This window comes from Betaproteobacteria bacterium (assembly GCA_009377585.1).
Taxonomy (GTDB): Bacteria; Pseudomonadota; Gammaproteobacteria; order Burkholderiales; family WYBJ01; genus WYBJ01.
In genome coordinates this window covers 1-57,671 of sequence record WHTS01000014.1, presented here as the reverse complement: position 1 = coordinate 57,671, position 57,671 = coordinate 1, and the positions used below count along the sequence as shown (strand labels likewise).

The following is a 57,671-nucleotide window of genomic DNA, read 5'->3' as shown; positions in this document are numbered from 1 at the left end:
CCGCGAGCTCGGTCGTGTTCGCGGTGCTGGCGCTATGGCCGCGTCCCGGCCTTACGACCGCTACGCTGCTGCTCACGCTGCTGGGGTTGATCGGCGGCTACAGCGTGTTGATCGCGACCCACGGGCGGCAGTTCTATCCCGACCGATTGATCGGGCGTGGGATCAGCACGGTCAACTGCGCAGTGCTGTTCGGTGCGGCTTCGCTGCAAGTGCTCACCGGCGTGATCGTGCAGACGCTTTCGACGCCCGGCGCGCCGATCGGCGAGTCTGCCTATCGCGCGATGTTCGGCGCGCTTTCGATCGCGCTCGTCATCGCGCTCGCCTGCTACCGGCGCTGTCCGGAGAAGGCGGCTACTTCTGCTTGAGTCCCGCGGTCGCGATGACTTGCCGCCACTCAAGTACCGAATGACTGCCATAGACCCGCACCCGCCACGGCGGCCAGGTCTTGCGGCGTATCGAGATCGAAGCACAAACCCTGGTCGGTGCGCACGGTCACGGCGTAGCCGCGTGCGCGCAGGGCTGCGACGTGGCGCGCGAAACTGTCGGCGCCGAAGGCGAAGCGGAAGCGCGCGCCCGCAGGGATGAGTAGCGCATTGGTCCCGCTGCCGGCGCGATCGGGGGCGATGGCCGCGCGCGCACCCGCGCCGGCAGCGCGCGCCATGCCATTCAACGATGCGACGCGGAGCAGTGCGAGATCACCGGGCAGAATCAGCACACGGAGCGCGCCGCGTCGTGCCGCAAGCTTCACGCCGAGCGCGGCGGCGCGGTTCAACCCGCGCCGCGGCAAGGGCTCGCTCAACACGACCGCGCCGCGCGCCAGCGCGGACGCAGCCGTGCGCGCGCACGGGCTCACGACGATGCAATGCGCGAGGCTGCCTTGCCAGTGTTCAATCGCGTCCAGCGTTCGGCGCAACAACTTGCGGTTGAGCCGCATGCGCTCGATCGGGTCGAGCACGGCGGCAAGGCGCGACTTGCCGGCCGCTTCGCCCCGCACCGGCAGGATGATCCATGGAGCGTGGCGGCCACTGGGGCTTGTTCCAGGTGTACGCATTGAGCGCGGCTTCTCTCCCTTCCTTGCAGGACGCGCATCGGCATGCGGCCACCGCGGACGGCCATGGACGCAATCCATCAATCGGACGCTCGCCCTCTGGCGAGCGAGCGCGCGAACCGGATCACTTCGCCGGCCAGACGCTCGCTCTTGCGCGCGTCGCTCATGATCGTATCGGTGACGCACACGGGATGGCCCATCGCTTCGATGTCCGGCGCGCAGGCTGCATCGGCGCGATCGATGACCCAGGCGTCGACCGTGCCGCGATAGTGGCGCACGACGCCCAGCGCGCTCGCCTCAACGCGCAGCTCGCGCATCATCTTCGCGGCCGGGCCCTTGAGCGCCGCGCCGCCCACGATGGGCGACACCGCGACCACCGGCACGCGCCGGGACGCGAACCAGCGCCCGATCGTCGGCACGCGCAGGATCGGCGCGATGCTCACGTAGGGATTGGACGGCGCGATCACGACCGCCTGCAGCCGGGGCGAGGCCAACAGTGTCGCGAGCCGCTCCGGAACGCGAGCCCGTGCGGCGCCGACGAAGCGGAATCCTTGCACGCGCGGGCGGCAGCGCAGCCGAACAAAATAATCCTGGAACGCGAGCTCGCCCCGGTTGGTGCGCACGCGGGTGCGAACGGGTGTCTCGCTCATCGGCAGGATCGCATGGCGCACGCCGAGTCGGCGCGCGAGCATCTGCGTGACCTGCGCGAGCGGCACCCCGGCACGCAGCGCATGCGTTCGCAGGACGTGCAGCGCAAGATCCCGGTCGCCGAGGCGAAACCAGGTCTCCCCCCCCAGCTCGGCGAACGTGTCCAGCGCGGACCACGTCTCGTCGCGGCGGCCCCAACCGGTCGCGGGATTGTGCACGCCTGCGAGGGTATAGAGCACGGTATCGACGTCGGGACAGATCGTGAGGCCCAGGTGCTCGAAATCGTCGCCGGTGTTGACGACAACCGCGAGTCGACTCGGTGTCAGCACCCGTGCGAGCCCGACGGCGAGGCGCGCGCCGCCCACTCCGCCGGCCAGCGCGAGGATCATCGGAAGAGGTCCTGCGCCCTGGGTCGGACGAGCTCGGCGGCGCTGCTTTCGCGCAGCGCATAGGGAAAACCGCGGGCGAGCACGACCGGCAAGCCTTCGCCCGTCTGCCCCATCACGAGCGATGCGGCGGCGGCCAGCTCGTCGGCCGCCGCGATCTCGGTGACTCTGAGCTCGCGTCCGGCCCGATCGGTCCGGCCGCGCATGTCGACCAGGGCCGGCACGCCGGCCACGCCGATCGCAACGCCGGTCACGCCGTTGCGCCACGCGCGCCCGAAGCTGTCGTTGATGATGACGCCGACATCGACGCCGCATGCCGCTGCGATCACGGCACGCAACCGCGCCGCGGATGCATCCGGATTCTCCGGCAGCAGCAGCACGCTCTCGCTCTCGCCCGGGGCGAGATTGGATTGATCGATCCCGGCGTTGGCCATGACAAAGCCCAGCCGATGCTCGACGATCACGATGCCAGGCTTCACGCGCAGCACTTCGCGCGCCTCGCGCAGGACGAGCTCCATGAGACGCGGGTCCTTCTGCGCCTGCACCGCCAACGCCCGCGCGCGCTCGGAAGGCTGTACGTCTGCCAGCGGCACGCGCCTGCCCTCGACCTTGGAGACGATCTTCTGCGCGACCACGAGCACATCCGCCGCGGCGAGGCTTGCTCCGCTGCGGTCGAGCGCTTGCAGGATGATATCGGGAAGCGAAGCACCCGCTTCCACTTCGGGGATGCCGGTCAGCGCGATGAGAGTCAGCTCTCGCACGTGCACGCTGCCGTCAGCCCGAAGGCAAGCCGGTGATGCGAATGCCGGAGCCCGCGATCTTGTAGCGCTTGTTGATCGCGATCAGCACCGACGTGAGCGCCTCGGCCGCGACTGAATTGGCCAGCACGCCGGCATGCCATGCGCGCATGCCGGCATCGTGAGCGAGCCCGATCGCCGTCTCGCGCGCCTGCGCGTCGTCGCCGCAGACCAGCACATCGCAATCGATGGCGTGCGTGAGATCGCTCAAATGCGCCGCCGACACGTTCTGGAATGCGGACACGACTCGGACCTCGGCGCCGAGCCGGCGCTGCAAGGCCACCACGGCCGACTCGCCATTGGGCAGCGCGACCCGATCCACGCGCGGCGGCACCAGCGGCGCCGTCACGTCGATCAGGATCTTGCCCGCCAGCGCCGCTGCTACTTGCTCGGCCGTTTCGACTTGCGCGGCGTACGGCACCGAGAGAACGGCCAGCGTGCAGGCCTGCGCGGCAGCAAGATTCTCCGCGCCGCGCACGCGCGCGTTACCGGCCAGCATCGCGGCAATATCGTCCGCAGCCGCTTGCGCGCGTTCGGCCGAACGCGATCCGATCACAATCTCGTGGCCTTTCGCTGCCCAGCGCAGCGCGAGGCCCTTGCCTTCCTTGCCGGTACCGCCGAGGACGGCGATGGTTTGTGATGTGCTCAAAGGCGGTTCCCGATTCTGTTGTTGAAACGATCCCTCATGATACGAACGCAGGCAGCACGTCGCGGATGAACTGCTCCAGCTGCGCGACCTGATCCTCGCCGGCGAAGCGGACGCAGAGATCGGTAACGCCGGCCGCCTGGTAGCGCTTCAGCACCTCGATCACCGCGACTGCCGGCCCGAGCCCCATGAGGCCGCGGAAGTTGACGCCGCCACCGTAGTAGCGCTCGAGGAAAGCGCGCGTCTCGCGTTCGGCTTTGGCCGCATCGGGCTCGATGCGCACGGTCGTGTAGACACACAGCGGAAACTCGCGGCGCGCCCGGCCGTGCTTCTCGAACGCTTCCTGGCAGAGCTCTCGCAAGCGGCGAATATCGTCCTCGGTCACGTAGGTGGTGATGACGCCGTCGCCCAGTCGGCCCACCCGCTCAATCTGCGCCGGAATGAATTCGCCGCGGTTGCCGGCGGTGACGAGCACCGGGGGGCCCGCTTCGGTCCACGGCAGCGGGCCGATCGTGTGCTCGGTCAACTTGAAGCCGTTGCCTTCGAAGCCGACCGGCGCCCCGCTCCACAGCTTGCGCCACACCACGATGTGCTCTTCCAGGTCGCGCGCACGGCGCTTGTGCACGCGCCCGCATGCCTCCCATTCGCGCTCGATCACCGGCAAAGGCCAACCCACGCCGAGACCCAGCACCAAACGGCCGGCACTCAGCTGATCGATGTTCGCCAGCATGTGCGCAAGCACGGTCGGCTGGCGCAGCGCCGGCAGCAGCACCGCCGTGCCCAGGCGCGCGTGCTCGGTGATCGCGGCGCAGTATGCGAGCGTCGTCAGCGGCTCCAGCCGCGGCTTGGCCACGATGCTGTCGCCGACCCATAGATCCATGCCGGCCTGATCGCACAGGCGCGCGCTCGCCCAGCACTGATCCAACGGCGGGCGGCGCGCCGAGGACAGCACCACGGCGCGGTGCGGCAGAAGCATTCCGAGTCGCATCGATCGATTCCGGTGAGTGGCCGCGCGGCCTGCGCGCGGACGAATGCAAGCGGGCCGAAGGTGCGGCCAAAGCCCCGCACGCCGGCCGCCGACATTCCGGCGGGCCAATCTAAACCATTCGCCGCGCGTACTCAAGCTCGCAACAGCGCTTCGGGTCGAGCGCTGCACAAGCGCGTGTAGGCAGCGCGCGCATGGGGTCTTACGCAGGCCTGACCCCGATGGGACATGCGCGTTCAATCCCATCCAGTTGAGGTAGGATTGCGGCAATCGTCACTATGCTGCGAGTCGGACCACAAGATGAACGCGCCCCAAACTGCAAGCGTCGCAAGCCGCAACATGAAGCACCTCGCTCAGATGGCGCTTCCGGGTGCGGGACAGGTGTGCATCCAGGGCAACCATGCCTACATCGGGCATCTGACCAACAAGGACCGCCTCGGCACCTCCATCCTGGACATTTCCGATCCGCGCAAGCCGCGCATCGTGTCGCAGATCCACCTCGACGACCCGAGCTCGCACAGCCACAAGGCCCGGGTGGTCGGCGGCCTCATGATCGTCAACAGCGAAATGAACGCGTCCGCGCTCGGGCGAAAGTCCGAGGTCCTGGCGAGCGCGCGCACGGCGCTGGAGCAGCAGCTCGGCCGCAAGCCGACGGTCAGGGAAATCGCAGACAAGCTGAGCGTGAGCGAATCGGATATCGCCGTGCTCGAGGCTTCCGAGCGCAATCCTTACGATCAAGGCGGGTTCAAGCTCTACGACGTGAGCGACAAGACGAAGCCCAAGCTGATCTCGTTCGTCAAGACCGGAGGCCGGGGTGTGCATCGCTACGACATGGATGCGAACTACGCCTATATCTCGACCGAGATGCCGGGGTACCTCGGAGCGATCCTGGTGATCTACGACATCCGCGATCCGTCGAAGGTGGAGGAAGTCTCGCGCTGGTGGATGCCCGGCCAGCACACCGCGGCAGGCGAAACGCCGGCGTGGCCCGGCCGGCGCAACCGGCTGCATCATGCCCTGCGCTCGGGCGATCGGCTATGGGCGGGCTGCTGGATGGCGGGCATGCGCATCATCGACGTTGCCGACATCCGCAACCCGAGGACCGTCGGCGCCTACAACTATCACCCCCCGTTCGTCGAACCGACGCATACCTTCATGGAAATGCCGGTGCCGATCGGCGGACGCCGCGTTGCCGTCGCGATCGACGAGGAAGATCACGCCCACGGCGCCGAGGAGATGGAGCGCCGGCGCGGCCGGCCGCATGCGGCGCTGTGGGTCTTCGACGTGACCGACTTTGCGGACATCAAGCCGGTGTCGATGTTCGAGGTGAGCGAGCTCGATTCGCCCTGGGCGCGCGCGACACCGGGCCGATTCGGCGGCCATCAGTTCCTGGAGCGCATGCGCAAGGAGACGCTCGTCTACTGCACCTGGTTCGCCGGCGGCCTGCGCATCGTGGACGTGGCCCAGCCGGACGCGCCGCACGAGGTCGCCCATTTCATCCCCGAGCCCGCGCGCGGTCGTGCCGGACCGCTGACCAACGACGTCGACATGGACGAGCGCGGCATCATCTACCTGGTCGACCGCGGCCCGCGCTTCGACGTGGTCGAGCTCGATCGAGGCTGATGCGATGCCGGGTAGTCAGGCAGTAAGGATGTTGACGTCCATCGCGGCAGCGTGCGCCGCGCTGCTGGTGAGCACGTCCTGCTTCGCTGCGGCCAGCGAGTGGCGTCCGACGCGCAACATCGAAGTCATCATCGGCACGCCGGCGGGCGGCCCGCTCGACATGACCGGCCGGCTCATCCAGAAGTACCTGGAGCGCACCAATGCCGGCAATGCGGTGATCGCGATCAACAAGCCCGGCGGCGGGCACGTGATCGCGATGCAATATCTCAATCAGCACGCCGGCGACGCGCACTACGTTTCCATGGCGCTGCCGAACCTGCTGACCAACCGCATCACCGGGTCGCATCCGTTGACCTACACGGATGTAACACCGCTCGCGCTGCTCACCAGCGAATACATCGGCATGTGGGTTCGGCCCGATTCGCCGATCAAGACCGGCACGGATTTGATTGCGCACCTGCGGGCGAAACCGGAATCGCTGACTTTCGCCATCACCAATCCGGGCAGCGGCAATCACATCGCGGCCGGGATGGTGTTGAAGGCGGGCGGCGTGGATCTGAAGAAAGTGGTGTTCGTGCCGTTCAAGGGCTCGGCGCAGACGACCGTCGCGGTCATGGGCGGCCACGTCGATGTGCTGATGGCGACACCCGGATCGGCCTTGAAGCACGCGACCAGCGGCAAGCTGCGCGCGCTCGCGGTAACCGCGCCGAAACGGCTGGGGGGCGAGGCGGCGAGCATTCCCACCTGGAAAGAGCTCGGCATCGATGCGGTAACCGCGAACTGGCGTTCCCTGGTCGGGCCGAAGGGCCTTACGCCCGCGCAGATCGCGTACTGGGACCAGACGCTCGCTGCGATGGTCAAGTCGCCCGAGTGGCAGCAGGCGCTCGAGCGCTATCAGTGGGAAGACGAGTATCTAAACAGCGCGGGCGCGCTCAGATTCATGCAGGAAGAGTACAAGAAGCTCGAGTCGCTGCTGGGCGAGCTCGGCGAAGTGAAGCCGCGCTGAGTCGCACGCGGCCGCGGACTTCGAGCGCGTGGAAGACATGGCGCGTGCGGCGCGCGCATCGTTTCCCTCCCCCGAATGCCGCGCGGTATAGTAGCGCTGCCAACCAACGGAGGGGGAAGCAAAATGAATACGCACAGCGCAACCAATCCGCGCACGGTCGATCCCGCGATCGTTTTTACGGGCTGCGAGCTCATTGCCGCGCAGGAGCCGCGAATGGCTGCAGCGGCACAATCGGGCTCAGGCTCCGCGCAATCCGCGGTCAAGCGCCGCGAAGTCGTCGTCAAGGGCCGGCGCGTGAAGACGATCGACGTGCACGCGCACTGTCTCATCCCCGCAGCGTGCAAGCTCATCGGCGAAGATGCCTACAGGCACCATACCGATGGCATCGTGCTCGAGGACGCGGCGAGCCGTCTTCGCGCCATGGACGCGCAGGGCATCGACATGGAAGCGCTCAGCATCAATCCGAACTGGTACCAGGCCGATCGCGATACCGCCGCGGACGTGGTGCGCCTCAACAACGAAGGGCTGGTCGAGATCTGCGCGCGCAATCCCGACCGCTTCGTCGCGTTCGCATCGGTTGCGCTGCAGTTCCCCGAGCTGGCCGTGCAACAGCTCGAGCACGCGGTGAAGAAGCTCGGTTTGCGTGGCGCCGCGGTCGGCGGGAGCGTCGGTGACGACGAGTTCGCCGATCCGAAGTTCCATCCGTTCTGGCGCAAGTGCGAGGAGCTCGACATCCTCGTCTTCGTGCACCCGCAGGGCACGCCCGACCTCGCCCGGCGCCTGAAAGGCAATGGCGTGCTCGATAACGTGATCGGCAATCCGCTCGACACGACGATCGCGCTCTCGCACCTGATCTTCGAGGGGACGCTCGACATGTTCCCGGGGCTGAAGATTTGCGCCGCGCACGGCGGCGGCTACCTCGCCTCCTACATGGACCGCTCCGACCACGGCTGCCTCACGTTCCCGCAGCGCTGCAACCGCACGTTGAAGAAACGGCCGACGGAGTACCTGAAGCAGCTCTACTACGATGCGCTCATCTTCACGCCCGAAGCGCTGCGGCACCTGGCCGCGAACGTGGGCTCGAGCCAGATCATGCTCGGCACCGACCACCCCTATCCGTGGGAGGACAAGGCGGTCGATCACGTCCTCAACACGCCGAGCCTGAGTGATGACGAGCGCATCGCGATTCTGGGCACCACGGCAGCGAAACTGTTGCGGGTCCAATAGCACGGTCATGCGAGAGCGCGTGTACGGCATGCGCCTAGGGCGACGATTCCTTCGAGGGAGGCGGTGATGAGACTCGCACTATTCGAAAATGGCCGGGGCGGGAATATCGTGCCCGGCGTGATCACCGATCGCGGGATCGTCGATGTATCGGATCTCGCGCCGCGCGGGCATTCGCCGCAGGCCACGATGACGGCGATCATCGATGGGTTCGACAGCCTGCGCGCCAAGCTCGAACAACGCGCGCGCGACGGCGATGCGAGGCCGCTGGCCGAAGTGCGGCTGCGCCCGCCGTTGCCCCGGCCCGGGAAGATTCTCGCGTGCATCGCGAACTACTGGGAGCATGGGGCGCTCGAGGCGCGGCCGCTCAACATGTTTCTGAAGAATCCGGATGCCGTGGTCGGCCCGGGCGATACGATCGTGCTGCCGGAATTCACCGAGCCCTGGATTTTCATGCACGAAGCCGAGCTCGCGCTGGTGCTGAAGGGGCCGGCCAAGCAGGTGAAGCAGTCGAACTGGCGCGACGCCGTGTTCGGCTATACCGGAATGATCGACGTTTCGGCGCGCGGCGAGGGCCGGCGCACGTGGAAGACCGGGAGCTGGATCGGCAAGTCGTTCGATACCTTCGCGCCGCTCGGCCCCTGTATCGCAACGCTGGACGAGATTCCCGACCCGAACGATGTCCTGGTGCGCTTCTGGGTGGACGGTCAGCTGCGGCACAACTACAACACCGACGACATGGAGCATCTCGTCCCCGAGCTGGTGGAATTTGCCTCGGCCATCATGACGCTCAACTCCGGCGACGTGATCGCGTGCGGCACCAATCACGAAGGTCTTGGCCCGCTGCAGGATGGCGAGGTGGTCGATTTCGAGATCCAGCACATCGGTCGCATGCAACTCGCGGTGCGCGATCCGTTGCAGCGCAGCTGGGAGAAGGGAATCTACATGGGCGCGGATTCGACGCATCCCGACGCCGTCACACGCAATCGGCCGCAAGGAAGCCGATAGCGAAGTTGCGCAAAGGAACGGAGCGAGAGGGAAGCGTCGTGGAAAGCGGCTGTCAGCCACTTTCCGGATCTTCAATAGGCGAGGTATAACGCGACATGTCGGCGAACGTCAGCCAGCCCATGCAGCGTAGGCAACTCGGCATCGCGGTGATCGGCTGCGGCCGAATCGGCTCGCTGCGCGCCAAGCTCGCCGCCGAGCATCCGGCGGTGACATTCGTGGCCCTCGCTGACCGCGATCCCGCACGCGCGCGCCAGCTGGCTTCCAATGTCGGGGCACAGTTCTGGACTGCCGACAACCTGGAGGCGATGTCGCGGCCGGAGGTGAGCGCGATTGTCGTCTCGACCATCGAGCGCGAACATTACGAGCCGCTCATGCAGGCGCTACGACTGGGTAAGCCCGTGCTGGTGGAAAAGCCGCTGGCATTCGATCTGGCCAGCGCGGACGAGCTGATCGCTGCGGCACAGGCCGGCGGTTGCGATCTGCGCGTCGGCTACAGCCGGCGCTTCAAGAAGCGCTACCTGCTCGCCAAGGAGCAGATCGTCCAGGGCCGGCTCGGGCGCATCACAGGCGGCGCGGCGCGCGTGTACAACTCGCGCTCTCAGGCGATGCAGACGCTGTCGCGCCTGCCCGCCGACAGCTCCTCGCTGTCCGGGCTCGTGTACTACATCGACACCTTGAACTGGATGCTGGAGGGCAACCCGCCGGTCGAAGTGTATGCGCGCGGGCAGGCCAACCTGATCAAGGCATCGGGCTACGACAAGCCCGACCTCGTTTGGGCCATCGTGACGCTCGCCGACGGCGCCATCCTCAATCTCGGCGAGTGCTATGCCCTGCCGCATCACTATCCGGCGCTCGGCCACGCCGCCCGCGTCGAGCTGATCGGCTCCGACGGGGTCATGATCCTCGACGACGACCACACCGACCAGATCCTGTGCAGCGATCATGGCGCGCCGCACGTCTACATCCCGGAGCACAAGGTGAACACGGTGTTCCTCGGCAGCGGCACGCCGGGCGATTGGGCGCTGGGAGAGTTCATCGGGCCGGTCGCCTCGGAGACGCGCAACTGGCTCGATCACCTGGCGACCGGGCATCAGTGCTTGCTCGCAACCGCGCAGGATGCGCGCCGCACGATCGAGGTTACGGCTGCGATCGATCGGTCGCTCAAATCCGGCGCGGCCGTGAGCCTGCCGCTCGCAAGCTGATCGCGCGTGCGTACCGGAATGGCGGCTGGTTCTGTATCCCTGTCTTCGCGGCAACGACCCGCTCAAATGCTTTCCTGAAACGTCATCGCAGATCGCGGCGAAGGCAACGAGCCCGCATACGCGCTTAAAGCTTGGAAACCCGCGTCTCCTTGCTGGTGATGAACTCCAGCAGCGCCGGCCGGCCTTCTTGCGTCGCCTGGATGCCGCGCTGGATCGCCGCCTTGATCTCGGCCGGTTGCGTGACCCGCTCGCCATAGCCGCCGAAGGCCTTGGCCATGTCAGCATAGTTGCCGGAGATGTCGGTGGAACGATACTTTTCCGTCGATACCGGCATCACCTTGAGCTCGATCGCCATCGAGAAGTTGTTGAGCAGGATGGAAAGGATCGGGATGCGTTCGCGCACTGCCGTTTCGAAATCCATGCCGGTGAAGCCGATCGCAGCGTCGCCCCAAAGGTTGATGCAGAGCTTGTCCGGCTTGGCGAGCTTTGCGCCCATCGCGAGACCCAGACCGTAACCGAGCTGCGTGGTCTTGCCCCAGCCGATGTAGGACAGCGGTGTGGTCGAGACCCAGAACGGTGAGATCTGATCGCGCGGGCTGCCCGCATCGTGCGTGATGATGCAGTTGTCGCGATCGACCGTGTGCATCAGATCCCAGATCACGCGATAGGGATTGAGCGGCGAGTCGTTGGAGGTCAGTAGTGGCATCCACTGCGACAGGAACTGCTCGCGCAGCTGCGCGATCTCGGCTATTCCGGAGGCGGCATCGCGTGGGGACTTGATCGTCTGCCCGAGCTCGCCGATCAACGCCTCCAGCACCAGTTGCGCATCCCCCAGCAAGGCTACTTCAGCACGCACGTCCTTGTTCAGGTGATCCGGCTCCAGCGTGGCATGAACGATCTTCTTGCCGTCCGGGAACTTGATACCGAAGTTGGTCTCGGTAAACGAGCAGCCGATGCCGATGATGAGATCCGCGTTCTGCACGAACTGGTGCACCGCGAGCGGCACCGCGTTGCCGCCGGAGCCGAGCGAAAGCGGATGGTTCTCCGGAAAGCTCGACTTGCCGCCGAGGCTGGTGGTGACCGGCGCACCCAGGAGCTCTGCGAACTGCTTCAATTGCGGCCAGGCTTGCGCCCAGTGCACGCCGGTGCCGGCATAGATGAGCGGGCGCTTGGCCGCCAGGATCGCGGCGGCGGCCCTGCGCACATCCGCCGGGTCCGGCGCGGTGCGCGCCTTGACCACCGGGGTGTAGGCGAAGTCGCCGATCTCCTCGTTCCAGATGTCGGTAGGCACTTCGACCAGGCACGGACCGCCGCGGCCGTTGCGCAGCCTGGAGAATGCGCGCCGCAGCGCGTTCGGCGCCTCCTTCGGCAGCATGAGATGCTCGGATGACTTGGTCACGCCGCGCATCTGCAGGGCGGAGCTGAAGTTCGGGTCGATGCTCGAAATGCGCCGTGCATAGCCTTGCGGCACCACGAGCACCGGAATGCTCTCGCCGTAGCACTGCGCCACGCCGCCATACGCGTTCTCCGCTCCCGGCCCGTGCTGCATGCAGAAGGCGCCGAGCATATTGCCGGACGTGACGCGCGAGATTGCGTCCGCCATATGCAGGCCGATGCGCTCCTGGCGCACGATCACCGGGCGGATGTTCTCGGCCGCGGCGAACTCGATCAGGTGATTGACCGGGTAGCCGCAAAGAATCTGCATACCCTCCGCCTTCATGATGCGTGCAATCGCCTGGCCGACTTTCATGGCACCCCCGATGGCTTGAAGTTACACGTGTCCTGACTGGAAAGCCGGTTACGCAGCCGGCTCCTGGTGCATTTTTCCGGGCTATGCTAGCACGGGAGTTTTTCCAGTTCTTCGCCAGCTGCTCGGCCACGTCTTCGCAGGCAGTGCGAATCGCCGTTGAACCGGCACGCTCTACATCAGGATCGGACCAAAACAGCTCGAACTGTGCAAGACGCGCAGTGACGCGCTAGACTGGCGGCGCGTGTCTCGAAGCATGACATTGGATGGCTGCCGTAGATGGCGCCGCTGGATGCAACGATACAGGGAGGTCAGCAAGATGAGCTACGTATGGATGGTCGTTATCGGTTTTGTCGCGGGATTGATCGCTCGCGCCTTGCACCCCGGCGACGACAAGCTGGGTTTGATCCTGACGGCCGTTCTGGGTATCGCGGGCTCGCTGCTGGCCAATTTCGTCGGCCAGGCGCTCGGCTGGTACGGCGCCGGGGAAACCGCAGGGTTCATCGCCTCGGTCATCGGCGCCATCGTATTGCTGGCGATATACAGCATGGTGAAGAAGCGCAGCGGCACGTCCGGCGGCTGATGGCAGGTCTGATCGACCCCTGGCGAACTTGATTGGGTAAGAAGATGGCAAAAGACAAGTATTGCCGTATCGAAGACGTCGAAGGCGACCGCGCCGAGCTCGCTGACATCCGGCAGCATATTCACGCGCATCCCGAGCTCTCGCACAAGGAAGTGGAGACCGCGCGGCTGGTCGCGCAGAAGCTCAGGAGCTGGGGCTACGAGGTGGCCGAAGGCGTCGGCGGCACCGGCGTCGTCGGGCGCCTTCAGCTCGGCAGCGGCAAGCAGCGCCTCGGCATTCGTGCCGACATGGATGCGCTGCCGATTCTGGAAGAGACGGGCCTGGCCTACGCCAGCCGCAACGAAGGCGTCATGCACGCCTGCGGCCACGACGGTCACACGACGGTTCTGCTCGGTGCGGCAAAGCAGATCGCCGCTCGCAAGAATTTCTCCGGTACGCTCAACCTGATCTTCCAGCCGGCCGAGGAAGCGGGCATCGACTGCGGGGCGAAGCGGATGCTGAACGATGGTTTGTTCGAACGCTTCCCGTGCGATGCGATCTTCGGGCTGCACAATCAACCGGGAAAGCCCGAGAAGACTTTCCACTTCCGGCCAGGACCAATGATGTCGGCGTCGGATCGCGTCACGATCACGGTCAAGGGCAAAGGCGGCCACGCCGCGCGCCCGCACCATACGATCGATCCGATCGTCGTCGCTTCGAGCCTGGTGATGGCGCTGCAGACGATCGTCGCGCGCAACGTCGATCCGACCCAGGTCGCGATCGTCACGGTGGGTACGATCCACGGCGGCAAGGCGATGAACGTCATCGCGAACGAGGCGACGCTCGGGCTTTCCGTGCGCTCGTTCGATATCGACGTGCGAGAGCTGCTGAAGCGCCGCATCACCGAGCTGGCCCAAGCGCACGCGGCGAGCTACGGTGCGACTGCGGAAGTCGATTACGGCTGGGGCCATCCCGTGCTCGTGAACGATGCGGCACAGACCGCGTTCGCGCGCGAAGTAGCCGCAGAGCTCGTTGGCAGCGAGAACACGGGCGAGGTCGAGCTGGTGACCGGCAGCGAAGACTTCGCCTACATGCTGGAGCGGGTGCCGGGCTGCTTCGTGCGCCTGGGCAACGGCGCCTCGGCCATGGTGCACACCTCGCGCTTCGACTTCAACGACGAGAATCTGACGGTGGGTGCGGCCTACTGGACGCGCCTCACCGAGCGCTTTCTGGCCCGCTGAGCCGCGGGCCGGCGCTCCGCCATCGCGTCATTCTCGCGTAAGCGGGCGGAAAAGGCGCCAGGCTCGATTTGGCGATTTAGGCCACAGGCGCGAGATGGGTCGCACGATAAATCGAGCCTGGCCCCGAGCCTGACCCCTTTTCCTGCGCTCGCGAGACCGTCCGTGGAGGGGAAAACATTGCGCTCGGCGGTCGAGCAGGACATCCGCGATCTCATAGCAAAGCATGGGCGGATCACGTTCGCCCGGTTCATGCAGCTCTGCCTGTACTCGCCCCAAGGCGGGTTCTACGCGTCCAGAGCGCAACGGATCAGCGCCCACTTCGGCACCTCGGCCATGAGCCACCCGGTTTTCGGCGCCCTGATCGCGCGCCAACTCGAGCAGATGTGGCGCCTGCTCGGCGAGCCTGCCGATTTCCATGTGATCGAGGTTGGTTGCGGCGACGGTGCCTTGGCCCGGTCGATCGTGCAGGCTTGTTCGCGCAGCACGCCCCGGCTGGCCGAGGCGCTTTTCTATGTCGCAGCCGACTACGCGCCTCACTGGCTGCATGAGTCCGATCATGCCGCCGGATGGAACGGTGGAAGCGGCGATCGGATGTCCGCGCTCGAGGCCGATGCGGGCTCGGCCGTTCGCCGCGTGCAGGGGGCAGGACTGAGCGCGTTCCGGCATGTCGTCGGCTGCATCCTGAGTAACGAGCTGATCGACAACTTCCCGGTCCATCGATTCGCCATTCAGGGCGGAAGCATCAAGGAGATCTTCGTCACGCTGGCCGATGACAAGCTCACCGAAGTGCTGGACGAGCCATCGTCGGCTCGCGTCGAACGAAGGCTCGCCGACTTGGGCTTATCCCTGCCCGAGGGGTATCGAGGCGAAGTGAACCTGGGCCTGGAGGACTGGACCGCTCAGATCGCGCGTGCGCTCGACCGAGGCTTCGTGCTGACGATCGACTACGGTCAGCTGGCGGACGACCTGTACGCTCGCGAGAATAGCGACGGTACGCTGGTTTGCTACCATCGACACGCCGCAAGAAACGACCCGTTGCAGGATGTTGGGCAGCAGGACATCACCTGCCAGGTGGACTTCACGTCGCTCATGCGACTGGGCGAGCGGCACGGGCTCGCCACTCTCGGCTACACCCCACAAAGCCAGTTCCTCACGAACCTCGGCTTCTCTTCCTTCGTCGATGCGCTCGAGGAGCAAGGCCTGTCCAGCGCCCGGGCGACGCTGAACCGCATGGCCATGATGGCTCTGGTTGACCCGGAGCAGTATGGCGAGTTGAAAGTGCTCGCACAGGCGAAAGGGCAAGGGCTGAACGTCGATCTTCTGGGATTTTCGAACCCAGTCGCTTATTGAGAATCCGGAAAGTGGCTGACAAGCCGCTTTCCGCACGACGCTCCCCTCTCCCTCCGGGAGAGGGGCTGGGGGTGAGGGAATCGAGCGTCAAGCACTTACCGAAAGCTCGATAGCGTCCGGGAAGTCTAACGTCCGATGGCAAGCACGTTCATCTCGATCGTGGCGAACGCGACCAGCCAGAGCGCCGCATCGTAGGCGTCGAACCATTCGCCGCGCCAGGCCCAGGTAAGCACCAATGCGGCGAGACCGAGGTACAGGACGGCTGCAATCGTCTCGACCACACCGAGGTGGCGTGCAAGGCCTTGTGCGAACCGGACCTTGAATTCGAGCAGAGCCACGACGGCGATCCAGAGCCCCGCATTGGCCGAGTCGAGCCAGTCCTCTTCATTGACATAGCCGATGGCGGCGGCGAGGACCGCCGCGCCCGCAGCCAGCCTCACCGCGTGCACCGCGATCAACGCGCGCCGCGTCGAAAGGCGCGTGGCGTGCGCCGTTTCGAGCTCGAACAGCAAAAGCAGTATCAGCCAGGCCGCGGCGTCGAGTCCTTCGGCGGCGGTTCCGTCAACGGCGAATACGACGGTGTTGGCAATGAGCAGGAGAAACACCCCGAGCTTGAAGCCGGGATACCACCCCGTCGTGACGTGGCGTGGAAGGTCGCGCCGCGGCCCTATGCCAGGGTGTCGACCCTCGCCAGAGTTTCGGTTCGCGCTGATCGGCCCGATCCGCCCGCGCGGCGGAATTCTGGCTAGCTCGGGGACTTGCTCATCATGAGGAAGCCGCAACTGTCCGGCGTGTTGCAGCCCGCGAGCGCCGTTTCGGCCCGCACCGTCACTTGTCGCGCGCCTGCCGTCCCGCGAAGCTGCTCGAGGCTGTCGGAGAAGAGACAAGCGCGGGTGCGCCCGGTGCCGTTGTTGCCGCCGCTGGAAAGAAATGGATGCGGGCCTTCGACCCGGATGTCATCGGCATAGAAGTCGTGCGCCTCGCCCCACTTCACGCCGTGCCACTGGAAACCTTCGAGGAACTGCTGCGTGAAGGTGAGGTAGCCGTCGTAGGGATTGAAGATGTCGACGTCCTTGGGACCGAGACCCGATCCATCCCACATCTTGCGCGCCAGGCTCGCGCAGGCTTCCTGATGCTCCTCCAGCGTCGCCATGCTGCTGCGGCCGCGGCTGCTATTCTGACAATGGTTGAGGACGTAGATCGGCGTTTGCCGCAGATCCTTGGCGCGCTCGGCCGTGGTGAAGACGAAGGCCGCGCAGGTGTTGACCGGCCGGTCGCAATCGTGGACCACCAGCGGTTCCTCGATCACGCGTCCGTTCAAGTATTCCTCGCGCGTGAGTTGATGGGGCTCGTGCATAGCGTAGTATCCCCAGGGCGTCCTCAAGCCGTTTCTGCGCAAGTTCAGACACAGGGGCGCGAGACCGTCGTGGGACTTGCCGTACTTCTTGCAGTATTGCAGGAAGACGAGGAGATTGTTGAACATCGCACCGCTCTGATAGCCCCAGGGGAGCGTGAAGGCGTTGGGGCCGGGGGCTTCCTGGCGGTTGTTCTGCGGATTGTTGTGTCCGTACCGGCCCGCGAGGTTCACCATGGGATACCACACCAGGGCGGTCTCGCATAAACCGTCGCCCACGGCCTGAGCGGCCAGTCCCATCATCGGGCCGATGTAGGGCGCATCGGATTTCAGGTACTTCGCGTTCTTGAATCCGAGCTCACGCTGAATCCATTCCGCCGAGGCTTTGGTCAGGCCGTCCTCGGTGTCGTAGGGTGGGGCGAAGTACGGCCGCGGCGCCCAGGTTTGCTCCGCCCGGGTGTCCGGGCTGGTGATGAGCCCATCGATGTCGTCCAGCGACAGGCCCGCGTCCGCGACGGCTTTGAGGCACGCCTCCTTGGTCAGGCCGCCGCAGCTCCTGTCGAGCGTTACGCCGTCCCAGCGCCGGTCGATGTGAGATTGCCCCCAGCCCACGATCGCGACCTTGCCCCGATGCTCCCAGAGCCCCATGCCTTCGCGATTTCTCATCCAATTCGTGTCGCTCGCCATTTCAGTCCCCCACCATTCAGTGCCCTAGTGCGCTCGTGTGATTCGCCGGTTCATGGCTGGGCTAGCTGGCCACCCGCCATTCGGGGAGGAACTGGCCGCTGCTCGTCTGCTCGAACTTCACTTCCACCGGAGCGCCGACAGGCACCTCGCCCGGCGGCGTGCCCGGAAGGTTGGAGAGGAAGTTGATGCCGGGGTCCTGGTCCAGGGTGATCAGCGCGAAATTGATGGGCTGCGCCGACCGGAAACCCCGGATGCGGGAGTCGCGTATCACGAAATACACGTCGATGTGGCCCTTGCCTGCGACTTCTTTCCATTCCAGCTTGTCGGCCGAGCCGCATTGGCTGCATTTTTGCGCGGGCGGGTAGTGCAGCCGCTGGCAGGCAGTGCAGTTCTGCAACACCAACCGGTGCTTGTTGCAGGCTTCCCAGAACGGCTTGGTCAATTCGTTCGGAACCGGGGCGGGCCGCTCCAAACCAGGGATCGTCGACGACATGGTTTTCCCTTCTCTGGCTGCTGCTACGGTACGCGTCGCCTCGACGGCGCAGGGTCGGTCTCGATTATGTGGAGGGGTCTGCTGCGGGTCAAGGTTGCAGATGGGGTCCACATTCTGTCGGGCGGCATCGCGGAGAGACGCCACGATAGAAGTATCGCGGATGCACCCTCGAACCTGCGTGGCGTCTCTTCCGTTCGGCCGGCGCGAACCATGGTTCTCGAAACCCCGGCCTCACTCCCCAACCCTTCTCCCGGGGGGAGAAGGGAGCGTCCAGTGCCCGCTGGGGCGGGCAGGTTCATGGAAAGCAATATTGAAACTTGCCGTCAATGCTGCGATGCTTCGGCGAAAGCACCGAAACTCGCGCAGGGAGAAACGCCATGAGCACCGAATCCCATCACCACCACGGCCGCCGCGTCGAGGACGTCCGCCTCATCACCGGCGCCGGCAGGTACGCCTCGGACTGGACCGCGCCGGGGCAGCTCTACGGCTTCTTCGTGCGCTCCGACCGGGCGCACGCCGAGATCGTCTCGGTGGACACGAAGGCCGCGGCTGCCTTCCCCGGCGTGAAGCAGGTATTCACCGGCGAAGACGCGGTGCGCGCCGGTTACACCCGGGCGCCGCACACGATGCAGTTCATCGGCAAGAACGGCATGAAGGCGAGGGCCCCGGAGCGCCCGGTGCTCGCGCACAAGAAGGTGCGTTTCGTGGGCGAAGCCGTAGCGCTGGTCGTTGCCGACAGCGCCGACGCCGCTGAGGACGCCGCCGAGCTGGTGGAAATCGAGTATCGCGACCTGCAAAGCGTCACCGATCCGGAAGGCGCGCTCGTCGACGGCGCGCCGCAACTGTCGGACGAGGTGCCGGGCAATCTGGCCTGGGAATCCGAAGTCGGCGACGAGAAAGCCGTCGAAGCGGCTTTCGCCGCCGCCCACCACATCACGCGCGCCAAGATCGTGTCGACGCGCGTGGCGCCGAATCCGATGGAGCCGCGGGCGTGTCTGGTCGCCTACGACGCGCAAACGGAAGCCTATCGCATCCACTCGCCGATGCAGGGCATCACCACGCTGCGCGGGCAGCTCTCGAACTACACCAAGGTGCCGCAGGAGAAGCTCGTATTCGAGGTCGACGATGTCGGCGGCGGCTTCGGCCAGCGCTCGGGCGCCTATCCGGAATACGCGGCGCTCATGATCGCTGCAAAAACGGTGGGGGCGCCGGTGAAGTGGGTGTCCCGGCGCACGGAAGGTCTTCTGACCGACACGCACGGCCGCAACATGATCGCCGACGGCCAGCTCGCGCTCGACAGAGACGGCAAGTTCCTGGCGATGCGCATCGACTGGATCGTCGATCTCGGTGCGTACCTCTCGCCGGGCGCGCAGGGGCACATCCGCAATACAACCAACTGCATGACGGGCGTCTACCAGATCCCGGCGCTGTACGCGTCGTATCGCATTCCGATCACGAACACCACACCGATCGGCGCCTATCGCGGCGCCGGCCGGCCGGATATCGCCTATGCCGTCGAGAGCCTGGTCAACCAGGCCGCCACGGAGATCGGCATGGATGCGGCGGAGCTACGCCGGCGCAACTTCATTCCCCCGTCGGCATTTCCGTACACGTCGCCGACCGGCGGCTCGTACGAGAACGCGGACATGCCGGGCGTGCTCGAAAAGGCGCTCGCGCTCGCCGACTGGAAAGGCTTCGAGGGGCGACGGGCCAGATCGAAGCAAGCCGGCAAGCTGCGCGGGATCGGCATTTCGACCGTCATCGAGAACACCGGCCTCGGCAACGCCCCCGCGGACGAGGTCGAGATCCAGCTCGATGCGAGCGGCACGGTCAGCGTGCTCAATGTCGCCAAGACGCAGGGACAGAGTCACGAGACGACGTTCGCGCAAATCGTCGCCAACGTGCTACAGATTCCGCTGGAGAGAATCAAGATCGTCCAGTGCGTGCCCGGGACGACGCTCAGGGGCAACGGGACCGGCGGCTCGCGCAGTACCGTCGGCGCCGGCAGCGTCTGCCATATCGCGGCACAGAAGCTGGTCGAAGAGGGCAAGCGCCTGGCGGCGCTCGAGCTCCATGTCGAGCCCTCGCAGGTCGACTACGGCAATGGCGAATTCACGTCCGGCGAATCCGATCGTGCCGTGAAGCTCGCAGATCTGGGTAAAGGCAAGACGCTGAGCTACATGGCGGACGGCAAGTTCGGCTCGACGTATCCGAACGGCTGTCACATCGCCGAAGTGGAGGTCGATCCCGACACCGGCAAGACCGAGGTCGTATCGTATTGCGCGGTGGACGACATCGGCGTGGTCATCAACCATAGCGTCGTCGAAGGTCAACTGCACGGCGGCGTGGTGCAGGGCGCGGGACAGGTCTTCGGCGAGCAGGTGGTCTACGATCCGGAGACGGGCCAGTCGCTGACCGCGAGCTTCATGGACTACTACATGCCGCGCGCCGGCCTGATCCCCGGAATTCGCGGCGAAGAACACCCGACGCAAAGCAAGGTAAACCCGCTCGGCGTCAAGGGCGTGGGCGAGTCCGGCTGCACGGCGTCGATTCCGGTGCTCGTCGGCGCGGTGCACGATGCCCTGCGCCCGCTGGGGATCAAGAGCTTGGACATGCCGCTCACGCCCGCCAAGGTTTGGCGGGCGATCCGCGGAGCAGCGCGCTAGAACAAGTCGTCGTTCCCGCGCAAGCGGGAATCCAGGCCGCTGAACTCGGGGGCGCGAGATCGACCCATCGCGCCCGCGGAGCCTGCCTCGAATGGTTCTATCGGGACCGACGGCGACGCCAGCGCGGGAGCTATTCGGGCAGCTTCGTCGACTGCCAGGTAATCATCCGCCATGTGCCGTTCTGATTTTCGTAGACGTCGGTGAACCGCACGCGGAACGAATTCGGCTTGCCGTTGGAATTGACGTTGATGGCCGCCACACCGGTGAGGACGACAGCGTTCCCGACGTCCTGCGCCTTCACCTCCGACGGCACCATCGACGTATAGACCGTCGTCCCGGACTCCATGCCGTCGATCAGGCTCTGCTTGGTGTCCTGGCGCCCGGACGAATGCGTGTAGACCAGACCCTTGCACAGCATGTTCTTGAGCGCTGCCGTGTCCACGTTATGGGAAAGCGGTGATCGAGCGGACTCACCGCAGCGCCGGAATCCGGAACAATCAATGCTATTCTGAGTTTCCGTTGCACGGGAACGACTTGCGGTCGTCTCGCCACTCGATCTCATTTTTGGGAGGCCCCATGAAAGTCTACGACGCGATGGCGAATGCCTTCATCAAGGAAGGCACCACGACGCTGTTCGGTCTGCTGGGCGACGGGCAGATGACCTGGTGGTCCGCGATCTCGAAATATCCGGAGCTGAAGATCATCGATGTGCGCGACGAGGGCTGCGCCGTCACCATGGCCGAAGGCTACGCGATGGCCACCGGCAAGATCGGGGTCGCGAGCGCTACCCAGGGCCCGGGACTCGCACGCATGACGACCTCGCTCATCGTCGCGGCACGCTCGCGCACGCCGGTGGTCGTGTACACGAGCAAGACCGCCCTGAATAACGAACACGTCGTCCAGCACATGAACCAGGATGCGCTGGTGGCCGCGACCGGCGCCGGCTACATCGAGGTGCTGAAGCCGTCCTACGCCGAAGACGCGGTCCGCGATGCGTTCTATCGCGCGCGGCTCGAATCGCGTCCCTACGTGCTGTGTGCGCCGCTCGAGGTGCAGCAGATGGAATGCGATGCCGACGGCGACGACTACCGGCCCTCGAGCGAAATGTTCGCGGGACAGCAGGCGATCCGTCCGGACCTCGAGCGCCTGCGCGAGGCCGCCGGTATCATCAAGGCCGCCAAGAAGCCGGTGATCGTTTTAGGCCGCGGCGCGATGTCGCCGGCGGCGAAGGACGCAGCCAATCGGCTGGCCGAGCGCATCGGCGCGCTGATCGCGACCACGCTGGTGGCCAAGGGCACGCTCGCCGACTCGGAATACTACGTCGGCGTTTCCGGGCTCTTCTCCGCACGCGAGGTGCTGCAGCTGTTCGAGGAGGCCGACTGCGTGATCGCCGTCGGCGCAAGACTGAGCACGCACACCTTGGCGGGCGGCTATCTCTATTCGCAGGCGAAGTTCATCCACATCGACATCGAACCGCACAAGATGATGGGGAACGACCGGAGCGCCGATTGCTATCTCCAGGGCGATGCGACAGCCACTCTGAAGGAGCTGATCGAGCTGCTCGAACGCGACGGCGCCGGCGGCCGCGGCTTCCGCACGGCCGAAGTGCGCAGAATTCTCGCCAACGCGGGACGCGATCCGGCGGAGTTCGAGATCGAGGACGGCACGGTGGATCCGCGCGAGGCGGTGGCCTTGCTGGATGAGAAACTGCCGCCCGACATCCACCTCGTTTCATCCGGCAACGCCCATGCGTGCTCGTTTCGCGTCATGCTGATGAAGCGCCGCCGCGGGCTGCAGATCTTCTGCACTGCGTTCGGCTGCATCGGGCAGGCGCTGTCGACCGCCGTCGGGGCAGCGGTGGGCTTGGGCGGAGCGTTCGTGTGCGTGGAAGGCGACGGCGGTGCGCTGCAAAGCATCCAGGAGCTGGATACCGTGGCCCGCCTGGGTCTCAAGTTCCTGTACGTGGTCGTGAACGACGAAGCCTACGGCGCGGAATACCACAAGCTGCGCGCCCACCAGCGCGACCCGATGCTTTCGTTCGTGAAGTCACCGGATTTCGCGGGGCTCGGACGCGACTTCGGCTGCCGCGGCGCCACGGCACGCACGCTGGACGAATTCAGCACCGCGATCGACGAGTTCCTGGCCGGCACTGGGCCGATGGTGATCGACCTGCGCATCTCGCGCAATGTCATCAGCATTCCGTACCGGCGGCTGCATTTCGGAATGGATGTGTGAGGGTTCATGTTCAGCCGCCAGAAGCCTGAGAGGCGATCTTCTCCAATAACCGGGCAGGTTTCGGCTTCGGAACCCAATCGGGCGGGTTCCAGAAGACGTGCGGGCTGATTTCATCGACGCTCGTGAGTCCGAGCTGAGCCATGACCCGGTCCATCTCGGTCTGGAAAATCTCGAGCGCACGGTAGGCACCGGCTTCGCCAGCGGCGGCAGAGCCGTAGAGCGTAGGCCGTCCGGACATGACCATATCCGCGCCGACGGCGATGGCCTTCACGAGATCCGAACCGCGTCGCGCGCCGCTATCGATGATGATCTTGAGACGGTCGCCTACGGCTCTGCGAACCTCTGGCACCAACTGCAGCGGCGCCGGTGCGCAATCCAGGTAGCGGCCACCATGGTTCGACAGCACGACACCGTCCAGACCGTAATCGGCGGCGATCATGGCGTCTTCGAGACTCTGCAGCCCTTTGACCAGCATGTTGCCCGGCCAGATGTCGCGGATACGCTTGATGTCGTCCCAGCACTGGGTGTCGGGCTTGGTGAGCTCATGGTCGACCAGCTTGTCCGTGAGCTTGCTCGCCAGCTCCGGCGGATAGTTCGCTTTTTTGAACGCGCCGCGTTGGATGTATTGTGGAGCGAGAACACGCAGACACCAGCCGGGGTTGGCGAGGACCTGCGCAATCAGCTTCGGCGTATACCGCAGCGGCATGGAGAAGCCGTTCCTGCGCTTGGACACGTTCTTGAGAACGCGGTTTTTGATCTTGAGCGACTGATAAACGTCGCGGTTATGCTTGAGCGCTATTCCATCCTCCGCCGCGCCGTCGATATACTCGAATATGCCGCGAGGCAGACGCTTCTTTGCCCTCTGGCGAAGGTCTTCGATGTTGTAAGCACCTAGATTTTCACTGGCCATCGCGCGCTCCAATGCTCACTCGTTCAATCCGGGATGAAAGCGACCGCGTCGATCTCGATGAGCGCCCCCTGGAGCAGGCCGGCAACCTGCACGGCTGCGCTCGCCGGCAGGTTCGCTCCGAAGCGCTCGCCGCGCACACGCGCGTACTCGGCGTACTCGTCCAGGCTCGTCAGCCAGGCGGTGATGCGAACGACGTGCTCGAGCGACCCGCCGAGCGCCCGCAGCGCCGTCTCGATCTGGTCGAAGCACCCGTTGGTCTGCTCCGCCAACGAGCCGCCCGAGGCGAGATGGCCTGATACGTACACGGTCTTGCCCGCCCCAGTGACCGCCACCGCCTTGCTGAAGCTGGCGCCCGTGGCGCCTGGAACACGCTCTATGCCCATGTCTGCCACCTGTTCGAGATTGCGAGCGGGTCAGTGTACGATTTCACGCCGCTGCCTGTCGATTTCGCGCTAGCGCCATCGATTAGGAAGCGAACGGTCTGTCTCTCGGCCGTTCCCAAACGACCATTCTCGAAAAGGCGACCAGACATGACCACCAATACCGTCAGACTGCATCGGGTGCTCCGCGCCAAGCCGAAGCGTGTGTACAAGGCGTTCCTGGACCCGGATGCCACGGCCAAATGGCTACCGCCCTACGGCTTCACGTGCAAGGTCCATCACGCGGATGCCAGGGTGGGTGGCAGCTATCGGATGTCGTTCACGAATTTTTCCACCGGCCATGAGCACGCGTTCGGCGGCGAGTATCTGGAGCTTGTCGAAGGCGAGCGTATTCGCTACACGGACCGGTTCGATGACCCGAACCTGCCTGGGGAGATGCGTACCACGGTGTCGTTGAAGGCGGTGTCGTGCGGCGCGGAACTGAGCATCGTCCAGGAAGGCTTGCCGGAGGCCATCCCGGTCGAGATGTGCTATCTCGGCTGGCAGGAGTCGCTCGCGCAGCTCGCAACGCTCGTCGAACCCGAGAACCCTGAATGACGCGTGTTGCTCTCGAACTGCGAGCTCCTGCTACCAGGCTCGGCCGCTGCCGATGCGCAACCGAAGGAGATTGCTCGCTGTTACAGTTCCGCGCGACTATTTCTTCAAGCCGGCTTCGCGCGCCACGCGCTCGAAGTTGACCAGTAGCCCATGAATCAGTTTCTGGTACTCGTCCGGCGGCACGTGCGCCGGAAAGAAACTGATCTTCTCGAACTGAGCTCGTACGTCCGGCATGTCGAGCACGCGGTCGACGTCACGGCTGATCTTCTCGATCACGGCCCGTGGCGTGCCCGCCGGCGCCATCAAGCCGTGGGTTGCATCGCGCTCGAAGTTGGGCAGGACCTCGATCACTGCCGGCACATCCGGGAGCTGCGGCGCGCGCTTTGGCGTCACGACCGCAAGCGGCACGAGCTTCCCGTCGCGGATCATCCCCAGTGAGGGGCCCAAGCCAGGGATACCGAAGTGCACGCGGGCGGTGACGATCTCGATCAGCAGCTCGGGCTGACCCTTGAACGCGACATGTTGTGGCTTGATCCCGGCGGCCATGTTGAACCGTGTGGTGGTCATGTGGGTGCCGCTGCCGGCGCCCGTCGTGCCAAAGAAGAACTTGCCCTCGCGCGCCTGCGCCATCGCAATGAGCTCCTTGACCGTCTTGATCCCCAGCGAGGGCGATACGGCCAGAACGCTCGTCGGATATCCGATTTGCGTGACCGCCACGAAATCCTTGATCGGATCGTACGCAGCTTTCGCCGCCAATAACGCGCTGACTGCGAACGACGACGAGATCATGCTCAGCGTGTATCCGTCGGGAGTCGCTCTGGCCACGGTCGCATTGGCGAGCGATCCGCCCGCGCCGGACCGGTTTTCGTAGACGACCGGCTGCTTCCAGAGCTCGGAGAGCTTCGGGCCGATCGTGCGGGCGGTGAAGTCGGTCGAGCTACCCGGCGAAAAACCGATCACGATGCGCACCGGGCGTACGGGCCAGTCTTGTGCACCCACTGCCGGCTGCGGGAACGAAGAGGCTGCGACAAACCACACCGAGCACCATGCTCCGACGATCAGTCTCACGACACGCCCTCCTTCAAGTGGCCCGGTCGAGCCGAACGGCAGATGGGGCCGGTTACGTACGCTCCTTTACATAGCAGTGCCGGCCGTGAGATCGAGCGTGCATCGGCTCGCGGAATTTCGTGCGTGAAAAGCGAACGGGCGGCGTGACGAACGAGAAACGACGAAGCGCGCAAATCAGGAAATGCGGCTTCGCAGTGTGATGGGGTGTGAGAACCGCTCGTCGGCGCAGATCTGCGCGGCAAGCGTACGTAGGTTACACCTCCTTGGCATGGAACGAAAGGTATGCCCATTGCGCTTCGGGGACCTGTCGAGCCTGGAGCACGCCGCCGGCGCTCGCTTCCAGTGCGCGCCGGCTTGCTGACGTACGCGACCGAACGTTGCGGCAATGTCCTACGCGATCTTCTCCACGGTGGCGCACGGCTAGACGGCTGGCGCCCCAATGCCTTGAAATGCCTCCGCCTGTCGACAAAGGAGCGAAACATGATTGTTCACAAGCGGATTGGCGCCGTGTTGGCGCTATCGTTCGCCGCAGCGTATTGCGTCACCGCGGGAGCCCAGGAGAATTACCCGAGCAAGCCGATTCGCTTCATCATCGGCTTCCCACCGGGCGGCAGCAACAACATCGTCGCGCGCCTCATCGCGCCCAAGCTCACCGAATACCTTGGCCAACAGGTCGTGGTCGACAATCGCGGCGGCGCCAACACGTCGATAGCCACCGCGCTGGCCGCGCAGGCGAAACCCGACGGATACACGATCCTGATGAATGCGCCGGGCCACACCACCAATCCCTCGCTCATCGATAACCTGAGCTACGATTCGATCCGCGACTTCGAGTTCATCACTCAGATCGGCAGGGGTTCGAACCTGCTGGCTACCCACCCGTCGTTTCCGCCGCGTAGCGTTAGCGAGCTCATTTCCTACTCCAAGGCGAACCCGGGGAAGGTCAACTACGGGTCGTCCGGGATCGGCACTTCGGTGCACCTGTCCGCGGAGCTGTTCCAGTACATGACCCAGGTGAAGTGGGTGCACCTTCCCTACAAGGGCGGCGGCCCGGGGATGGTGGCGCTGCTCGCGGGCGAGATATCGCTCTACTTCGGCAACGTGCCGACGGTCATTCGCCATGTTCGCGCCGGCAAGCTGAACGGGTTGGCGACGACTGGCCTGAAGCGCTCTCCGGCTGCGCCAAAGCTCCCGACCGTTGCGGAGAGCGGCGTGCCGGGATACGAGGTCACGAGCTGGTGGGGGCTGTCGGCGCCGGCCGGGACGCCGCGCCCCATCCTGCAGCGGCTGCACAAGGCGACGATCCGCGCGTTGAACGAGCCCGATGTGCGCAAGCTCCTGGAGAGCCTCGGCGCGGAGATACTCGGGACCACGCCCGAGGAGTACGCCGCGTTCATACGCCACGAAATCGACAAGTGGGGCAAAGTCATCAAGGCGGCGGGCATCAAGCGCCAGTGATCGGCCAACAAGCCGCGGCCCGGTTAAACTGCCAGTCGTTTCGCAGCCGGATGCCGGTCGATCCGTGGATAGGCGCTCGATACTCATCTCCGCCGTTACCTTGCTCTTCGCGCCGCTAGCCGTCGCTTCTCGAAGTCGGGCTCGATCGGTCGGGAAACCGACCGCAACGGCCCTCGCGCAGATTTTCGAGCGCGCTGCGGCACTCGATCCTCTCAAGACGGTCATCGTCGCGCACAACGGCGCCACCCTTGCTGAACGCGGCTACCGCGGTACTTCGCTGAGCGCGCCGACCAACATCAAGTCGGTGTCGAAGGCGGTCATTTCGGCGCTCGTGGGCATTGCCATCGCCAAGGGCCTGCTGGAAGGGACCGAGCAGAAAATCGCGCCGCTGCTCAGGAACGAGCTGCCGGCCAAGCCCGATCCTCGCTTGGCGCGGATCACCATCGGTCACTTGCTGTCCATGCAGGCGGGCCTTCAGCGTACCTCGGGTGTGAACTACGGGCGATGGGTATCGAGCGGCAATTGGGTGCGCACGGCACTGGCCTGGCCCTTCGTCGACGACCCCGGTGGACAGATGCTCTATTCCACGGGCTCCACCCATCTGCTTTCGGCCATTCTCACGCGGGTGAGCGGCCGCTCCACGCTGCAGCTCGCCCGCGATTGGCTGGGCCCGCTCGAGGACTTCTCGATCGCTGCGTGGGAGCGCGATCCGCAGGGCATTTATATCGGCGGCAACCAGATGGCGATGAGCACGAGATCGCTGCTGGCCTTCGGCGAGCTCTATCGCAATGGCGGCAGGACGGCGGCAGGCAAGCCATTGATCTCACCCGAGTGGATCGAGCTGTCCTGGACGATTCGCACCCACTCTCGCTTCACCGGCGACGGCTACGGCTACGGTTGGTTTCACCGGCGCGTCGGTGAGCACGCCGTGCATTATGCCTATGGCTACGGCGGGCAGATGCTCTATATCGTACCGTCGCTGGCGCTTAGCGTCGTGATGACTTCGGACGACAAACATCCCGCCGGTCGATCCGGCTACCGCAACCAACTGCACCGCTTGCTGGAGGAGATCGTCGGCGTCGTGGACGCGTACTCGGCGTACTCGTCCGGTCGCGTCGGCCAGGCGGTGATGCGAACGACATGCTCGAGCGCAGCGCCCAGGGCCTGGAGCGCCGCCCCGATCTATCGAGCGTTCCCTATTCCATGACACGCTCGTCCCTCACCCCCAACCCCTCTCCCGGGGGGAGAGGGGAGCGTCGCGTCCGTATTGGACTGTCGTCCAATACGGAACGATCAATAATCGAAGCACCCGTTCGTCTGTTCGGCCATCGAGGTCTGTTCCCGTTTACGGCCGTCCCATTTGCGGTCAACTTTCTCCAGGCCCTGGCGTATGCCAGAATCCGTTCCTGAGCTGCCGAGAAGTCACCCCGGATGCGGGATCGCTTCGCGCTCGCGCCAGATTCCGCAAATGACGGCGTTTTCAATGGAGTAATTGCATGTCGAAAGTCGCAGTCATCGGCAATACCGCGCGTGCGATCGGTGCCGTGTGCGCGTCGGATCTCGCGCTGTCGGGTCACGAGGTTCGCTATGCGGTGTTTGCGGAGCAGAAGGATCAGCTTCCGGCAGTGCGCAAGGCCGGAGGCTTCACCGTCGAAGGCGATCCCAAGCACCTCATCTCCAGGAAAACCGGCTTTGCAAAGCTCGACAGGATCTGCGACACCACTGCCGAGGCGCTGAAGGATGCCGAGGTCGTGCTGATCGAAGTCGACATGCACCAGCTCGAAGACAAGTTCAGCGCCATGATTCCCGAGCTCGCGCGCGGCGCCGTCGTGCACGTTCAAAGCCACGGGTACTGGCCGGCCGCGCGCTTGACGCCGCTGCTGCGCAAAGCGGGTCGCGACGACGTGCTCGTGACCGAAGCGCCCGCGCCGACACATGCTGCGCGGATCGACGGCGCGGTGGTGACGCCCAGGGGGCTGCGCAAGGGGATTCAGATTGCGACGGTGCCGGCTTCTCGGTCGGGCGAGGCGCTCGCAGTCCTGAAGCCCCTGTTCCCCTATTTCGAGGCGGCGTCTTCGGTGCTCCAGACCGGGCTCGAGAACCTGAACCTGATCGTGCACCCGGCGATGGTGCTGCCGAACGTCGGCGCGATGGAGCGCGCGAAACTCGAGGGCAGGAAGTTCGGCTTCTACCAGGAGGGCGTCGTGCCGGCGGCGGGCGTGCTCGGCGACGCGCTCGACGCCGAGCGCAAGCTCGTGTGCGAGGCCTACGGCGTCGCGCACACGCCGATGGCGAAGGCGATCGAGCAGTACTACGGCTACACGAGCAGCACCTTCTACGAAGCGATGCAGAATCCCGTGTACAAGTCTTTCCCTGCGTTTCAGCCCGACATCTGGCGCGCGTGGACAGGGGACGATCTGCCCTACGCCATCGTGCCGTGCGTGCAGCTTGCCGATCAGGCGGGGATCGCGGTCCCGCTGCACCGCGCGTTCGCGCAGATCCTCGGCGTTCTGCTCGGCGTCGATCCGTGGCAGTGCGGGCCATCGCTCGCGGACATGGACCTCGACGGCACGCCGGCGGCAGTGAAGCAGCGGACGTTCGGCTCACGCTGAAGAGGCCAGCCTTCGCCCGCGCATGATCGAGGGAATCAGCGAGCTGCACAACCGCGTGCTCGCGGCACACCGCTCTATTGAGAATTCGCTAAATGGGCGACAACCCTTTTAGCGCTGGACGCTCCCCTCTCCCTCCGGGAGAGGGGCTGGGGGGTGAGGCCGGGAATTCGCGGATCATGGTCCGCGCCGGTCGAACGGCATCGGCCTGTATGCCGATGCGCGCACTGCAAGTGAGGGAATCGAGCGTCAAGCATTTTTCGAAAGCTCGATAGGCCGCGATAGAATGACGCCCAGGTAAGCGATTACCTGACCAAGAACGCCCGGCGCGCATGCCGGACGCAAAGTGATTACAGCACGGGGGAGGAGGATCCATGAGCACGCGTTCTCTGATGGGAGCAGCATTGGCGGCGTTTGCGCTGGTCGCGACCGCGCAGGAGCGGTTTCCGAGTCGCCCGATCACCATGGTGGTCGCGTTTCCGCCGGGCGGCGTCGCCGATACCACCGCCCGGCCGACCGCCGCGGCGATGGAAAAGGTACTGGGGCAGCCAGTGACGATCACCAACCGGCCCGGGGCGGGCGGAGCGGTGGGTAATGCGGTTACGGCGAACTCCAAGCCCGATGGCTACACCATTCTGATGGCGCTCTCGAGCATCTCGGTGATCCCGGCCGCCGATGAGCTGTTCAACCGCAAGCCCGCGTACTCGCTCGACCAATTCGTGCCGATCGCGCTGATCAGCGCGGATCCCACGATCCTGGTCGTGCATCCGTCCCTGCCGGTGAAATCGCTGCAGGATCTCGTCGCGCTCGCGCGCGCGAAGCCGGACGCGCTCACCTTCTCCTCGTCCGGACTCTACGGCGCCCTGCACATGCCGATGGAGATGTTCCTGTACGCCTCGAAGGTCAAGATACGCCACCTGCCGACGACCGGCGGCGGGCCGGCTCTCACGGCGGTGCTGGGTGGCCACGTCGAGTTGACGGCGGGCGGGCCTGCGGCCATCAGCGGCCACGTCAAGTCCGGAAAGGTGCGCCCGATTGTGAGCTGGGGCGCGGACCGCCATCCCTCGTATCCCGACATTCCAACGTTCCGGGAGCTTGGTTACAAGGACGTCGAGTATTACATCTGGGCCGGCCTGGTCGGTCCGCGCGGCATCCCGGACTCGGCGCTGACGGCACTGCGCGCCGCGGCGAGCAAGGCGGTGGAGGATGCTGGCTTCAAGAAATCGATGGCGAGCGTGGGCACGCTCGTGCAGTACAAGGATGCGCCCGAGTTCGGCAAGTATTGGGAGGCCGACGCCAAGCGTCTCGCGCGACTGGTGAAGATCGTCGGCAAGGTCGACGCCAAGAAATGACCGTGAGCGAGAATCGGTGACCGGCAATCCGAACACAGGCGCGGGCGCGCCGGACACGGAGGAGAAGCCCGGGGGTTTGCGCAGCGATCAGTTCTCCGGATTGATGCTGACCGCGCTCGCCCTTTACCTGGCATGGGCGAATCGCGACTACCCTCTGGGCACCCTTGCGGAGCCGGGACCCGGCTACTTGCCGCTCGCCCTGGCGATTTTTCTGGGAGCGATAGGCCTGCTGATCGCGCTCGGCGGCTCGCGCTCCTCGCGCCTCACGGCCATGCAATGGCCCGAGGCGACCCGTGCCGTGGTTGTCGTGCTGGCCTGTGCTAGCGCGACGCTGCTGCTCGAGCCGCTCGGCTATCGCATCACGGTGATCACGCTTCTCATCTTCTTGCTGGGCGTGGTCGAGCGCAAGAACGCGCTCGCGGTGGCGCTGGTGGCGCTGGGATTCGGCTTCGGCTCTTTCTACGTCGTCGGCGATCTGCTGCACGTGCCGCTGCCGCGGAGCCCATGGGGCTTTTGACGTCGGCAAACGCAAGGCGGGAGGCGAAAGGCAAAAGAATGAAGGGCGCCCCGTTGCACGCTTCATGTTTCAGCTTTCAAGAGCGGCGGGTCGATGGGTGAGACGCTGGAAGGGCTGCTGCTCGGCTTCTCGGTTGCGCTCACTCCATCGATCCTGGTTTACGCCTTCGCGGGCTGCCTCGTCGGCACGCTGGTCGGCATGATGCCGGGGCTCGGGCCGCTCGCCGGCATCAGTCTGCTCTTGCCGGCCACGTTCGGATTGAACCCGATTATCGCAATCGTGCTGCTCGCTGGCGTGTATTACGGCGCGATGTACGGCGGCTCGACCACCTCCATCCTGATGCGCATTCCGGGCGAAGCGGCCTCCGTGATGACCTGCGTCGACGGCTACGCGATGACCCAGAACGGGCGCGCGGGACCCGCGCTCGCCATCGCCGCGATCGGCTCTTTCGTGGCCGGCACGGTCGGCGTGATCGGGCTGACGCTGCTCGCGCCGACGCTGGCGCAGTGGGCGCTGCGTTTCGGGCCGCCGGAGTACACGGCGCTGCTGCTGATGGGGCTATTCATCCTCGCCTACATGAGCGGGGGCTCGACGCTGAAGACGCTGGCGATGGCGGCAGCGGGGCTGATGCTCGGCATGATCGGCATCGATGTCATGAGCGGCTACACGCGCTTCAACTTCGGTATGGTCGAGCTGAGCGACGGGGTGGGAATCGTGCCGGTCGCAGTGGGGCTGTTTGGGGTCTCGGAGATCCTGCTGACCGCGGGCGCGACGACAATGCCCCCCGTTCAGCGGCCGAAGCTGCGCGATCTCGTCCCCTCGCGCGAGGAGCTCCGGCGCTCGGTCGGTCCGGTGTGCCGCGGCAGCGTGCTCGGGTTCCTGATCGGCATCATCCCGGGATCGGCGCACATCATCGCCTCGTTCGTGTCCTACGGGATCGAGCGCCGCGTGTCGAAGACTCCGGAGCGCTTCGGCAAAGGCGCGATCGAAGGCGTGGCGGGTCCGGAATCCGCCAACAACGGCGCGGCGAGCGGCGCTTTCGTGCCGATGTTGGCGCTCGGCATCCCCACCAGCCCCATCACTGCAGTGATGATCGCCGCCATCATGGTGCACGGTGTCCTGCCCGGACCGCTGCTGATCCAGCAGCAGCCCGAGCTCTTCTGGGGATTCGTGGCGAGCATGTACGTCGGCAACGTCGTCCTGCTCATCCTCAACCTGCCGATGGTGGGCGTCTTCGTCAACCTGCTGCGCATCCCCTACAGCTATCTCTATCCGTGCATCCTGTGCTTCTGCATCCTCGGCACCTACTCGGTCAGCAACAGCATCACCGACGTGTGGATCCTGCTCGTCATGGGGGTCATCGGCTACGTTCTGCGCAAGTTCGGCTACGACCTTGCGCCGGTGGCGCTGGGTCTCGTGCTCGCGCCGATGCTGGAGCTGTCGCTGCGCCAGTCGTTGTCGATGAGCGCCGGCGACTACGCCATATTCATCGAGCGGCCGATCGCGACGACGATGCTCGCGGCTGGGTTCGTGATATTCCTGCTCGCCATCAAGCCGCTGGTGTTCAAGGGAAAGAAGGACTGGCGCTCGGCGGTAGGCCTCGATGACGAGATATGACGCTCAAATGGCACTCGATTAACGCCCCGTTCGTGCGCGCCGGCAGCGGCGGTTCGGTGGAGCAGCGCGGCAGTGCGAACCGGCAGCGCGGATGGAATGCGCATCCGCCCGGCGGATCGATCGGGTTCGGAAATGCAACACCGAGCTGCGAATCGGGAATACCGAGGCCGGGCTCGGGGGTCAGGACCGAATCGAGCAGTGCCTGCGTATAGGGGTGCTCGGGCTGGCGAAAGAGGCTCTCGGTATCCTTCTCCTCGACGATGCGCCCGAGGTACATCACCGCCACGCGGGTTGCGAGATGCTCGACAACGGCCAGGTTGTGGCTGATCAGAATGTAGGTGACGCCGAGCTCCTTGCGCAGTTCGAGTAGCAAGTTGAGGATCTGCGACTGCACCGAGACATCGAGGGCGGAGGTCGGTTCGTCGCAGATGACCAGCTCCGGACGCATTACCAGGGCGCGCGCGATCGCCACGCGCTGGCGCTGCCCGCCCGAGAGCTGGTTCGGATAGCTGTCGGCATAGCGGCGCGCGAGACCGACCAGATCGAGAATGTCGGCTACGCGCTTCTTCTGCTCGGACGAACTGCCGACGCCATGCACGCGCAGCGGCAACGAAACGATGTCGGCGACCGTCTGGCGCGGGTTGAGCGACGAATACGGATCCTGAAAGATCGGCTGCACCCGCCTTGCCCGCTCGAGTCGCGGAATCGAGTACAGCGGCTGGCCCTCGAACAGAATCTCGCCCGCGGTCGGCTGCAGCAGTCCCAGCAGCATTTTTGCGAGCGTGCTCTTGCCGCAGCCCGATTCGCCGACCAGGCCGAGGATTTCGCCCTTGTCGACGCGCAGGCTGACGCCGTTGACCGCCTTGAGCGTGCGGGCCGTGCGGAAAAGTGCGCGGCCGACACGAAAAGTGCATTCGGCGTCGCGGCTCTCGAGCAGTGCCGTCATGTCGCGCTCGCAAGCTCATCGGGCGACAGAATGCAGCGCGCCGCATGACCTGTCCAATCTTCGACGAGTGCGACCTCGGCTTCGCATGCTTCGCGCCTGAACCCGCAGCGGCTGCGGAAGCTGCACCCGCTCATGCTCCCGATCAAGGAGGGCACCATCCCGGGGATGGAACCGAGCGGGCTGCCGCGCGCGACCTTGCCGGGCACCGGAATGCACGCCATCAGGCCGCGTGTGTAGGGATGGCGCGGCTGCCTGAAAATCTCGGCCGCGGTGCCCTGCTCGACGATCTGACCGGCGTACATCACGGCAACGCGGTCCGCCACCCTTGCGACGATCCCGAGGTCATGCGTGATCAGCACCAATCCCATGCCGAACTCGCGCCGCAATTGCGCGAGCAGGAGCAGGATCTGAGCCTGGATCGTCACGTCGAGCGCCGTGGTCGGCTCGTCCGCGATCATCAGGTCGGGTCCGCACATGAGCGCCATTGCAATCATCACTCGCTGGCGCAGCCCCCCGGAAAGTTGATGCGGGTACTGCGACAGCCGGCTCGCCGCCGCCGTGATCCCGACCTTCTCGAGCAGAAACACCGCCCGCTCGCGCGCCTCGGCACGCGTTGCCCCGCGGTGCCGCACGAGCATCTCGCCGAGCTGATTGCCGATCGTGTACGCCGGATTGAGCGAGGTCATCGGCTCCTGGAAGATCATCGCCATGCGGCTACCGCGCAAGTCGGCGAGCTCGTTGTCGGTCGCCTCGAGCAGATCGATGCCGTCGAACGCAAGCGTTGCCGCAGTGCGCCGCGCCCGCCGGGGCAGCAGCGACATCAATGCGAGCGCCGTGAGCGACTTGCCGCATCCTGACTCGCCGACGATGCACAGCGTCTCGCCGCGCTCGACGGCAAAGGTCACACCGCGAACCGGGTGCAGCATCCCGGCCGCGAGCGGAATATCGACCACCAGGTTGCGCGCCTCGAGCAGTGCGTTCATGCTGCCCGAATGCAAGCGGAGCGAACGCGACGGTCCACGTTCAATTGCGATTCTCCGGCGCGGCGATGTCGCGAATGCCGTCGCCGACCATGTTGACCGCCAGCACCAGCACCGAAAGCGCGATCCCGGGGATGACGATTACCCATGGCTCGAACAGCAGGTGCTCGCGCCCCTCCGCGATCATCAGGCCCCACGAGGGCAGCGGCGGCTGCACGCCGAGCCCGAGGAAGGAGAGCGCCGCCTCCAGCAGGATCGCATGCGCAACCTCGAAGGTAGCCACCACGATCAGATTGTTCAATACGTTGGGCAGCACTTCCGTGAGCACGATGCGCGTGGTCGACGACCCGACAGCGGCCGCCGCCGCGACATAATCGAGCGCGCGCACCTGTTGCGTGGCGCTGCGCATGACGACCGCGTAGCGGTCCCAGAGCAACAAGCCCATGACCATGATGACCGCGGTAAGCGACCCCCCGACCAGCGATACCACCGCGAGTGCGACCAGCACGACCGGCATGGAAAGGCGCACCGCCAGTATGTAGCAGATGACCGAATCCACGCGCCCGCCGAAGTAGCCCGCGCTCACGCCGAGCGCGGCGCCGATGACGCCGGACATGAGCGCGGTGAGCACCCCGATGAGGAGCGAAATCCGCGCCCCGTAGACGACCCGTGCAAGGTAGTCGCGCCCGAGCGCATCGGTGCCGAGCGGATGCGCCCACGAGCCGCCGTCGAGAAATACGGGCGGCACGAGGCGATTGTTCAGGTTCTGAATATAAGGATCGTGCGGCGAGACCAGCGGCGCCGCAAGCGCCAACCCTACGATCAGCGCGAGCACGACGCCGGCGATCACGAAGCTGCGGTGTCCGAGCATGCGCCGCAAACGGATCCTGCCGGGCGCGGGCGTCAGGGCGCGTTCGACATCTTCGATGGTGGCGGTAGCGACGCCGATGCCGTTTGCCATGACGGGGATCCTCAGGCGCCGCGAATGCGCGGATCGAGCCACGCGTTGATCAGGTCGGAGGCGAAAGTGAGCCAGACGTAGAACATCGACACCAGCAGCAGCACCGCCTGCACCACCGGAAAATCCTGCCGGCTGATCGACTGCCAGGCCAGTTGTCCGACCCCCTGCATGGCGAACACCGTCTCGATCACCACCGAGCCCGACAGCATATGGCCGAACTGCACGGACGCGAGCGCGACCACCGGAATGGCCGCGTTGCGCAAGGCATGCTTGAACAGAACCGTGCCGTGCGTCAGACCCTTGGCATAGGCGGTGCGGATGTAATCGGAGGCGAGCACTTCGAGCATCCCCGAGCGCGTGAGCCGCATCACCGCCGGGGTGGAGTAGTAGCCGAGCACGAAGCTCGGCAGGACGAAGTGCATCCAGGTATCCGCGCCACTGATCGGCAGCCAGCGCAGGATCAGCCCGAACAGAATGATCAGCAGCAGCCCGAGCCAGAACGTCGGCAACGCCTGGCCAAGCACGGCAAGGGTCATCGCCACCCGATCGATGAGCGTGTTCGGCCGTAGCGCGGCGAGGACTCCGAGCGGAACGCCGATCACGAGCGAGATCACCAGCCCCCAGCATGCGAGCGTGAGCGTGATCGGCAGGCGCTGCTCGATCAGCGTCCACACCCTTTCCGGATAGTAGAACGACTTGCCGAAGTCGCCGCTCGCGGCGCTGGATGCCCAGTCCCAGTACTGCGTGATGAGCGGCCGATCGAGACCGAGCTGGGTGCGAATGCGCTGGATGTCCTCCCCGCTCGCCGACTCGCCCGCCATCGCCGTGGCCAAATCGCCCGACACGCGCAACGCCATGAATGCGACGAACGATACCGTCAGCGCGACCAGAATGGCGATCAGCAGCTTGTGCGCGGTGTACTTGAGCATGTCGTGCTCCCGCTCATTGTTGCCTCGCCCGATTTGGATACCCGATCGCCTCGGGCGCCGCATCGACCCGCAGCGCGTTCGTCATGGCGCGGGGCGAGACGCCGATTTTCTTCCCGCCTCGTCGGAAAACCGCACCGGAAACCTGGGGCGCTACTTCCAGCTCGTGCGGTACAGGTGCGGAATCTCGTCCGGTGTCGGCTGAAACTGCAGATCCTTCGTCATCGCATAGAAATAGGCGTAGGAGAAAAGCGGCAGCCAGTATGCATTGCGCGTGATGATCGCGTGCGCCTCGTCGTAGAGCGCCAGGCGCTTGGCCGGATCCACTTCGGTAGCGGCTTTGTTGAGCAGCTCCGCCACCTTGGGATCCTGAGTCGTATCGTCGGGGCCCTTGCCGAAAAAATAGGCGGTCGAACGATCCACGTCGTTGATCGAAGAAGAGCCCCAGGCCATGAAGTTCATCGGCACCTCGCCCTTGCGCACCTTATCGCGCAATGTCGAGTATTGCAGCCATTGCAGCCTGGTCTTGATCCCGACCTTGGCGAGGTCGCCCATGATGGCTTCCGCGAGCTGGCGGTCGCGATAGCCGTAGAAGTCGATCTCGAAGCCGTTCGGATAGCCGCCCTTGGCGAGCAGCTCCTTCGCCTTTGCCGGACTGTATTCGTAGTGGACCGCGCTCTTCGAGGCGCAGCCGAACTGGCTTGGATAGCAGGCGAGGTCGACCACGCTGCCGCCGCCCATGAGCTGTTCGACGATCTGCTTGCGGTTGACCGCGTGCGCGATCGCCTGCCGCACTTCGAGTTTGCGCAGCGGCTCAGCCATCGGTCCGGGCCTGCCCGTGATGTCGAACTGCAGGTAGCCAAAGCGCATGGTATCGCCAACCATGACGTGCAAGCCCTTGCGCCCCTTCAACTTCTGCGCCATGTCCTTGGGGACGCGCCAGATGAAATCGGCATTCCCGGCGAGCAGCTCGGCAACCTGCGTGTTGTACTCGGGCACGATGCGCATGACGATCTTGTTGATCTTCGGCTGTCCGCGCACGCCCCCGAAGTAATTCTTGTTGCGCTCGAGCACGATCTGATTTCCGGGCGAGACCTCCGTCACCCGGTACGGGCCGGTGCCGATCGGCTGCTTGCTCATGCCCTCGGAGCCATGGGCCTTGGTATAGGCCGCCGGGTAAATCGGCACGTTCGCGACCAGGTACGCCATGGCCGGCGCGAACGGCTTCGTGAGGTGCAGGCGTACGGTGTACGTATCGACCTTCTCCGCCTGCTTGATCCAGTTCGTGCGCGAGCGCGACGCCACCTTGGTGTTGGCCGGGTCGTTCTGCCAGTTGACGGTGTAGACCACGTCGTCCGCGGTCAGCGCATCACCGTTGTGAAACGTCACGCCCTGGCGAAGCTTGACCTCGATCGTGGTCGGATCGACGTAGGCGACCGGAGGTGGCGAGATGCGGCTTGACCTCACCGGTTTTCGGATCCTGCTCGAGCAGCGTGTCCCAGATGTGCTTGGAGAGCCACAATGGCGAACCTCATCATGCGCTTGCAAGTCGGGGGAGCGCAAGCCTGGTTCGGTCCTTGCGCGCGCCTGCAAGCCGAGACGCAGAAGTGGGGCAAGGTCATCCGGGACGCAGGCGTCACGGCGGAGTAGCGCAAGGCGTTGGGCGCCGGGGTTGCGTCTTGCCAGCGTGACCCCGGCGTCGACTACGCCCGATCCCGATTCGATCAGTCGAGACGGATCCCCGCCGCCTGCACGACCTTGCTGTAACGCGCGGTCTCGGCGCGGATCAGCGCGGTGAACTGCTCGGGTGTGGTTCTTCTCCCTTCGGTCGCTGACTGGATATTCGTGGTTCTGCGTACGCGATGTTACCCGACTCAGCGCGTACCTTTCACGGCCCAGGCGCGAACCGTCAGGAGTATTTCTCCGTCCGGGCTGGTGGGAAGCCGGCGCTCGAGCGCCTCACGCAGCTCCGCGCGCGCGTCGGGGGTCAAAGACGCGCAGTACTTCGGTGCCGATCCGGTACCGCCAAGGAACGGCGTCCAGTAGTCATCGAAGCTCGCGAACGCAGCCGGAATATCGATGCTTCGTACCTCGACCTCGGTCAGACCCGCATCCTTGAATAGCGCCGATAACGGACCCGGCCCGCAAATTGGCGCCTTGGCCCCGTCATCGAACTCGCGTGCTTTGACATCGAGCTCGCTTGCCGCATCGAAGAAGTAGCGCATGATCTGCATGTGACCCGCATAGTCCCAGACGTACGAGGCAACGGTGCCGCCGGTAGCAACAACCCGTCTCATCTCCGCCACGGCTTTGGGCTTGTCCGCAACGAAGTTGAGGACAAGTCCCGAGACCGCCGCGGAGAACGCATCGTCTTCGAGCGGAATGGCCTCGGCGCTGCCTTGGCGACAATGAAAACGCGGATCGGGCAACTGCGATCGGGCGACCTCGACGAAGGCCTCGGAAGGGTCGATGCCAACGACCCGGCTGGGAGTGCAGTCGCCGAGGATGGCTGAGCTCAGCACACCGGTTCCGCAACCTATGTCGACCCAGCCCCTGTCCGGCGGAAGCGAAAGCCAATCGAGAAAGTGAGGCGCTATGCGTCGACTCCACCGGCCCATGTACTTCTCGTACGCGTCGCCGCTGGCCCATAGACCGACATTCGCGTTGGACATCGACTCTCCTTCGCCAGTTACACTGACCCCTTTATGCCATTCGTGCGCTCGCCCGAGGATGCGCGCAGAAAATGGAGGTAACCGATGGACACGGCAATCAAGGCGGAATGGTACGACCTCGCCGATGCGGATCGTGAGGGTTTTCTGGCTTGGCTGCACGGGCAGCATTTGCCGGCATTGCAGGCCCGGCCAGGCCCTATCTGGATCGGTCATTACGAGCGTGCGCCGCAAACGGGCACCTCCAATCCGCCGGGATATCCCTCCCGCGTGGACACGGACGATCCCAGCGTTCCCCGCGGCTCGCAATATCTTCTGGTCACGGCCGCCGCCTCACCCGACGTGTTCTTCGATCCCAACCTTGCAGGAAAGACAGATGCGGAAACCGAAGCGCAACTCGGCAAGCGCATGGAATACCGCTTCGGCATCTTCATCGAGGAGACCAGGGTGAGCGGTCCCGACTGGTACCGCCATCTGCCCGGCACCGGCGCGCCGCCGGCGATCCAGCTCGGTAACTACCAGACCCGGGACCAGACCGACGACCTGGATCTCGCTTTGTGGTATCGGCAGATGAAGCTGCCGCAGGTGACGCGGGCGCGCGGCTGCATCGGTGCACGCAAGCTGATTTCGATCGTCGGCTGGGCCAAGCACGGCATCCTCTACGAGTTCATGGAGATGGAGCCGGGCGAGGAAAATTTCGAGCAGCGCTTTCGGGATGCCGGCCTGGGCGAACGATGGACCGGTCGCCACGTGCTGAAGATCGTCGTGCATGCACCCAACGGTCCGCATGCCGGCCGTCGCATCTGGCCGCCGGTTCAGGGTTGATGGGGTCAGGTCTTGCTTGTTGCATGACATGTGCAAGAAGCAAGACCTGACCCCTCGCCGGCGAGCCCGTCAAGGCGCCGTCCCGGAACGGGGCCGACGTAACCTGGGCCGACTCAGCATGCCGCCGCCCGCCATGACCACCGCGTTCAACACAAACATCGGCGTCAGTCCCAGCGCGCTGCCGATCGCCCCGAATACCACCGGGCCGATCAGCTTGGTCAGATGAATGAAGCTCATGCGCAGCCCCAGCGCCTCACCGGTCTGGCCCCTGGGCGAATAGCTGTACATCAGTATGGTGATGATCGGCTGCGCGCAGCCCATCCCCAGTCCCAGCGCGAACGAGAGCAGGAGGAGGACGTACACGCTCTGGAAGAAGGGTATGAGCACGAGGCTTCCGGCTCCGATGAAGAAGGAGTAGGCGAGGAGCTGTTCCTCCTTGAACTTCTTCAACAGGCGCGAGAGAAAGAAACGCACCGTGAGCTCGGCGCCGAAGTTGGTGGCCTGCACGATGCCGATCAGGGAGGCGGAAAGCCCGATTGCGTGCGCGTACACGGGAAAATAGAACTGATAGAGATCGCGGCCGACGTTGATCAGACTGCTGGTGGCGATTGCCCGGCGCACATTGCCAATTTTCAGGATCGCGTACACGCTGCCCTTGGGCTTCGCTTCGGCGGGGGCGTGGGGCAGCCGGTGCCCCCAGACGACGAGCATCGCGACTGCCACGACGTTGAGCAACGACAGATAGAGGCAAGTGGTCGCCGGCCCCGCGAGATCGACGAAGAAGCCGCCGATCAGCGGGCCGAGCAGGTTCGCCGATCCCATCCCGAGGCTGAAGTTGGCGAAGTTGCGGGCGCGCGTTTCCGGCGTGCTGATGAGACCGATGAGATTCTGCAGCGGCACTACCATGGCGAGCGAAAGCCCGATCAGCGCCGCGGCGATGAACATCGCGGTGATGCCGGGAAATGCCCAGGGCACGAGCAGCCCCAGGCCGCTGCCCACGACGCAAACCAGCAGCGGCGCGCGCGATCCGTAGCGATCGGCGAGCTTGCCGGCCGGCATCGAAAACAGCATCGGCAGGATGGCGAACATGGCCCCGAGCAGACCGATGACGAAGGCGGAGGAGCCGAGCTTGAGCGCGTACAGCACGAGCACCATGTTGGCGGCGCGCACCGCCAGGCCGCTCAACGCGGTCAGTGCGAGAACGTAGAGGATCGACATCTAGCTTGCATGTTATCGTACGTGCCGCACGCGATGCGCGACAACCGCGAGCGCCAGACGTGCGAGGGGGCCGGTGCTGAGCGGCTCTCGTTGCGTTCACAGCAGGCCGTCACAGCATCACAACTTGCGTTGGAGGCAGTCACATGATTAGTGGGATCGACCACATCGAGCTGATCGTCCGCGACGTCGAGGAGTTCATCGCTTTTTTCGAGAAGATGGGATTCAAGGTGCTTACACGTACCTCCCACCATGGCTCATCGGCGGAGTTGCAGCTGCCCGGAGAGAACCAACCCATATTCGAGATTCATCAGGTCAGTCGCGAAGAAAACATCGGCGTGAACCACATCGCGTTCAAGTGCGACAACGCGCAACAGACCTACGACGAGCTGCTCGCCAAAGGGGTGAAGACCATGCGAGAGCCGAACTACGTCGTCTCCACTGGGCGCACGACCGTGAATCTGCGCGATCCGGACGGCTGGCGGATGCAGTTGGTCGACGCGAACCGCAAGGCACCGCAGTAGGCGATGCGACGCCGCCTTGACGGCGGCGTCTGGTTTCACCTGGCGCGTGGCATCGAGCTTGATGCCCGCGGCACGTGTCACCTTTTCCCACGTTGCCCGCCACAAGATCGGTATGCGCGCTCGCATTACCCTTGCAGGGAACGTGCAGGATGGATCAACGTTCGAGCCGGATGCCGGCTTCCTTGATCACCTTGCCCCACTTTGCCATTTGGGTTTTCAGGAACGCAGCGAACTCGGCCGGCGTACTGCCGACGGCGACAGCACCGGATGCCGCGAAGGTCTTGGTGATTTCCGGCTGGCGCACGATTGCGGCAACTTCTCGCGCGACCTTGTCGACAATGGCGCGCGGCACGCCGGCTGGTGCCACCATCGCCTGAAATGCCTCGGCCTCGTAACCCTTGAGTGTCTCGCCTATGGTCGGCACATCGGGCATCGTGTCCAGCCGCTTCGCCGCGCTAATCGCGAGCGCCTTCACCTTGCCGCCTTTGATGTGCGGCGCCGCCGAAATGGTGGTGGTGAACAGCATCGTCACGCGGCCGCCGACCACATCCGTAATGGCGGGAGGAATGCCTTTGTACGGAACATGGGTCATGTCGATGCCGGCCATGCGCTTGAAGAGCTCCGCCGACAAGTGCGGCGCCGATCCCGCGCCGGGTGTTGCGAACGTGAGCTCGCCCGGCCTGGATTTGGCCACCATTACCACTTCTGGCGCCCGGTCACCGCGATTCGCAATGGCGACCTCGACGGCAATGACGCTACCGATCGCGATGCTGCCTGGATTCCATTCATCGGCAACCCGCTGCATCCCGAGTATCCGAGCGCACACTCGATTCTCGCGTCGGCCGTGGCCGCGGTTCTCCAAGCCGAGATCGGCGACGGTCCCGCGCCGGAGTTGGCAACGACGAGCCCGACTGCGAAAGGCGTGACGCGGCGCTGGACGAGCGTCGGCGCGTTCGCCAAGGAGGTGGCCGACGCGCGCGTCTACGAGGGCATTCACTACCGCACGTCCACCGAAGTCGGCGCCGCCATGGGGAGGCAGATCGGCGAACTGGCCGCGGTGAAGTTTCTCGGCCAGTCCGCCATTGCGGCCGACGCGCCGGCGAGGACCGCAGCCGTACAGTGAGCTATGCGGTACCGACGGATGGGTGCCGCGGTACTCCCGTGTACCGCGGCGCCAGCACGTGCCCGGTTCTGCGCGGTCCGCGGCGGATGTTGCTACTTCGGCACGACGCCGATGGCCTTCACGAGCTTGGCCCACCGGACGCGCTCGGCACGCGCATAGAGCGCAAATTTATCAGCTGGCAGCACATGCGGCCGAAAGCCATGATCGGCGATGCGCTTGCGCGTATCGGGTTGGGCCAATATGGCGGCCAACGTGCCGCGCAGCCGCTCGAGCGCGGCCTGCGGGGCTCCGCTGTTGGTACACAGTCCTTGCCAGGAGACCACCTCGAAATCCGGCAACCCGGATTCGGCGAAGGTCGGCACGTCCGGCACATCGATATCGCGCTGCGCCGAAGTTACGCCGAGAGCACGCACCTTGCCTCCCCGCAGCGATCCCAGCGCGGCGGGCACGGTGGAGAACATCGCTTCGACGCGGCCTCCCATGAGGTCGACCAACGCCGCACCCACGCCCTTGTAGGGCACGTGCCCGATGGTAAAGCCGGCCTGCATGCGGAAGAGCTCCATCGAAAGCTGGGGCGAGGTGCCCACACCGGTCGACGCGTAGTTGAGTTTCCCGGGACGGGATTTCGCCAGTGCGATGAACTCGGAAAGCGTCGTGGCGGGCACCGACGGATTGACGGTGAGCACGTTCGGATTGCTCGCGATCATGCCAAGCGGCGCGAAATCGCGCTCGGGATCGTAGCTGAGATTGCGGTAGAGCGCCGGGCCGACGGCGAGCGAAGCGATGTTGCAGCTGAGCAGCGTATGGCCGTCCGGCGACGCCTTGGCCGCTGTCTCCGCGCCGACCGTATTCCCCGCGCCAGGGCGGTTGTCGATGACCACCTGCACACCTAGCTTCTCCGACAGGGCGGCGCCGATCACGCGGGCGAGCAAGTCGGATGCGCCGCCCGGACCGGTGGCCACGACGTAGCGCAATGGGCGATTAGGGTAGTCCGGGACCGCGGCTGGCGCATTAATGCTGAAGATTGCAGCCGACACGGTCGCGACTGCGAGGGGCACGTTCCACATCGTCGATCCTCCTGTTCAGAACGATCATGCGCAAAGGGCGCGTGTCACGGCTGGAAACAGCGGCTCGAAGTTGCGTGTGAAATCCCGATTGGAAAGGCGTGGCGAACGCGAATAGCGATGAGCCGTGTACTATAAGGGGTGCGGGCTCACAGTTTGAAGTGTGAACGGCGGCTCGCCGGCTCGGTTGCGGACGGAGAGTCGCGGAAGCGTACACCTACTCGGCATCGAACCAAAGAGGGAGTGAGATCGCCGACTCTCTCGAAGCCGGAGCTACGTCTGTCGGCTTACGACCCATCTCCGAAATTCGGTATAGCCGCGCGGGATGTCTGTATTCGGCCAATCCGGTCAGCTGGTGAGCGTCGAGCGGACGGCAGAGAGTCACCCGTAAACGGACGTCGGCGACAGTGCCGATGGGGTCAGGTCTTGCTTGTTGCACGGCCGACGGGGTCAGGTCGTGCAAACCGGCTTTCCGCCCGGCTCGCCGAGATCGATACGATTGGCCGTTGCTTTTATTGGCGTCGGATGCCGGCCTTCTTGATTACGTCCGACCATTTGAGCGTCTCGGCGCGAATGAACGCCGCGAATTCCTGCGCTGAGTTGCCGACGACCTCGGCTCCGCCCCTTGCCAGGCGCTCCCGAACTGCGGCGTCTTTCAGGCTGGAAACGACGGTGGTGTTCAGAGTTCTGACGATGGCAGCCGGCGCGCCGGCAGGGGCCCACAGACCCCACCATACCGTCGCTTCGTAGCCGGGCAGACCAGCCTCGGCCAACGTCGGCAGCTCCGGCAGCACGGAGGAACGCTCGCGCGAGGTGACCGCAAGAGCCTTCAGTCGCTTCGCCTTCACTTGCGACAGAATCGAAGGGATCGACACCAGCATGAAATCGACGCGACCGGCGACCAGATCGATGACGGCCGGCCCTGCACCTTTGTAGGGAACGTGGGTGCCTTTGATGTTGGCAGCGAGCTTGAAGAGCTCCGCGCATAAATGCGGCGTGCTGCCGACACCCGACGACGCGTAGTTCAAGCCTCGCGGTTTCGATCTCGCGAGCTCGATCAAGGCGCTCACGCTGGTCGCCGGCATCGAGGGATGGACGACGAGCACGTTAGCGCCTTGGGCGATGAGCGTGACGGGTGCAAGGTCTTTCTGCGGGTCGTAGGGAAGCTGCCCATAGAGCGCCGGGTTGACGGCGATCGGCCCGGGGCTGGATACCAGAAGCGTGTAGCCGTCCGGGCTCGCCTTCGCGACCAGGTCCGCAGCGAGGTTGCCGCCGGCACCGGGACGGTTGTCCACCACGGCGGGATGTCCCCAGCGCTCACGCAGCGTTTGCCCCACGACTCGCGCTGCCGCATCGGCACCGCCGCCGGGCGAGAAGCCTACGACGACCCGTATCGGTCTATCGGGATAGTCGTCGGCATGCGCAAGCGCGGTCAGACCAGCCGCGACAAGGCTCCAGCAAGCAGCAACGCGCATCGATTCCTCCACCGGTCAGTCAACCCAGGCGCTTGGGGTACTGAAGGACCATCAACTGCGCACCATCGGGCCCCGAGGTCACCGTGACGCTTGGTTCGTCCGGTGTAACGGCCACGGCGCCTCGCGTGCCGAGAACGGTGTCGGCGTGGACGACTGTGCCCTGCAGCACGATGTGCACTTGACCGCCGCCGAGCTCGGGCGCTGGCCCCTCGTGCCGCTGCCCGGGCCCCATGCAAACGATGTCGGCGAATACTCCGGCATCGGAGTCATCCTGCGGGACGTCGAGCACGCGCTCCACCGTCGTACTGTCGAGTGCCCGCAGGTCGGCGAGCGTGCGCGTGTGTACATGCTCGGCAAGCAGGTAGCGCTTTCCGCCAGGCCGCAGACGTGCCCTGGCCGCCGGGACATGAATGTATTGCGATCCCTCGATATCGAAGCTCGGCCGCACCACGTAGTACGACATGCCGGCTTCACCGGCGACGATCGGGCCATAGCCAGTGTGCGCGTTGGTGTAGTGGATTGCGATCGGCTCGATCGGGTGATTGCCGAGCTTGCCTGACCCGTCCATGAAGATCTGGAACTGGTCGATGCAATGATAGTGAGGAAGAATGGCCGAGGCGGGGATTTGCTGCTCGACCAGCAGCAGCTGCGGCGTTCCGACGCAACGCTCGGTGAAGTCGCTGCGCCACGTTTCGGTCTCGTTGTCGCGCACGACGTGTATCTTGTCCGGACGAGGCAGCATCGGGGGGATCGAGAGAATCATGGGTTGCTCCTGCATTCCATACTTTGCAAGCCGTCTCGAGCTCGCTTGATCGCATCGATCATCGCGCGGACACCGGTGTCAGTTCAGCGTGATGCCGGCGTCCTCGAGGATCTTGCCCCAGCGCGCGACGTCTTTTTTCAGGAAGTCTGCGGCCTCCTCGGTCGTGCCCGGACTCGGCTGCACGCCTTGACGCGCGAGCTGCGCGCGCACATCGGACATGCCCAGGACCTTGACCATGCACTGATTGAGCTTGGCGACGATCGCGCGCGGGGTCGCTGCGGGCGCTACCAACGCGAACCAGGTACCGATGTCGAGCTGCGGATAGCCCGCCTCGGCCATGGTCGGCACATCGGGCAGGACCGAGGTACGCTGCGAGCCCGAGACACCGAGCGCCTTCAGACGCCCCGATTTCACGTGCGGCGCCATCGACGACATATTGGTGAAAAGCATGTGGACCTGCCCCGACATCAACTCACGCGAGGCCGCCGCGCTGCCCTTGTAGGCAACATGAGTGATCTCGATGCCGGTGCTGGTGCGCAGGAGCTCTCCGAGCAGATGCCCCGTACCGCCGACGCCGCTGGATGCGAAGTTGAGCTCCTTCGGCCGGCGTTTCGCCAGGGCAACCAGCTCCTTGATCGTGCTCACGGGCATCGAGGCGTGCACGACGAGCACGAAGGGCAGCTTGCCGACCACCGATATGGCCGCGAAGTCGCGGATCAGATCGTACTTCGCCCGTGGCGAATGCATGTTGATGGCGACGCTCGAGCTGGGCAGGAAGAGCGTGTAGCCGTCGGGGGCAGCCCGAGATGCCGCATCCGCGGCGACCACCCCGCCCGCCCCCGGACGGTTGTCCACGATCACCGGCGGGCCCAGTTGCTCGGTGATCTTCGGTCCGATGATGCGGGCCACCGTGTCGTTGCCGCTGCCGGGCGGGAACGGCAGGATGATGCTGATCGGTTTGGTCGGATAGCTCTGAGCCGAGGCGTTCCCCACGGACCCTGCGGCTGCCACGACGGATGCAACGATGCTGCTCAGTACGAGCACTTTTCTGTATCTCACGCTGTACTCCTCGCAATGACGGGCAGAATGGCGCTGTCCAGCCGGCCCGCGTGCGGGTATCGACGTGTTCGAATCTCTGCCTTCGTCGTGGATGATAATGCCTTGAGCCTGGATGGGGCATGCTGCGCGCAGTGTCGGCCTCGCCGCTCCGTGTGATCCCTGCTTAGCGTTGCGCCACCTGTTCGCGCCGCGCCACCGGCCGCCTGCGCGTCCTGCCCAGATTCCAGGCCGGTATTACCGCCAGCACGAACGCGATCGCGATCATCAAAAAGGCGTCGCCGAAGCCCCGGGCGCTCGCCTGCGCCTCGATCACCTCGCCCAGGTAATGCAGCGCGGCGGGCCCGCGCACGTTCTCGGACACGCCCATTTCCGCCAGCAATGCGCTCAGGCTGGAGAGCAGCGCCTGGCTCGTCGTGTTGTCGGAGGTCTGCGTGGCCGCCATGGCGTCGGCGTGGAACTCCGTGCGCCGCTCGATGAACACGACCAGCGCAGTAACGCCGCATGATCCACCCAGCTGCCGGATGAAGTTGATCGTGCCGGTGCCCCTGTGCAGCTGCTCGGTGGCGAGCACGTTGAGCGCCGAGATGCTGAGCGAGGGCACGAGCACCGCCATGCCGCAGCGGGCGATGATGACCAAAACGACGAAAGTGCCGAAGGTGGTGTTCGCATCGGTCCGGCTCATGAGGTAGTTGCCCAGCGCGAACAGGCAGAGTCCGCAAATCACGATTCGATGCGCCGGAAAGAGGTCGGCCATGCGGCCGAATATCGGCGTGCCCGCTATCACGAGGAACCCGGCGGGCACCAGCATCAAGCCCGACAGGAAGGGCGTCAACCCCTGCACCTCCTGCACCGCTACCGGGATCAGGTAGTTGGACGCAAAGTTGCCGAGGCCGAATACGAATCCGACGATGACCGCCGCGGTGAATTGCGGGATCTTGAACAGCGAGAAATCGAGCAGCGGGGATGCCGATCGCAGCTGCAGCCAGACGAAGGCCATGCCGCTGGCAAGGCCGATGAGCGCCATCAGCACGATCGCGTCCGAGTCCCAGCCATACCGCTGCCCGTTCGCGCCGGCGGCGAGCAAGGTCCCGATCGCCGCAACCAGCAGCGAATACCCCAGCCAGTCGAATTTCGGCCAGGCTCCTTGCTCCTCGCGCCCCGGCAGATAGAGCATGCCGAGGAGCACCGATACCGCGCAGATCGGTACCGGGACGAGAAAGATCTCGCGCCAGCCGACGCTGTCGATGATCAAGCCGCCGATCATGGGCCCGAGCATGGGCGCGATCTGAATGCCCATGGTGTGGACACCCATGGCTTGTCCGCGACGGTTGGGCGCAAACTGCATGAAGATGAGCGCCATGGTCATCGGCTGCACGATGCCCGCGGAGAATCCTTGCAGCACGCGCCCCAGCACCAGCATCTCGAAGGTCGGGCTGAAGAATGCGATCGCGGTACCGGCGAAGAAAACGCCATTGATGAACAGGAAGGCGGCGCGCACGCCGAGGGCGCGCACGAACCAGGCGCTCAGCAACTGACTGGCGACCATCGTCGCGATGAACCCCGTCGCCAGCCACTGCGCCTGGTCCTGCCCCACCCCGAAGGCGCCCATCACGGTCGGTACGGCGACGTTGGCGATGGTCGAGGACATGATCATCGCGATCGCTCCGGCCATGCCGGCGACTGTCACGAGCCACTTGTTGTCAGGTGATGGGGCTGCCGTTGACACTGGGATCTAGTGTCCTTCGACAGCGGCGCGCAATCGATGCGCGCCACGCCGCCAGCACCGCTTCACGACTTGCTCATGATGTCGCCGCGCCTGCAAGCTTGCGCATGACGGGCCTGATGTCGGTCAGCGTCTCGAACGCTTCGAGATCGCGGAACAGCGCTCGTGCGTGTTCCCGCGAGTAAGCCTGTTCGACGCAGTCGACGAATTTCGGTTCGAGATAGCGTACGAATTCATCCGAATCGCGGCCTTCGGCGTCTTCGCGTCGCACCGAGCGCGTGCTTCCGTCCTTGAACCTGACGGTCAACCCGCATTGCTGCGACAACGAATCCAGGCCGGGGACGCCCACGACATTCACACGGGCAACCAGTTGCTGCAATTCGGGACGCGCCACGTTCTCTTCGTTGAAATGGCGCAGGCTGATCGCGCCGTCGGCAAGCGCCGCCGCGAGCGTGTATTGGATGCTGAACTTGCCTTCGAGACCGTTGCTGACCTTGGGGCGGTTCACGTGCGTGATGCGGCGCTGATTCATTGCGATCGTGATGGTGTCGACATCGGCCGCACGTAGTGGCTCGCCACGTATGAGGTCCAGTGCCGCGTCGATCGGCGCGTGCGTCGAGCCGCAGGACGGGTACTTTTTGAACTTGAGCCCCGAGCGCATGATCTCCAGCTCGTCTCCGAAGTTCGAGACGGCCTCGGCGCGATAGTGGCCCGCGCCGTTGTAGACCTCGAAGAAGCCCTGCTTGCCTTCGAGCGCGAGCGGGTTGGCGGTGAATCCGGCGGCAGCGAGTTGCGCGCACAGCACGCCGTTTCGGCTGGCGTGCCCGACCTGCAGGGGCTTCGCCATGGAGCCGAAGTTCGCTTTGACGCCCGAGGCCATGGAGGCGGCGAGCGCCAGCGCATGGAGCACCTGGTCTTCGGTGAGGCGCAAGAGCCTTGCCACCGCGGCGGCGGCACCGAACACGCCCAGGGTCGCCGTCGGATGCCAGCCCTTTTTATAGTGCTCGAAGTGCACGGCTTGCGCGAGGCGCGTGGCGACTTCGAAGCCGATGACATACGCTTCGAGAATTTCGCGTCCGCTGCTGCCGAGCTCCTCGGCGACGGCGAGCAGCGCTGGCATCAGCGTCACGGTGGGATGCTCGCCCAGCACGAAATTCGAATCGTCGAAATCGAGCGCATGACCGGCAGTGGCGTTGGCCAGTGCCCCATCGGCCGCACTGACTTGCGCGCCGCCCGTGATCACCGTGGCGCTACCGCGCGAAGTGGCCGCAACATGCCGCGCGATGATTTTCGATACCGGCTCGACACTCCCGGCGATGGTGACGCCCAGCACATCGATGAGCGCGTGTCCTGCCCGCGTGATGGCAGCGGGCGGGATGCGGTTGCCGGGTGTGCGGGCGACGAATTGGGCCAGGGTGGTCAGATGGGTCATGATGGCGACTCTCCTCCATGCAGCATGGCGCGCAGCGCCGATTCGAGCTCGCGCCGCGGATCGGCACTGCCCGAGCGCCGGCGCCACGCGATGTGACCGTCGGGGCGTACCAGCACCGCGCCGTCGGGTTCGATGTCGTACTCCGCCGTGAAGCGCTGCGCGGGATCGCGCAAATCCGAGCCGTTACCAACCGTATGGCTCTGGAGCGGGACGCCGAGCGCCTCGCCGGCTGCGGTCGCAGCATCGCGCCATGCCTCGCCCCGGAGACCTGCGAACACGGTGTAGCGAAAATCGATCAGGTCGTGCGTGGAGGCGCGGCGCCCGTCGCGCTCGAGCCAGACGTGCGGGGCGCGACTGCCTGGCCGCGCACACGGGACGTAGTCGGCCACCGGATTGGCAACCACTGGCAGCTCGGTGCCATCCGGGATCACGGCGGCCGACGCGTAGGCGGCACCGAAGATCATGCCCAGCTCGTTATGGAACTCGGGGCGCGCGAGCTTCTGCGGCGCGCCGGCGGCTTGAGCCGGCTGCGCGCCGCGACCCATCGAGAACGCGGTCTCGAGGCATTGCTGAGTGACGTACTGACCGAAAGGACGGCGCTCGGCTTCGTAGGTGTCGAGCAGACCCGGCGCGGCCCGGCCGTTCAGCACGGCCGCGAGCTTCCACGCGAGGTTGTGCACATCCTGCACACCGGTGTTGAGGCCGAAACCGCCGGTGGGCGGCATCAAGTGCGCCGCGTCGCCGGCGAGAAACACGCGTCCCACGCGATAGCGCTCGGCCACTTCGGCTGCGGCGACCCATGGATCGACGCCGAGGATCTCGACGTCCAGGTCCGGCACGCCCGCGGCCAACCGCACGACCTCGGCACAGCGCTCGGATGTGTACGGCTCGAAGGCTGCGTCGAGCGGCAGGTTGATGAGAAAGCCCCAGCGGTTGACGCCGTTGATCGTCATGAAGGTACAACGCAGATCGTCGCGCTGGATGATGTAGATCGCGGCCGGCCGGTCCTGCACCCACGGCCTCAGGTCCGCGTTGAGCAGCACGTTCACGCTGCGATAGACCTCGTGCACACCGTGCATCGGGATGCCGAGCGCCTGGCGCACGGGGCTGCGCGCGCCGTCCGCGGCGATCAGGTACTGGGCCCGCAACTGCTTTTCGCCGCTCGCATCGCGCACCGTCGCCGTGACGCCGCCGGCGTCCTGCTCGACGCGGATCAATTCCGTGCCGAAGGCAGCCGTGCCGGGGGCGAGCGCCTCGGCATGTCGGCGCAGCACGGCCTCGAGGTCGTCCTGCGCGCACAGGCAGTGCTTTGCTGCGCTGGGAATCTCACCATCCGGGTGCGAGCGCTGCTCGATGCGGCGCTCGATCTCGCGTCCGGCGAGCGACTCGGCCCAGATCAGGAAGCGCGTGCGCTCGATGGGGAGCCCCGCGGCGCGCACGGCGTCCTCGACGCCGCACTGGCGGAAGATCTCCATCGTGCGCATGTTGATGTTGCGCGCCTTGGGGTGAATCGACGTGCTCTTGCGCCGCTCGACCAGGCGCGAGGCGATGCCGAGGCGCGAGAGCAGAATGGAGGCACTCAACCCGACCGGTCCGGCGCCGACGATCAGGACCGGAATGGTGTTCATGCGCGCACGCGCTCGCTACGCGGTATTGCGCTAGCCCGCTGTGCGAATGCGCGGCGCACTTTCAACCGGATTTGCGCCGCTTCCTTCGCCGAAAGACAAGCGTGCTCGCGTTCCGAACCGATCTCGGTCATGGCTCCTCCTTCGCTCGCAGTGCGCCTTCATCATAGCGCAGCGAGCGCCAGGGGCGGCTGCATCATCGCCGCCGCGCGCCGCTGCAGCGGCGCGCGGCCCGAGCATGGCGGGCAGCACGTACGACGAGCGTCTGAATCGAGCATTCGGACAGGACCATAGACAGGCGCCTGAAACAAGCCCGATACAAATCAGGCTCGGGCGGAAATGAAAGGAATACCCGGCGCGCGTAGGCTGCACCGGTCGCTTTCGCCGCGAGTCCGCCATCACGGCTCACGGCGCGTGGTTCATCGAAGCGCGGCGCGCATGTTGCCGCTCGAGCTCATGAGAAAGGAACCCTCTATGATCCGATCCGCTGCCACCCACGTTGTCACGATCATCGCCACATGCGCGTTCGCCTGGCCGCTCGGCGCTTCTTCGCATTCGGAATCGCACGCCGCGCTGCACGGTACGACCGCACAGCCCAAGGCGGCCATCCCGCTCTATCGGAATCTCGGCGATCACCATTACGCCATCACCACCGAGAGCCCGCAGGCACAGCGTTACTTCGACCAGGGCCTGCGGCTCTACTACGCTTTCAATCACCAGGAGGCGATCCGTGCGTTCGAGGAAGCCGCGCGGCTCGACCCGAAGTGCGCCATGTGCCCGTGGGGCAGCGCGCTCGCGCTCGGCCCGAACATCAACGCGCCGATGGCTGCCAAGGCGGCCCTCGCAGCGTTTGCAGCGATCGGCAAGGCGGCCGCACTAGCCGGCCATGCGAGCCCGAGGGAGCAGGCGCTCATTCACGCCCTTGCAGCGCGATACGCCGAGGTTCCTCCCGAGGACCGGGCAGCGCTCGATCGCGCTTACGCCGAGGCGCTGCGCGAGGTGGTGCGCCGCCACCCGCAAGATCTCGAGGCGCGCACGCTCTACGCCGAAGCGCTCATGGATCTGTCTCCGTGGAATTACTGGACGCGCGACGGCAAGCCGCGCGAGAGCACGCCCGAGCTTCTCGCTCAGCTCGAGTACGTCATGAAGGCGAACCCGGATCATCCCGGCGCCAATCACTTCTACATCCATGCCGTGGAAGCGGTACAGCCCGAGCGCGCCGTGGCGGCAGCCGAGCGGCTGGTGGGCCTCATGCCCGGCGCGGGCCACATCGTGCATATGCCCGGTCACATCTACGTTCGGGTGGGTCGCTATGCCGATGCCATCAGGGCGAACGAGCACGCCATCCATGCCGACGAAAGCTACATCCGGGACCAGAACCCGGCCGCCGGCGTCTACGTCGCGGGCTACTATCCTCACAACTACGATTTCCTCGCCTTCGCCGCAGCCATGATCGGGCGGCAGGAGCAGGCGATATCGGCGGCGGAAAAGATTGCGACGCTGGTTGCGCCCGAGATGCTGCGCGCCCCCGGCATGCTGTTCACCCAGAACCATCTCACCCGGCACTTGCAGTTGAAAGTGCGCTTCGGTCTCTGGGATGAGATTCTTCAGACGAAAGGGCCGCAGGCGGACCTGAAGCATGCGAGCGCCATGTGGCACTACGCGCGCGGCCGTGCGCATGCCGCAAAGGGCATGATTGCCGCCGCGGAATCCGACCTAGTGCGCGTGCGTGCCGCCCGCGACGATGAGTCGCTCGCTCCCGAGCGTCTGGAATTCAACACGTCGGGTCAGATGCTCGGCATCGCCGCCGAGGTGCTCGCCGGGCACATCGCGCAGGCGAAGGGTGATCGCCAGACGGCGGTCAGCCATCTTTACAAGGCCGCGCAACTCGAAGACGAGCTCGTCTACGGCGAGCCGCCGGAATGGAGCGTGCCGGTACGCCAGGAGCTGGGACGGGTACTGCTCGAGGCGGGGCGTTACGCGGATGCCGAGCGGGCATTCAAGCAAGACCTGAAGCGCTTCCCCAAGAACACGTGGTCGCTCGAAGGGCTTCAGCAGGCGAGCAACGCAAGGGCGCGCTCGGCGAAGTCCGCGGCAGTCACTTCGTCCGGCGGCGAATCGGCCCGCCATCACTGAGGATGCACTGACAGCGTCATTCCCGTGAAAACGGGAATCCAGGGATACGACCTAATTCGCTGGGCTCCCGCGTGCGCTAGAGGGCGCTTCCGTCAGAGCGGGAATGACCCAAATCATAAGGGACCTCACAGGCCCTGCCGCACCCGAGGGAAGACCTCTTCGGCCAGCAACTGCAGCGTATCCGACACCAGCTTCTGTGGCATCCCTGGCCATTGACAGCTCAGGATGTGGTGATTGATGCCGGTCTTGCGCGTGTAGTCGATGATCTGTTGCGCCACTTCGTCCGGCCCGCCCAAGAAGAAGCGGTCCTTGATGAGCTCGTCGAATTCGAGGCCGAGATCGTTGTCCCCCTCCGGCATCGCCTTGTCCTGGCCCCAGGCGTGGTACACCTCGTATTTCTTGGCAAGATAAGGCCGGCACAGTCGAATGGCTTCGTCGCGCGTGCGAGCGACGAAGCACTCGCGCCGGCCGGGAAACTCCGCCGGGAAGGGTTTTCCGGCCGCGTCGAGGGCGCGCTTGTAGACATCGATCTGCCGCTCGATGGTGTCCATCCGATTGTGCGGATTGACGTACCAGCAATCGCCGATCCGGGCGGCCCGTTCGATGGCCGGGTCCGCATTGGCGCCGATCCAGATCGGCGGGCGTGGTTTTTGAACCGGCTTCACGGAAACGTTGGCGTCGACAAGATCGAAGTAGGTTCCCTTCATGGAGACCTTGTCTTCGGTCCACAGCCGTTTGATTGCTTCGATGTTCTCGCTGAACCGATGGACGATCTCCTTGCGTTGCACACCGAAGGCCGCCAGCTCGACTTCCCGATAACCGAGGGCGGCGCCGAAAATCACCCGGCCCTGAGATATGACATCGAGCGATGCGAGCTGCTCGGCGATATCCAGCGGCTTGTGCAAGGCAAGCAGGACGATCCCGAAGTTGAGCCGCAGCCGCTGCGACTCCGCCGCCATGCGCGAATGAAAGACAATCTGATTGAGTGCCTGCAGCGGATGTGATGCGTAGTGCATCCCCTTGGTGAGGGACGCGAAGCCGAGACGGTCGACGAGGCGCACCTGCTCGACCATTTCCTCGAACCGCACGCCCATGTCTTCATCCTGCGGAAACTGCCCTCGGATCATCAATCCGAATTGGATATCTGTCATGAACGGCCCCTGGCGAAGTCATCGATTATCGACTGTTTGGCGACGGCGCGATCCCGGTGCGGAACCGGAATGGTCTGCCAAAAATCTGGCCGGCATTTCACAGCACCAAGGTTCCTCGGCAACCTGAGCTTGAAGTCGCTGCGGGACGACAGCGCCGAGACGGAATCATGCCATACCGCATGAACTTCCCGCTCAATAATAGTGCTTGGATACGCTCCTGTTCTTCACTGTGATCTGTTTAACGCCTCGTTGCAAAGCGATCCAGTATAAGTTCCGCTGGTTCGTCTCCCGTACTTTCTTCGTTCAACGTGAAGCGACGACACGAGGATGCATCGACTGCCGATCTCAGCCGCTCTCTTCCTTGGACTGATGTCCTTATCGTTCGCACCTCCGGTCCATGGAAACGGGAACAGAGCGACCGAAACGACTCGGGTTGCAAAGGAGGATCCCGCTGCATTGACGCGTCTCGCGCAAACGTACGACCAGGCAGAAGGCGGGGAACAGAATTTCGACAAGGCGAATCAGCTTTACTGTCGCGCCGCGAGACTGGGCCATGCAGAAGCGCAGTTCCGCCTGGGCTGGATTTATACGACCGGCCGGGGCGTGGCGCGCGACACCGGGATCGCCGCCGTCCTGTTCGCGATGGCGGCCGAACAAGGTCACGAATACGCGCGCAGACGCCTGCAGCTTGTCCGGGCGCGTCCGAACACCGAGCTTCCGCCCTGCTTACGCCCAGATCGGGTCGCACTCGATACAAAGGCGCCTCGGGAGATCGAGGTGCTCGTGAAGCACCGTGCTACAAAGGCCCCTCGGGAGATCGCGGTGCTCGTGAAGCACCTTGCGCCGCAATACGCGATCGACCCGCAGCTCGTCATGGCGGTTATCTCGGTCGAATCCGGTTTCAACGCAGCCGCCGTATCGCCAAAGAACGCGCAGGGCCTGATGCAGTTGATTCCGGAAACGGCCGAGCGGTTCGGAGTTGAGAGCGTTTTCAATCCCTCGGAGAACATCAAGGGGGGGCTCGCCTATCTGCGCTGGCTGATGGCGTTTTTCCAGGGTGACGTCAAGCTGGTTCTGGCCGCATACAACGCGGGCGAGCGTGCCGTCGAGCACTACCAGGGCATCCCGCCCTACGAAGAGACGCGCAATTACGTCGCGCGCATCACGTCGATGTACCGCAAGCACACTCACCCGTACAACCCGAGCGTCGTGGAGCCGTCTCCCATGATGATCCCGTTGCGCAGGGGCGCCACGAACACTATCGGCTTTCAACGGTGAGTGTTCTGCAGGCGCCCTGCGAGGGCTCGTCGAGCCCGAAGTTCCGGGCCGAGATCGGTCTTGCAACACGGGTGAGCATTTCTGCGTGCGCTGAAACGGCGCCGCACTACGTCAGCGGGATCGCATAGTCCCGCTGCGCCTCGCGGCGAGTCCGCCGTTCCCTCGCGCAATGCTCATGGGATTGCGGCCGTGACGACGGCCGCAATCCTGATGCCATCTTGATGGTTATAATGTCCACGATACGGACAGCTCGAAGTGCTTCAACCCGCACCACCACCATCGGAAGAGCTCACCCAACGCGTGAAAGCCGACTACGCGAAGATCGGCAAGCTGTTCCGTGAGGTCGGCGTGAAACTCGACTAGCGCTTTCCCCTCCTCTC

The 57,671-nt window shown here is 65.1% G+C and carries 51 protein-coding genes (1 of these 51 running past the window's edge); 23 read left to right on the top strand and 28 right to left on the bottom strand.

Annotated elements, in window-relative coordinates; all coding sequences use genetic code 11:
- Positions 1–365 carry the 3' portion of an MFS transporter gene (locus GEV05_07370; protein ID MPZ43204.1) on the top strand. The gene continues 835 nt to the left of window position 1, outside the view, so the window shows 365 of its 1,200 coding nt (coding positions 836–1,200); the start codon falls outside the window, past its left edge; its stop codon occupies positions 363–365.
- A gap of 29 nt (positions 366–394) precedes the next feature.
- On the opposite strand, the gene cofC is transcribed toward GEV05_07370, so the two are convergent.
- From cofC to GEV05_07345, 5 genes are read right to left on the bottom strand one after another with little or no spacing between them, the layout of a single operon-like run.
- On the bottom strand, positions 395–1,129 hold the full coding sequence (gene cofC, locus GEV05_07365; GenBank protein MPZ43203.1) for a 2-phospho-L-lactate guanylyltransferase: 735 nt from the start codon (positions 1,127–1,129) through the stop codon (positions 395–397).
- On the bottom strand, positions 1,129–2,085 hold the full coding sequence (locus GEV05_07360; GenBank protein MPZ43202.1) for a 2-phospho-L-lactate transferase: 957 nt from the start codon (positions 2,083–2,085) through the stop codon (positions 1,129–1,131). Before GEV05_07360 ends, cofC begins: the two co-directional genes overlap by 1 nt.
- Positions 2,082–2,849 carry a coenzyme F420-0:L-glutamate ligase gene (cofE, locus tag GEV05_07355; GenBank protein ID MPZ43201.1) on the bottom strand — a complete coding sequence of 256 codons (768 nt, stop codon included), beginning with the start codon at positions 2,847–2,849 and terminating at the stop codon, positions 2,082–2,084. Before cofE ends, GEV05_07360 begins: the two co-directional genes overlap by 4 nt.
- Positions 2,850–2,856: 7 nt before the next feature.
- Positions 2,857–3,528, bottom strand: coding sequence for an NADPH-dependent F420 reductase (gene npdG / locus GEV05_07350; GenBank protein MPZ43200.1), 672 nt, complete (start codon positions 3,526–3,528; stop codon positions 2,857–2,859).
- Positions 3,529–3,562: 34 nt separating this feature from the next.
- A complete protein-coding gene (locus GEV05_07345) occupies positions 3,563–4,780 on the bottom strand; it encodes an LLM class flavin-dependent oxidoreductase (protein ID MPZ43199.1) in 1,218 nt (405 codons plus the stop codon).
- Positions 4,781–4,810: 30 nt separating this feature from the next.
- Between GEV05_07345 and GEV05_07340 the strand changes: the two genes are divergently transcribed.
- The 5 genes from GEV05_07340 to GEV05_07320 all read left to right on the top strand — a co-directional run bounded on the left by GEV05_07340 (position 4,811) and on the right by GEV05_07320 (position 10,573).
- On the top strand, positions 4,811–6,133 hold the full coding sequence (locus GEV05_07340; protein MPZ43198.1) for an RNA polymerase subunit sigma-70: 1,323 nt from the start codon (positions 4,811–4,813) through the stop codon (positions 6,131–6,133).
- Between the two features lie 4 nt (positions 6,134–6,137).
- Positions 6,138–7,139, top strand: a complete 1,002-nt coding sequence (locus tag GEV05_07335; GenBank protein ID MPZ43197.1) for a tripartite tricarboxylate transporter substrate binding protein — start codon at positions 6,138–6,140, stop codon at positions 7,137–7,139.
- 213 nt (positions 7,140–7,352) lie between these two features.
- Positions 7,353–8,366: an amidohydrolase family protein gene (locus GEV05_07330; GenBank protein MPZ43196.1), complete on the top strand. Its 1,014-nt coding sequence runs from the start codon at positions 7,353–7,355 to the stop codon at positions 8,364–8,366.
- 66 nt (positions 8,367–8,432) lie between these two features.
- Complete coding sequence (locus GEV05_07325; GenBank protein MPZ43195.1) at positions 8,433–9,371, top strand: fumarylacetoacetate hydrolase; 939 nt, start codon at positions 8,433–8,435, stop codon at positions 9,369–9,371.
- A 95-nt stretch (positions 9,372–9,466) separates the two neighbouring features.
- Positions 9,467–10,573: a hypothetical protein gene (locus GEV05_07320; protein MPZ43194.1), complete on the top strand. Its 1,107-nt coding sequence runs from the start codon at positions 9,467–9,469 to the stop codon at positions 10,571–10,573.
- 124 nt (positions 10,574–10,697) lie between these two features.
- Here the strand turns inward: GEV05_07320 and GEV05_07315 are convergent, their stop codons facing one another.
- Positions 10,698–12,323, bottom strand: coding sequence for a thiamine pyrophosphate-requiring protein (locus GEV05_07315; protein ID MPZ43193.1), 1,626 nt, complete (start codon positions 12,321–12,323; stop codon positions 10,698–10,700).
- Between the two features lie 316 nt (positions 12,324–12,639).
- Here GEV05_07315 and GEV05_07310 point away from each other — a divergent pair, with 316 nt between their 5' ends.
- From GEV05_07310 to GEV05_07300, 3 genes are all read left to right on the top strand, one after another.
- Positions 12,640–12,903 (top strand): GlsB/YeaQ/YmgE family stress response membrane protein, encoded by a 264-nt coding sequence (locus GEV05_07310; GenBank protein ID MPZ43192.1) that lies wholly within the window; start codon positions 12,640–12,642, stop codon positions 12,901–12,903.
- Positions 12,904–12,947: 44 nt separating this feature from the next.
- Positions 12,948–14,123: an amidohydrolase gene (locus GEV05_07305; GenBank protein ID MPZ43191.1), complete on the top strand. Its 1,176-nt coding sequence runs from the start codon at positions 12,948–12,950 to the stop codon at positions 14,121–14,123.
- Between the two features lie 162 nt (positions 14,124–14,285).
- On the top strand, positions 14,286–15,473 hold the full coding sequence (locus tag GEV05_07300; protein ID MPZ43190.1) for a hypothetical protein: 1,188 nt from the start codon (positions 14,286–14,288) through the stop codon (positions 15,471–15,473).
- A gap of 125 nt (positions 15,474–15,598) precedes the next feature.
- Here the strand turns inward: GEV05_07300 and GEV05_07295 are convergent, their stop codons facing one another.
- The 3 genes from GEV05_07295 to GEV05_07285 form a co-directional block, all read right to left on the bottom strand.
- Positions 15,599–16,078: a hypothetical protein gene (locus GEV05_07295; GenBank protein MPZ43189.1), complete on the bottom strand. Its 480-nt coding sequence runs from the start codon at positions 16,076–16,078 to the stop codon at positions 15,599–15,601.
- Between the two features lie 140 nt (positions 16,079–16,218).
- Complete coding sequence (locus tag GEV05_07290; protein ID MPZ43188.1) at positions 16,219–17,493, bottom strand: hypothetical protein; 1,275 nt, start codon at positions 17,491–17,493, stop codon at positions 16,219–16,221.
- An 82-nt stretch (positions 17,494–17,575) separates the two neighbouring features.
- Positions 17,576–17,986 (bottom strand): hypothetical protein, encoded by a 411-nt coding sequence (locus GEV05_07285; GenBank protein ID MPZ43187.1) that lies wholly within the window; start codon positions 17,984–17,986, stop codon positions 17,576–17,578.
- 347 nt (positions 17,987–18,333) lie between these two features.
- Between GEV05_07285 and GEV05_07280 the strand changes: the two genes are divergently transcribed.
- Positions 18,334–20,673: a molybdopterin-dependent oxidoreductase gene (locus tag GEV05_07280; GenBank protein ID MPZ43186.1), complete on the top strand. Its 2,340-nt coding sequence runs from the start codon at positions 18,334–18,336 to the stop codon at positions 20,671–20,673.
- 130 nt (positions 20,674–20,803) lie between these two features.
- Here the strand turns inward: GEV05_07280 and GEV05_07275 are convergent, their stop codons facing one another.
- Positions 20,804–21,235 carry a DUF4440 domain-containing protein gene (locus tag GEV05_07275; protein MPZ43185.1) on the bottom strand — a complete coding sequence of 144 codons (432 nt, stop codon included), beginning with the start codon at positions 21,233–21,235 and terminating at the stop codon, positions 20,804–20,806.
- Between the two features lie 14 nt (positions 21,236–21,249).
- Here GEV05_07275 and GEV05_07270 point away from each other — a divergent pair, with 14 nt between their 5' ends.
- Positions 21,250–22,908, top strand: a complete 1,659-nt coding sequence (locus tag GEV05_07270) for a thiamine pyrophosphate-binding protein (protein MPZ43184.1) — start codon at positions 21,250–21,252, stop codon at positions 22,906–22,908.
- 10 nt (positions 22,909–22,918) lie between these two features.
- Here the strand turns inward: GEV05_07270 and GEV05_07265 are convergent, their stop codons facing one another.
- Both GEV05_07265 and GEV05_07260 read right to left on the bottom strand, forming a co-directional pair.
- Positions 22,919–23,818 (bottom strand): hypothetical protein, encoded by a 900-nt coding sequence (locus tag GEV05_07265; protein MPZ43183.1) that lies wholly within the window; start codon positions 23,816–23,818, stop codon positions 22,919–22,921.
- A 23-nt stretch (positions 23,819–23,841) separates the two neighbouring features.
- Positions 23,842–24,201, bottom strand: a complete 360-nt coding sequence (locus GEV05_07260; protein MPZ43182.1) for a RidA family protein — start codon at positions 24,199–24,201, stop codon at positions 23,842–23,844.
- 147 nt (positions 24,202–24,348) lie between these two features.
- Between GEV05_07260 and GEV05_07255 the strand changes: the two genes are divergently transcribed.
- Positions 24,349–24,795: a polyketide cyclase gene (locus tag GEV05_07255; GenBank protein MPZ43181.1), complete on the top strand. Its 447-nt coding sequence runs from the start codon at positions 24,349–24,351 to the stop codon at positions 24,793–24,795.
- A gap of 96 nt (positions 24,796–24,891) precedes the next feature.
- On the opposite strand, the gene GEV05_07250 is transcribed toward GEV05_07255, so the two are convergent.
- Positions 24,892–25,905 (bottom strand): tripartite tricarboxylate transporter substrate binding protein, encoded by a 1,014-nt coding sequence (locus tag GEV05_07250; protein ID MPZ43180.1) that lies wholly within the window; start codon positions 25,903–25,905, stop codon positions 24,892–24,894.
- 438 nt (positions 25,906–26,343) lie between these two features.
- Between GEV05_07250 and GEV05_07245 the strand changes: the two genes are divergently transcribed.
- From GEV05_07245 to GEV05_07220, 6 genes are all read left to right on the top strand, one after another.
- On the top strand, positions 26,344–27,321 hold the full coding sequence (locus tag GEV05_07245) for a tripartite tricarboxylate transporter substrate binding protein (protein ID MPZ43179.1): 978 nt from the start codon (positions 26,344–26,346) through the stop codon (positions 27,319–27,321).
- Positions 27,188–28,528, top strand: coding sequence for a serine hydrolase (locus tag GEV05_07240; GenBank protein MPZ43178.1), 1,341 nt, complete (start codon positions 27,188–27,190; stop codon positions 28,526–28,528). The genes GEV05_07245 and GEV05_07240 overlap by 134 nt, the downstream gene beginning before the upstream one ends.
- Positions 28,529–28,817: 289 nt before the next feature.
- Positions 28,818–29,933 carry a hypothetical protein gene (locus GEV05_07235; GenBank protein ID MPZ43177.1) on the top strand — a complete coding sequence of 372 codons (1,116 nt, stop codon included), beginning with the start codon at positions 28,818–28,820 and terminating at the stop codon, positions 29,931–29,933.
- A gap of 371 nt (positions 29,934–30,304) precedes the next feature.
- Positions 30,305–31,282 carry a tripartite tricarboxylate transporter substrate binding protein gene (locus GEV05_07230; protein MPZ43176.1) on the top strand — a complete coding sequence of 326 codons (978 nt, stop codon included), beginning with the start codon at positions 30,305–30,307 and terminating at the stop codon, positions 31,280–31,282.
- Positions 31,283–31,298: 16 nt separating this feature from the next.
- Entirely contained in the window at positions 31,299–31,799 is a 501-nt protein-coding gene (locus GEV05_07225; GenBank protein ID MPZ43175.1) for a hypothetical protein, read from the top strand.
- Between the two features lie 93 nt (positions 31,800–31,892).
- A complete protein-coding gene (locus GEV05_07220; GenBank protein MPZ43174.1) occupies positions 31,893–33,416 on the top strand; it encodes a tripartite tricarboxylate transporter permease in 1,524 nt (507 codons plus the stop codon).
- Here the strand turns inward: GEV05_07220 and GEV05_07215 are convergent.
- The 6 genes from GEV05_07215 to GEV05_07190 form a co-directional block, all read right to left on the bottom strand.
- Positions 33,364–34,362: an ATP-binding cassette domain-containing protein gene (locus GEV05_07215; GenBank protein ID MPZ43173.1), complete on the bottom strand. Its 999-nt coding sequence runs from the start codon at positions 34,360–34,362 to the stop codon at positions 33,364–33,366. The genes GEV05_07220 and GEV05_07215 overlap by 53 nt on opposite strands.
- Complete coding sequence (locus tag GEV05_07210; GenBank protein ID MPZ43172.1) at positions 34,359–35,345, bottom strand: ATP-binding cassette domain-containing protein; 987 nt, start codon at positions 35,343–35,345, stop codon at positions 34,359–34,361. The genes GEV05_07215 and GEV05_07210 overlap by 4 nt, the downstream gene beginning before the upstream one ends.
- Positions 35,346–35,385: 40 nt before the next feature.
- The gene (locus GEV05_07205; GenBank protein ID MPZ43171.1) at positions 35,386–36,303 is read right to left on the bottom strand and encodes an ABC transporter permease subunit; all 918 of its coding nucleotides are present in this window, start codon (positions 36,301–36,303) and stop codon (positions 35,386–35,388) included.
- An 11-nt stretch (positions 36,304–36,314) separates the two neighbouring features.
- Entirely contained in the window at positions 36,315–37,232 is a 918-nt protein-coding gene (locus tag GEV05_07200; GenBank protein MPZ43170.1) for an ABC transporter permease subunit, read from the bottom strand.
- Positions 37,233–37,382: 150 nt separating this feature from the next.
- Entirely contained in the window at positions 37,383–39,128 is a 1,746-nt protein-coding gene (locus GEV05_07195) for an ABC transporter substrate-binding protein (protein ID MPZ43169.1), read from the bottom strand.
- Positions 39,104–39,901: a methyltransferase domain-containing protein gene (locus GEV05_07190; protein ID MPZ43168.1), complete on the bottom strand. Its 798-nt coding sequence runs from the start codon at positions 39,899–39,901 to the stop codon at positions 39,104–39,106. Before GEV05_07190 ends, GEV05_07195 begins: the two co-directional genes overlap by 25 nt.
- An 84-nt stretch (positions 39,902–39,985) precedes the next feature.
- Between GEV05_07190 and GEV05_07185 the strand changes: the two genes are divergently transcribed.
- Entirely contained in the window at positions 39,986–40,723 is a 738-nt protein-coding gene (locus GEV05_07185) for a hypothetical protein (protein MPZ43167.1), read from the top strand.
- A gap of 69 nt (positions 40,724–40,792) precedes the next feature.
- On the opposite strand, the gene GEV05_07180 is transcribed toward GEV05_07185, so the two are convergent.
- Positions 40,793–41,941, bottom strand: coding sequence for an MFS transporter (locus tag GEV05_07180; GenBank protein ID MPZ43166.1), 1,149 nt, complete (start codon positions 41,939–41,941; stop codon positions 40,793–40,795).
- Positions 41,942–42,084: 143 nt separating this feature from the next.
- On the opposite strand from GEV05_07180, the gene GEV05_07175 reads away from it, so the two are divergent.
- Both GEV05_07175 and GEV05_07170 read left to right on the top strand, forming a co-directional pair.
- A complete protein-coding gene (locus tag GEV05_07175) occupies positions 42,085–42,462 on the top strand; it encodes a VOC family protein (protein MPZ43165.1) in 378 nt (125 codons plus the stop codon).
- 61 nt (positions 42,463–42,523) lie between these two features.
- Positions 42,524–43,585, top strand: a complete 1,062-nt coding sequence (locus GEV05_07170; GenBank protein ID MPZ43164.1) for a phosphatase PAP2 family protein — start codon at positions 42,524–42,526, stop codon at positions 43,583–43,585.
- Positions 43,586–43,677: 92 nt separating this feature from the next.
- On the opposite strand, the gene GEV05_07165 is transcribed toward GEV05_07170, so the two are convergent.
- The 7 genes from GEV05_07165 to GEV05_07135 all read right to left on the bottom strand — a co-directional run bounded on the left by GEV05_07165 (position 43,678) and on the right by GEV05_07135 (position 52,729).
- Positions 43,678–44,652: a tripartite tricarboxylate transporter substrate binding protein gene (locus tag GEV05_07165; protein ID MPZ43163.1), complete on the bottom strand. Its 975-nt coding sequence runs from the start codon at positions 44,650–44,652 to the stop codon at positions 43,678–43,680.
- Positions 44,653–45,161: 509 nt separating this feature from the next.
- The gene (locus tag GEV05_07160) at positions 45,162–46,124 is read right to left on the bottom strand and encodes a tripartite tricarboxylate transporter substrate binding protein (protein ID MPZ43162.1); all 963 of its coding nucleotides are present in this window, start codon (positions 46,122–46,124) and stop codon (positions 45,162–45,164) included.
- Between the two features lie 19 nt (positions 46,125–46,143).
- Positions 46,144–46,887, bottom strand: a complete 744-nt coding sequence (locus tag GEV05_07155; GenBank protein MPZ43161.1) for a hypothetical protein — start codon at positions 46,885–46,887, stop codon at positions 46,144–46,146.
- Between the two features lie 78 nt (positions 46,888–46,965).
- The gene (locus GEV05_07150) at positions 46,966–48,168 is read right to left on the bottom strand and encodes a tripartite tricarboxylate transporter substrate binding protein (GenBank protein MPZ43160.1); all 1,203 of its coding nucleotides are present in this window, start codon (positions 48,166–48,168) and stop codon (positions 46,966–46,968) included.
- Positions 48,110–49,633: a DHA2 family efflux MFS transporter permease subunit gene (locus tag GEV05_07145; GenBank protein MPZ43159.1), complete on the bottom strand. Its 1,524-nt coding sequence runs from the start codon at positions 49,631–49,633 to the stop codon at positions 48,110–48,112. The genes GEV05_07150 and GEV05_07145 overlap by 59 nt, the downstream gene beginning before the upstream one ends.
- A gap of 112 nt (positions 49,634–49,745) precedes the next feature.
- The gene (locus tag GEV05_07140) at positions 49,746–51,101 is read right to left on the bottom strand and encodes an MmgE/PrpD family protein (GenBank protein MPZ43158.1); all 1,356 of its coding nucleotides are present in this window, start codon (positions 51,099–51,101) and stop codon (positions 49,746–49,748) included.
- Positions 51,098–52,729 carry a hypothetical protein gene (locus tag GEV05_07135; GenBank protein ID MPZ43157.1) on the bottom strand — a complete coding sequence of 544 codons (1,632 nt, stop codon included), beginning with the start codon at positions 52,727–52,729 and terminating at the stop codon, positions 51,098–51,100. Before GEV05_07135 ends, GEV05_07140 begins: the two co-directional genes overlap by 4 nt.
- 471 nt (positions 52,730–53,200) lie before the next feature.
- On the opposite strand from GEV05_07135, the gene GEV05_07130 reads away from it, so the two are divergent.
- Complete coding sequence (locus GEV05_07130; protein ID MPZ43156.1) at positions 53,201–54,862, top strand: tetratricopeptide repeat protein; 1,662 nt, start codon at positions 53,201–53,203, stop codon at positions 54,860–54,862.
- Positions 54,863–54,987: 125 nt separating this feature from the next.
- Here GEV05_07130 and GEV05_07125 read toward each other — a convergent pair whose 3' ends face one another.
- Positions 54,988–56,013: an LLM class flavin-dependent oxidoreductase gene (locus GEV05_07125; protein MPZ43155.1), complete on the bottom strand. Its 1,026-nt coding sequence runs from the start codon at positions 56,011–56,013 to the stop codon at positions 54,988–54,990.
- 369 nt (positions 56,014–56,382) lie between these two features.
- Here GEV05_07125 and GEV05_07120 point away from each other — a divergent pair, with 369 nt between their 5' ends.
- Complete coding sequence (locus GEV05_07120) at positions 56,383–57,291, top strand: transglycosylase SLT domain-containing protein (GenBank protein MPZ43154.1); 909 nt, start codon at positions 56,383–56,385, stop codon at positions 57,289–57,291.
- The last annotated feature ends 380 nt before the right edge of the window (positions 57,292–57,671 follow it).

What these genes read in the sequence shown, in the direction of transcription:
- GEV05_07160 (MPZ43162.1), bottom strand. Translation starts at nt 46,124, where the DNA reads ATGCGCGTTGCTGCTTGCTGGAGCCTTGTCGCGGCTGGTCTGACCGCG.
- GEV05_07280 (MPZ43186.1), top strand. Translation starts at nt 18,334, where the DNA reads ATGCTGCGATGCTTCGGCGAAAGCACCGAAACTCGCGCAGGGAGAAAC.
- GEV05_07200 (MPZ43170.1), bottom strand. Translation starts at nt 37,232, where the DNA reads ATGCTCAAGTACACCGCGCACAAGCTGCTGATCGCCATTCTGGTCGCG.
- GEV05_07275 (MPZ43185.1), bottom strand. Translation starts at nt 21,235, where the DNA reads ATGAGATCGAGTGGCGAGACGACCGCAAGTCGTTCCCGTGCAACGGAA.
- GEV05_07185 (MPZ43167.1), top strand. Translation starts at nt 39,986, where the DNA reads ATGGACACGGCAATCAAGGCGGAATGGTACGACCTCGCCGATGCGGAT.
- GEV05_07215 (MPZ43173.1), bottom strand. Translation starts at nt 34,362, where the DNA reads ATGACGGCACTGCTCGAGAGCCGCGACGCCGAATGCACTTTTCGTGTC.
- GEV05_07330 (MPZ43196.1), top strand. Translation starts at nt 7,353, where the DNA reads ATGGCTGCAGCGGCACAATCGGGCTCAGGCTCCGCGCAATCCGCGGTC.
- GEV05_07245 (MPZ43179.1), top strand. Translation starts at nt 26,344, where the DNA reads ATGATTGTTCACAAGCGGATTGGCGCCGTGTTGGCGCTATCGTTCGCC.
- GEV05_07230 (MPZ43176.1), top strand. Translation starts at nt 30,305, where the DNA reads ATGAGCACGCGTTCTCTGATGGGAGCAGCATTGGCGGCGTTTGCGCTG.
- GEV05_07135 (MPZ43157.1), bottom strand. Translation starts at nt 52,729, where the DNA reads ATGAACACCATTCCGGTCCTGATCGTCGGCGCCGGACCGGTCGGGTTG.
- GEV05_07130 (MPZ43156.1), top strand. Translation starts at nt 53,201, where the DNA reads ATGATCCGATCCGCTGCCACCCACGTTGTCACGATCATCGCCACATGC.
- GEV05_07190 (MPZ43168.1), bottom strand. Translation starts at nt 39,901, where the DNA reads ATGTCCAACGCGAATGTCGGTCTATGGGCCAGCGGCGACGCGTACGAG.
- GEV05_07165 (MPZ43163.1), bottom strand. Translation starts at nt 44,652, where the DNA reads ATGTGGAACGTGCCCCTCGCAGTCGCGACCGTGTCGGCTGCAATCTTC.
- GEV05_07340 (MPZ43198.1), top strand. Translation starts at nt 4,811, where the DNA reads ATGAACGCGCCCCAAACTGCAAGCGTCGCAAGCCGCAACATGAAGCAC.
- GEV05_07125 (MPZ43155.1), bottom strand. Translation starts at nt 56,013, where the DNA reads ATGACAGATATCCAATTCGGATTGATGATCCGAGGGCAGTTTCCGCAG.
- GEV05_07320 (MPZ43194.1), top strand. Translation starts at nt 9,467, where the DNA reads ATGTCGGCGAACGTCAGCCAGCCCATGCAGCGTAGGCAACTCGGCATC.
- GEV05_07335 (MPZ43197.1), top strand. Translation starts at nt 6,138, where the DNA reads ATGCCGGGTAGTCAGGCAGTAAGGATGTTGACGTCCATCGCGGCAGCG.
- GEV05_07260 (MPZ43182.1), bottom strand. Translation starts at nt 24,201, where the DNA reads ATGGGCATAGAGCGTGTTCCAGGCGCCACGGGCGCCAGCTTCAGCAAG.
- GEV05_07180 (MPZ43166.1), bottom strand. Translation starts at nt 41,941, where the DNA reads ATGTCGATCCTCTACGTTCTCGCACTGACCGCGTTGAGCGGCCTGGCG.
- GEV05_07155 (MPZ43161.1), bottom strand. Translation starts at nt 46,887, where the DNA reads ATGATTCTCTCGATCCCCCCGATGCTGCCTCGTCCGGACAAGATACAC.
- GEV05_07360 (MPZ43202.1), bottom strand. Translation starts at nt 2,085, where the DNA reads ATGATCCTCGCGCTGGCCGGCGGAGTGGGCGGCGCGCGCCTCGCCGTC.
- GEV05_07205 (MPZ43171.1), bottom strand. Translation starts at nt 36,303, where the DNA reads ATGGCAAACGGCATCGGCGTCGCTACCGCCACCATCGAAGATGTCGAA.
- GEV05_07175 (MPZ43165.1), top strand. Translation starts at nt 42,085, where the DNA reads ATGATTAGTGGGATCGACCACATCGAGCTGATCGTCCGCGACGTCGAG.
- cofC (MPZ43203.1), bottom strand. Translation starts at nt 1,129, where the DNA reads ATGGATTGCGTCCATGGCCGTCCGCGGTGGCCGCATGCCGATGCGCGT.
- GEV05_07240 (MPZ43178.1), top strand. Translation starts at nt 27,188, where the DNA reads ATGTGCGCAAGCTCCTGGAGAGCCTCGGCGCGGAGATACTCGGGACCA.
- GEV05_07170 (MPZ43164.1), top strand. Translation starts at nt 42,524, where the DNA reads ATGCCCGCGGCACGTGTCACCTTTTCCCACGTTGCCCGCCACAAGATC.
- GEV05_07120 (MPZ43154.1), top strand. Translation starts at nt 56,383, where the DNA reads ATGTCCTTATCGTTCGCACCTCCGGTCCATGGAAACGGGAACAGAGCG.
- GEV05_07270 (MPZ43184.1), top strand. Translation starts at nt 21,250, where the DNA reads ATGAAAGTCTACGACGCGATGGCGAATGCCTTCATCAAGGAAGGCACC.
- GEV05_07290 (MPZ43188.1), bottom strand. Translation starts at nt 17,493, where the DNA reads ATGAGAAATCGCGAAGGCATGGGGCTCTGGGAGCATCGGGGCAAGGTC.
- GEV05_07140 (MPZ43158.1), bottom strand. Translation starts at nt 51,101, where the DNA reads ATGACCCATCTGACCACCCTGGCCCAATTCGTCGCCCGCACACCCGGC.
- GEV05_07310 (MPZ43192.1), top strand. Translation starts at nt 12,640, where the DNA reads ATGAGCTACGTATGGATGGTCGTTATCGGTTTTGTCGCGGGATTGATC.
- GEV05_07220 (MPZ43174.1), top strand. Translation starts at nt 31,893, where the DNA reads ATGGGTGAGACGCTGGAAGGGCTGCTGCTCGGCTTCTCGGTTGCGCTC.
- GEV05_07305 (MPZ43191.1), top strand. Translation starts at nt 12,948, where the DNA reads ATGGCAAAAGACAAGTATTGCCGTATCGAAGACGTCGAAGGCGACCGC.
- GEV05_07235 (MPZ43177.1), top strand. Translation starts at nt 28,818, where the DNA reads ATGTCGAAAGTCGCAGTCATCGGCAATACCGCGCGTGCGATCGGTGCC.
- GEV05_07315 (MPZ43193.1), bottom strand. Translation starts at nt 12,323, where the DNA reads ATGAAAGTCGGCCAGGCGATTGCACGCATCATGAAGGCGGAGGGTATG.
- GEV05_07210 (MPZ43172.1), bottom strand. Translation starts at nt 35,345, where the DNA reads ATGAACGCACTGCTCGAGGCGCGCAACCTGGTGGTCGATATTCCGCTC.
- GEV05_07325 (MPZ43195.1), top strand. Translation starts at nt 8,433, where the DNA reads ATGAGACTCGCACTATTCGAAAATGGCCGGGGCGGGAATATCGTGCCC.
- GEV05_07255 (MPZ43181.1), top strand. Translation starts at nt 24,349, where the DNA reads ATGACCACCAATACCGTCAGACTGCATCGGGTGCTCCGCGCCAAGCCG.
- GEV05_07265 (MPZ43183.1), bottom strand. Translation starts at nt 23,818, where the DNA reads ATGGCCAGTGAAAATCTAGGTGCTTACAACATCGAAGACCTTCGCCAG.